Genomic DNA, 57,671 nt, shown 5'->3' with positions numbered 1-57,671 from the left:
TGCCACTAACAAGTCCTAAAAAATAAATTTTGTGGTTTGAGATTCTTAAAAGCCCTTTTAAGCAAGAAGTAGAAACTATTTTATGCCTTCTAGAGGGGGGGGGGGCATAACAAGATTTAGTCTTTAAATTAAAAAAATTCTTGGCAGAACTGTTTTAAAGAGCTAAAGCTTAGTTAGGAGGTTTTTTTTTTAAGCTAAAACAATGACTACAACTGCTCAAAAGACATTTGAGATTATGGATAAAGGTACCCACGACGCCATCATTGATCAATTAAGAGCTTGCCATACAACCGAAGAGATCGTTGAATTTGAACGTTGGTTCAATTCAACTGTAAAAGAATTTCGACTTTATTCGGTTATTGCAGAACTCCTTAGGAATAGATCTATATCAAGAGCTACTGCTTCTAAATGGTTCGAAGCACTAATTAAACACCGAGACGATAAGATAGAACACTTAAGTATTGGATAAGCAATATCAGCTTCTATAAAGAGCTATTCCTAATTTAGAAAGGGAAAGGTCCAGAGGCTCCAGTAGAGGAAGTAAAGCCTGTTAAGGCCCATATCCCGAAGGAAAATAGAGCACAGCCTATAAAGAACATGAGGTGAGAGATATAACGAATTTTCTCCTTCTCAGATATTTCACCTCCCATTGGTAAATCGCCTAAGAAACGAGACTGATCACTCTTGGAACTTGCCATGAAAAAAACACGAGTCGTTGAAGCGGATTATGGCACAAAACAAACGGTTCTACCCATTTTCCGGGTTCGCTGAAATCTTTTTATTAAAAAACCCTATAACTAGATAAAGAAATGCATATTAAATTTGTGGAGGATCATTAATTGTTCCTTCTAAGGAAGATATGACCTACTTACCCACCCCCCAGGCAAAGGGAACAAGACTAAGAAAAGAGAATCGAAAATAGCCCATTTCCCTATATATAAATTAATAGCGTTGTTTTCTTGAGTGGAGAGAGTGTATCAGTCTTATGCCGTTGACATATTTAGAATTCCTAGTCATACGAAATGGAAAATAGTTTGTAATCAAATCAGCGTCTAGATCTGATTGTTTCAAATATTTTAACTCTAGTATAGTAGAATCTTCTTTAAGATAGTAATTAAAATCATTCTTTATAGAATTAGAAGTTGGGAAATAGAGTAAGTTCTTATCAACTGTTATCCTAAACATCTTATCGAAAGATAGATAATAGCTTCTTTCATAAGAATTCAACAAGGATACCCTTAAGCTCTTAATCCAATGGTAATTTAAAGGTAGATTTCTGATACTATCAGAAAGACTAAAGGGATTAACTGACAAAGATCTATCTGGAAAATTAAAGGGAGATATTTGAAGTGTCTTCTTAGTCCCTACATTACCTGATTTGTATTTAATCTCTAATTTAGGGTTGATATCACCAAAGGTTTCTCCGTACCATCTAATTCTAACTTTCTTACGTTCGGACAATCCATTAATATTCTCTTTAAAAAATTGGTAATTCGGTGTGTCTAAATAAATATTATTTACAACTCTCTTTGCATATATCTCAGAAAAGCATAGTGGAGTTGACTTAATTAAATTGGATATATTATATGAAATGATATTCGGTACTATAAACTTTCTCTCATATCTCCAAACAGTTTCCTTATTGACTTTTCTTTCCATATTGCTCTCCATATAAAAGTGACTCTACATTGTTAGCATTATATTCATAATTAGTCCCATTAATCACTAGAATAGATTTAGGCTCTAACAAGAAAAGCTTATCTACATCAATAAAGGATGCTTTAGAGATAGATATAGAGCCAGGACCATACTCCGGTTTTTTCTGAAAAACAGCGAACCCAAGATCACTATTACTAATATCTACTGACTCTAGTTTAGCAATAGATTTATCTTTACTTGCAAAGCCTATTGCGGAATTTTTAATCAATACATTATTACCAGTAATATTACTCTCCTCTCCAATACTGATTGCTTTGTCTCCTGCTCTATCAATGAAGATAGATTTTAAAGTTACGGTACTTCCAGAAAAATCCAGTCCGTCATTGCCAGAGGTAAGAACATATGTATTTTCTATGATGCCATTTGAAAAATCAACATCTAGCGAATCTGATTTTGAGTTGATAAACTGTGTATCTTCAATAGTAAATTGCGACTTAACTATATTCAAAGCATCCTCTGCTTGAAAGTCAGATAAAAGACAAGATTTAATGCTAACAGGAGATTTATAGAATGTTATTGCGCCTGTTAATCCCCAATGTTCGTCTTGGGGACTTGAGAGTCGAGTGAAGTTGACGAATTGAACCTTCGACATTTGATTAGCTTCTAAAATAAAAATACCTTGTCCCTCTGACTCTGCGCTTATATTTATAGGATTAGTTGAATTGCCAAGAAAAAGTATTGGGCTTCGCGAAATAATAGTAGCTTTATCTTTTAATATGAGGTTTACTCCAGGTTTTGCTGCAAAGGTAAAACCTTTTGGTATTATCATTGGTTTTGATAAAACCCAACTTCCTGGCTTGATAGTAATCCTTTTAGCTGAGTTATCTATACTTAGGAAATTGAAGTCTTCTATATTACTTGACCGACGCATAATATCTGTTAGGGACTTGTCATCCTCAAACCTATTATATGGTTTTAATTTAATGAAATTAGATTGATTAGCTCCTAAAAGTCTATACTTAACTCTTAGTTTGTTATAATCCAAATTCTTAAAATCAGGTATTTTCTCTATTGAAGGAATAGTAAGTTGGTTATATTTTACATAGGATTCATACTCTTTTCCTGCTATTAAATATGGATTGCTTAAGACATAAGGATTGGAACCTAAGTAATCAATCCCCAAAATCTCTAATGGAAGTCTTTGTTTATTACCAATTGAAATAACAACTTCTTTTTCATCTATTCTTTGTAAATAAGAATTTAATGGAGTAGTAGGGTTAAGCTTCTTACGAATAATCTCACTATTTAGTTTTAATAATTCAGTGAAGTCTTTAACTCTTCTATCAAAGGGGAATGAATAGCGTAAAAGCTTAAGGTTAAATTGATATTCATTATTATTTTTAAGAAGGAAATCATATAAATAATCAGGGCTTGATACTTTATCTAAATAATATATATATTTTTTTACTAGTTCTGGATCCATAAAGAAATCTAAAGTCTGATTTCTTTCTATTAATAGTTTGGAAATTGATTTATTATCTGGTATAGAGTCAAAACCTACAGGTAATAGTTTGCTTGAAATAGGGTTGTAATAGAATCTTAAATTAATCCAATGGTCTCCATGATGTCCATTCGCAAGATCACTTAAGGCTAAATATGCAGCCAAGGTTTCGATATCAAAAGCTTCTGATGTCGTTAAATAGCCCTTGAGAAATCCTTCTAACAATTGAGATCCCTTTTTAAATTGATTGCTTAAGAGCTGGTCTTTTAAGATATAGTTCTCTTGAAACGCTATTGGCTCACTTCTATACTGGCTATCATCGTAGGCTGAATACGCTGAAGCACCTTCTCCTTTATAAAGTGGGTATTTCGATTCTAGATCTTTATATCTTAGTTTATTCTCCCAAAAAATTGCTTCTGACATACTTATGATAGGTCCCTCCTTAAATCTGTTGTTTTCAATTAATATTTTGTCAAAGTGTTCTTCAATTGAATAAACTCCATAGTCCTCTCCATTTAACCTTAATGAGACAAATTTATATCTAAGCGATGGAACACCTTCATCTTTAAGCAATTTATGATAAGTCCATTCATTGATATACCTTCTAGTATTAGGTGTTTGCAGTGAAAATTTCTTCATTCCAAATAATCTTTTACCATCTCTTACTTTCACTCTAAATGACCATTTCTTTCCATCAAAATGGTCTACCCTATCACCTTTTAGTCTGATCCTAACATTATAGTCTTTATCATCATATTTAATTATTGCATCTACGTAGTCCCCTTCTTCTGTTTGAAGTACTCCCTTTTCTAATGCATTATTGCGTTTGAACTCTAATTTCTTATAATCTAGAAACTTAATGTCAAGTTCAAGTACTTCTGCTTTCCTATAAGTATATATAGATTTTAAACAGGCCAACGGGCTAAATTCCAACTCCTTACAAGACGTAGAAATATTTGTAGTTCCAAATATAAAGATAGGAGAAAGTAATGGGATACTTAAAAAATATAAAAGCTTTCTATTCCTGTTCAATTTACTCTTAAGGTAAAGGCTATATTTTGCCAGGATATTCTTACTGCTCAGATACTTTACTTTCATATCAATTCACCTTAATTTTCATATAGAGTTCCATTCTCAATGAAATTGATCGACAAAGAAGGGAATTTGAGCCTTAATTTATCCTTTATATATATTAATTTCTTATAGTTATCAATTTCAATACAAAGTGCGATCTCAAGTATTGAGTTATCTTCTGTTAATCTTTTTAGATCTAAGGAGTCAGAGTTTGTCCTTAGCAAATCAATTATTTGTTCTGAATCTGTTGAGCTTGGCTCCTGTGATGTAATTATAAGATTTACACTTTGTTGGTCTCTTGACTTTATAGCTTTACTTTTAACTATATACAGACCAGTGATAATTAGAAATCCTACTATTGAAATTAACCTTTGATTTGCTCCTAGGCCTAAACCAATTGCTATACACAAGAATGTAAAGGCTAATTCTTCTGGCTCCTTCAATGCTGTCCTAAATCTTACTATTGATAATGCACCAACCAATCCTAAAGATAAAGCCAAAGATGACTTGACTATTGAAATTATTAGCATTGTAGTCATTGATATCATATTAAAATTCTGCGCAAAGGACCTTCTATTAGAAAGACTATTTCCATACTTTGTATAGATGTAACCTAGTAAACTTGATAAAATAAACGCTATCAAAATATTAATAGCAAAAATCTCTATGCTTTGTTGTTGTGGTGAATTAGCTAAAAACTCTTGAAAAGGAAGGTCTTTGTTCATGTGAATCTCTTTGAGTCTACCGTGAGACCCCAATTAATCCAATTATAACTTCTTTGTTTATGAAATCTGGAAATAAGTCCAAAAACCTTCTTCAAATCAATTCATTGGTTTGGCTACGGGTTGCTAGTATGTAAGTTGCAGAGCAATCTGTCTAAATTTGGAGGGGTGGTCGAGTGGTTGATGGCTCTGGTCTTGAAAACCAGCGATGTGAGAGCATCCGTGGGTTCGAATCCCACCCCCTCCGTTTAAATAATTAGGATCTCACCCTACTCAACTCATTAATTTATAATCGCACTAGCTCAAAGCTATAGTTGGTCTGAAAAACTATCCTATAAGGTTATTTACCAATAAAATAAAATAAGCAATAGAAGAAAGTTTGCGAAAAGACTATTATGAGCTTGTATACAATATTTTCTCAAGAGTCTCTATTTTGCTCATAACTAAATGCATATTGATAGATATCACATAAACATTTTTACTGTACTGACTTATATAAATCACCATACGCTTTAGTCATAGCAGAAACCGAAAATTTTAATTTCTGAATACATTGAGCATTTGCTCCAATTTGCTTTCTTAATTTGTTATTACTTGATAGTTTATTTAGAAAGTAAGAAGCCTGTTCTATATTTCCCAATTCATAGAAAAAGCCTGAATCTCCATGGATTATTGTGTCTAGATTCCCTGGAACAGCTGTGGCCAATACAGGCAAGCCTACTGACATTGCCTCTAATACAGAAAGAGGATGCCCCTCTCTAAGTGAAGTTGAGATATAAATATCTGAAGCGTTGAGGTAATCAAAAACATTTGTGATATGACCTAATAAGATAATATTGGATAATTTCTGAAGTCGAATATATCTATTAAGTTCAGATCGCAATGGTCCTTCTCCCATAACATAAAAAAAGATATCACTATTTGCTTGGGCTATATCTATGAGCTCAAATAAATTTTTTATCTGTTCTAACCTACAAGAAGTTATAGCTACAGTAATATTAGTAGGTATAGATAAAGATTGACGAAGCCTATTAATATAATTGGTTTTAGTCTCTTTTAATTCTTGATCTAGGACTCCATTTGGTATTACAACAGATTTATCTTTTAATAATATGTTAGAGTCTTTAGCCATCTTCATTTCTGAAATTGAAACAAAGATATTGTATGTATTTATCATAGAGAAAATTCTTTCATATGTTACATATAATATTTTCAATATAACCTTATATCTGCTTAGATGTACTCCATGATAAGTGTGAATCAACTTGATCCTAGTAAAAAAGAAAGCCATTCTTGCCAGGAGACCAGCAGCCTTCCCATGCGAATGAACCAGTTCTATAGAATTTTGCTTGATAAATTTGATAATATTGTAAATATCGAGAAAAGATATCTTTCTCTCTTTTATAAAAAGAAGCTTGCCAGAAATACTTGCTTCAATATCATTTAAATATATACTGTTATTGGGACAAGCAACGTTTATAACAAAATCAGAGCTTAGACGTTCAGTTAAAGTAGATAGTTGCTTAGGCCCCCCTCCCGAGGAACTGGAAGTAATCATTAATACTCTTCTTGCCATATGAGCTGAGAGAGTGATTAAAAATATTATGGCACATTTATAGACTAATTTAACCTCTAGGTTCGATCTCTTTAGAACTAAACTCTTCAAATATAATCATAGTGCTGATACTATAATTTGATTAAACCTACTAAATTTACAAGCCTATAATATTTAAATATTAGTACTTATTAATTATTCCCACCTGTTTCACGAGAGTCGCTAAAAAATTCAGATGAGAACAATAGGCTGGAAGCTAAAGAAAATATTGCAATGATAAAAAAAACAAGAAATTCTAATTTGCTATGAGCTTCATAAAGTTTTACCTGCAATAGTCCAGCATTTATTATTGATGAAAGAATATACCAAGCAACTGTCCATGAAGAAAGGTAAATAATAATTTTAATCTTACTATCCATAGAAAATAGTAGTAAAGGACTACAGCCTTAGCGCTTGAGGTTATAGAGACAAATAAACCTTATCTCCAATACAATTAATACTCCAAAAATAATAAAAAAAATTCTAGATCTAATATTTCTTCACGACTTTTAATTGAAAAAAAGGTAGCTATCTGCTTTAATTGCTAAATACAGGTGACATATACAATTTAGATTTAAGCCAGCTATATAGAGAAGTGATTTCAAGACCCAAATCATTTGATAATTTCCTAAGTTCTGGAATATTGGCTGCGTAACCTGAATTTTCTATCCAATCTGCCATTACAGCTATATCATGCTCGAGAAGATTCAATAAGGGTCGTGGGAGCATAAAATAATTAGCTTTCTTACCTTCCCTTGCTAACAATCCATTTAAAATTTTCGTCATTTGATTACCTGTCAAACTCTCTCCTGCAAGATTTAATTTTTCACCAAGGAATCTATCTGGATTCATTAGAATAGCAGTCGCCCAAGCACCAATATCTTCTACTGCGATCGTCTGCCAAAGACTTTCTGGCTTAACTACCCCAGGGAAAATATAAGGTGAGATCTGTATTCCAGGCAAATCACTATAGAAATTTTCAAAATAACTGCAAGGTCGAATAATTGTAGTTAGATTGTCTAGTCCTGCTTGGTTTATCATTGCTTCTATCTCCCACTTACTAGAGAAATGACTCGGTACCTTAATTGTATTATCAAGTCCTTGTTTTAAACCATGGCAAACTGAGCTAAAAATAAAATGCTTAAGCCTTCCTTTTTTCATTACTGAGCGTACAGCTTTAATTAAATTTTCTCCTTGCTTCATTTCATAATCTCTAACCATGCTACCTCTAAATAAACGCCATCCTTTTGTAGGAGTCGTATTCCCAAAAATTGCATAAGCATCCATAAATGAGTTTTCTAAACTATCTTTATTAAGAAAATCTGCCTTAACTAATTGAACATTAGGGTAATTTAGAAGCTTTAATGCACTCTTAGAAGATACATCCCTTGTTAAAGCACGAATTTTGAATTTATTTGTCTTAGATAAATGGTGTATTAACGCGTTCCCTTGAAGGCCTGTAGACATTGTTACAACAACAATGGGCATATCAAGATCCACCTTTCTTTCATTTATAGGCTTCATTTTTGCCGATACAATACTCACGCTAAGGAACAAAAAATAAGTTTTAAAAATATAAGAGATTTCATTTCTTTTCGCGAGCAATAAATGCCTGCGCCAAATCCATGCAATTACACCTGACAAAAAAAAGAGACAGCCATCTCATTAGGGCAGGAATCCATATACATTTCATATAGACCCTATAGACACTCCATATAGAATTAGTTACTATAGTGCTAACTCTAAGAAGTTATGGAAAGTAGCTGGAGCAATTCAAGAGATGAATGGCTTAGGAGGACTTCACTATCGGAAGAAGTTTCTTTATGGGCCCTAGATTCAATCTCAAAAAAAGAAAGAGACGTGTATGAGCTGGAAGGTTCCTTAAAGAATGAAAAGCCTGATAAAGCAGCCCAAAAGCAAAAGGCTCTTAGAAGAGAAATTAAATATGAAATTGCAAAAAAAGACAGTTATCTTGATGAGCTTTCTTTAAATGCTCCTAGCTCTTACAAGCTCCAAGTCTCAGTCCCCTCAAGTTTGAACTATTTAATGAAAGCTTGGGCAGCTGCCGAAGGCAGAGATCTTTCAAGTGTTGCTTTGCAATGTCTCGAACTCGGATTAAGAGAAATGAAAAGTAAAGGATCTATTCCTTCTATTGCTATAGAGCGATATGACATCGCATGCGAAAAGAGAATTGCCCTTGCCGAAGTAAATAATTTATTGGAAAAGCATGAATGCTTTTCTTCTGAAGCAACAAATACCTAAATGGAATGAATTTTACACTTCACGAATCAGCCCTAATCAAGCCCGTAATGCAAAGCATTGCCAATCTTGCTTTAGTTAGGCAAAGGAAAGGCCCAGCTGAGACAGGTATCCTTTATACATTATGTGAATCAGATAAAAGCAATTTGATAATCGGTTATACAAAGGAGGCTAGAGTATTTACATCATTCACTAAAATTGAAGGACTTAGATTGCTAGGTAAAAAATTTGGATCAAAAAGAGAATTAGACTTAATAAAAATCACTCTTAAAGAAGTTGGCTTTGCTTGTGAAGCTAATCAATGTATATACAAGTCTTCACCTAAGATGATTAGATTACTTAAAATGCTTGGTTGGCCTATAGAATCAAATCTTAACCCTTATAAGAAGAAGTTATCCATTTAACACTCTAAATAATACCTGTTCAATATGATTAAGTTTAAATTAATTACTTACATTCTAGAGAATCTCTGGTATTTCTAGTACTTACTGAATTAGTTCCAGATGCTATAGAGCATAAATAATTACGTTGATCATTTGTAATTAAAACATTTGTAAAGTCACTTCCAGAGATTTTTACATCTTTAAATTGGGTATTAAATGCAAAGGCATCCTCTAAATAAGCATTAGTTAAGTCAGCTCCATCCAGAATAGAAGAATCAAGAGTAGCGTTCTTAAGGTTTGTATTACTTAAGTCGGTTTTAAGTAGTTTAGCTCCAAACAAACTTGCCCCTTCCAAGTTACTGCCCGATAAATTTGCATTCTGGAGGTTGGTTAGGTAGAAAGTGGCACCTCGAAGATCAGTGTCTGAAAAGTCAGCTCCTACTAAATATTGCTTACCATAATCATGTTCAAGTGCCCATGAAGGGTAAGCAGGTGAAAAAAGAAATACTAACAGCAGAAATCCAATCAAATGAGATCGCATAAATTTACGTCCTGATAGCTCGACAACCATATCTAGCACTAATTGTTCTAATTTGTGTTGTTAAGACTTAATCAAGTTAAGAAGAAAATTTACAGAACGTCTTGGCTTTTGTAGCAAAGTTAAGTTAGGCCTTCAGTTATGCTAAGGAAAAAATATTTTTTAAGTATGCCATCTGCATCAAAAAAAGTTTCAGTGATAGCAATACTTCTGAGAATTGTCGCCTAAGAGTTTTTTAATCTTCAGAAAAAATTGATTATTCAAAATTTTGCTAATGATGGTCAATCCGTTGCTTCATTACTAAACAAAGACAAATTAGTAAAGGAGCATTATGCATTCATCAAGTGGGTAGATGATTTTATGAAGGGCTTTGATATAGGTTCTTCTAAGCAAAAGTCCTATTTCAATCCTTATATCGAAGATATTGTGGAATAGTTTATTGTTTCACCATCATGACATGGTAGAAGCTAAATTTATTTACAGGTAAACTACTTAAAGATCCATTAGTTGTGACAAATACTTACGAAGCAATTGTAATTGGATCAGGTGCCACTGGGGGGGTAGCTTCTCTTACCCTTGCGAAAGCAGGAGTAAGAGTTCTTTTAGTAGAGGCTGGGCCTCTTTTAACTGCGAAACAAGCACTAGGAACAGAGCCTTTAAATACATTCAAAAGATTATTATCAATATTTAATGGAAATCATAGAAAACAAATTCAACATCCTGGTTATTGGAAGGCAAATCCTTCTTTATATATAAATGAGAAAGAGAACCCATATATATATCCAAAAGAAAAGCCATTTATTTGGACACAAGGAAGACAAGTTGGAGGTAGAAGTCTTACTTGGGGGGGGATAACATTAAGACTTTCAAATAGTGATCTAAAAGCAGCAACTAAAGATGGATATGGTCCCGAATGGCCTATAAGCTATTCAGATCTTGAACCTCATTACAATATTTTAGAAAGATTTTTCAAAGTGCATGGTTGTAATGATGGACTAACACAATTACCTGACGGATATTTTATTAAAAACCTACCTTTTACTAATTCTGAGTCTCTATTTGCTAGCGAAGTAAAAAGAAAGCTCGGTTATCCAATAATCCATTCAAGAGGTTTTGGTCCCCATGCTCATGTCAATGATGAAGAATGGCCCAGATCAAGTAGCCCTGGGAGTACGCTTAAAGTTGCTTTGGCCACAGGAAAAGTTAATTTGCTTCCTGAGCATATAGCAGAAACATTAATAATAAATAAATCGAATTCAATTGCCGAAGGAATAATAGTTATTGACAAAGAAACAGGGGCTCGTAAAGAACTTAAGAGTAAATTAATCGTACTATGTGGCTCTACAATACAAAGCCTTAGACTTCTACTAAATTCACAAGAAAAGTATAATAATAAAAGATTAATAGATCTTTCAGAAAGTCTAGGATGTAATTTAATGGATCATATTTCCACCTGTAGATTTTTTGCAATGCCAACAAAAACTGAGTCTAAAGACTCTAAATTTTTAACAGCCCAAAAGTTATCAGGTGCAGGTAGCTTCTTTATTCCATTTGGCAATAAGTTAGATTCAACAGATGATGTTGATTTTCGAAGAGGCTATGGTATTTGGGGAGCAATAGATCGATTTGAGCCTCCTGGAATACTAAAAAGAAAACCAAATTCAAAAATAGGTTTTTTAATAGGACATGGTGAAGTACTTCCCTATAAAGAGAACAAGGTCACTCTTTCTACTCAACTAGATAAGTGGGGTGTTCCAATACCAAGTATTGAATGCGAATGGAAGACTAACGAGATAAAGATGGTTGCTCATATGAATAAAACAATTCAAAAATGTATTTCCGCAGCTGGAGGTGAAATACTCCCGCTAAAAGAACTAATAAAAATGCCTTTTGTAGAACCTATTATTAACAGTGCAATGGCAATACAAGACAAAGCTCCTCCGCCTGGGTATTACATACATGAAGTAGGTGGAGCTCCTATGGGGTATTGTCCAGAATCTAGCGTTTTAGACCCATTAAATAGATTATGGGCCTGTCCAAATGTATTAGTAGTAGATGGATCTTGTTGGCCAACCTCTTCTTGGCAAAGTCCAACTTTGACAATGATGGCTATATCAAGAAGAGCTTGCTTAGGAGCTATTAAGAATCAGAGAGCTTAAACAAGTCATTCAAATATCTCTCTGTAACAGCCCTATCATCACAGCCGCTTTGAAAAAGAAAATTAGCCAAAGCAGAACTCATTACACGATATTGGTCCCACTTAGGGTTGGTACTTATAAATTCATTCATTCCTTGATATAAAGCCTCTGGAATCTCGGTTTCGATGCTTATTGATTCTGTTTTCTCAGGGCTAATTTCAGACGCATTTGAAACTTGGCTGATGCTTTCAAGTTGAGGAAGGTCCATTGATTAATTGAGGGTTTCTAGTTGAAGAAGTTCACTTGAGCCTGAGAGCTCTAATTAAATTCACCTAACAAGGATCCATAAAGTTCTCCTTAGAGTCAAAGCTAAAGAAATTATGCGATAGATTAACGAGACATCATGAGACTCATTCCCTTCCAGTAATTCGGCTTTCCATAAATTGCAAAAGTCCTTACTCGGAAAACTTTTGACAATCTTGTCAAGATAAATTGATTACTAATTCAAAAAACCACAGTTCTACAGCTTTCCAGGCATCTTCAGCAAAAAATAGTGGAAAAAGTCTATTTAACTGTGGAAATACTCTGGGGAAAATCTTTTAAAGCAAAAAGATAAGTCATGCTTATACCCTGCGAGTCCATTGCGACGCAACCAAGACAGAGACAGCTGAGCCATGTATAAATACCTATTTATTTCATATTCTGGCCTACTTTAAAAGCGAAGCGTGACAGGGCCAAGCGGATGATCAGACCGTGGGTAAGGGATGCGGTCATGGTCATGGTCATGGTCATGGTCATGGTCATGGTCATGGTCATGGTCTATTAGCTCACATTCGCTTGTACATTCATCCTCACAGAGAGTACAACCTTCCGAAACTCCTTCTACATGATGATGGTGACTCTTCTGAGGGGAGCCAACTTCATGCTCGAAACCCAAAAGATTAGCTCTATATTTACAAAGTGAGCAGTTCATGGAGTTATCTCCATCTACCACTTCTCTTATCCGCTCAATTACGGTTTCTAAAACCAAATTATGGTTGCCCAAATATTTTGCATTCAAAAACTCGATCTCAGGATGATCCAAAGCCACTCTAGAAGTCTGCTTTCTTATTCGACTTACTAGTACCCCGGAAAAGAGGAAATATGGAAACACAACGATTCGACCAAATCCAAGTTTGATTAAATGCCTTAAGCCTGGTTCAACTAAAGGAAATGACACTCCAGAGAAAACTGTCTCTCCCCAACCAAATCCAATACCTTCTAGCAAAAGCCTTGTGATTTTGGAAACATTTGAATTTGCATCAGGGTCTGAAGACCCTCTGCCAACGACAACTAAAAGAGTGTCTGACAAGGGATGTGCTTTAGAAGAGTTGATAGCATCTAAAACTCTCTCGCCAGAGGCACCAACCATATTATTAGTTATTCCAAGCTCACGTCCATAATTAATTTCTAGCCCGCTTTCAAGAGAATACGCATTAAGGACAGCAGGAATATCATTTTTTGCATGTCCTGCCGCAAATAACATTAAAGGGATAGCAATTACTTTTTTGACACCTTGTTCTCTCAGAGAATCCAAGGCCTCTGAAATAATTGGTCGAGCGAATTCAAGGTAACCGTATCCAATAGGAACATCTGGCAAAAATTGCTTTAAGGAAGTTATAAAGGACGCAAATTCCTTAACAGCCAAAGCATTTCGACTGCCATGACCAACAATCAAAATACCTATATCAGAATCAAGGCTCCTTAAATCTGTAGAAGTCAAAATCTAAAATCACTTACTAAAGAACATATCGTGATTACAGGTCAAAACCTAATCTCTAATAATCATTAGCCCTATAAAAAAATAATGATACCCCCCCAAGTCCCTTTTCAAATTCACAATGCACAAGCCCAAGACGCAAATATCACTGGCTTTTTTGAAAAAGTTGACACTAATTTAATCAAACTTATTCAAGAGGATCAACTTCATCCAAAGCCATTAATGCTTTGTAGCGGAGGGACTTCCAGCAGATGCTCTGCAAATGGTCATTGGACACTTGACCTAAGAAGAAATTACAAAACCATTAATTTCAATGCACTAGAAAAAGACGTGGTTATTCAAGCAGGAGTCAATATGAATGAACTATTAAGTCATCTTGTCAAAGAAAACAGGATTTTTCCTGTTGGTCTATCTGGTATCACTGGGATTGGGTACATATTAACTGGTGGAATTAGCCCTTTAAGCAGAAAATATGGATTGGCAATCGATCAGATTCTTGAGATTGAAGGAGTTTGGGGGAATGGGAATAAGTTTAGAAAGTTCAAGCCAGGTTTATTAACTCTTGAACAAGATATTAATGAATGGAGAGGGCTTTGCGGAGCCGCCCCTTTTTTAGGAATCATTACAAAGTTGAGGCTTAAAACAAACCTTTTAAAGCCACTTTACTTATGGGAATCTTCTCTATCACCTGTTCAACTTTCAAAAACAATTCAAATTGCAGAAAGTTGGCCTGATTATGCAAGCCTTCATTGGATTTGGGGGGATTATATAAAAGCTTTTGCAATAGTAGAAATTGATTCTTTAGGAAAAATGAAAGATGTAGAGGGAATTTTAAATCAATTGCCTAAAACTATTGATTCAAAGTTATTTAGAATAAGCAGTTTAAATAAATTAAAAGAGATGAAAGTACCTGTAATAGAAAATAAAGAAAGCAATAAAAGGTATTCAGAAGTTCTTGGATTACTTGGCTCCCCATTGCTAAGTAGGTCCTATGAGTTTGTAAAATCTATAGAAGAAATTATGAATTTACGACCCAATAAACAATGCTATTTAGCAGCGCAACAGTTGGGTGGAAACACAATGCGAGCAAGCGAAGGATCTACTTCTTTTGTTCATCGGGACGCAATGTGGAAGCCCTGGATTACAGGTTCTTGGGATCCCAAAAGTAACGACGAGAAAGACAAAAGTCTTACATGGATGGTAGAGGCCTGGTCTAAAATTGAACCTTATTGCCCTGGAGTTCACTTAGCCCAATTACACGATCACCTTCCTTGGCATACAAAAGAAGTTAATGCAGCATTTAAAGAATGGCTCCCAGGGCTGCAGCAATTAAAATCAACTTGTGATCCAAAAGGTATTTTGCCTCCTCTTTGAGATACGGTCTCAAAAGAAAAAACATCTCGATGCCGACAAAAAACAACGCGACTTTTTTTAATCAGTGGTTTAGCAGCCCTAAAGAAGATCTACTTTCTGGTTTAGTAGTTGCCTTTGCAATGATTCCAGAGGCTATTGCTTTTTCTGGGATAGCAGGAGTTGATCCACAAGTAGGACTATTTGGGGCATTTTGCCTATCCATAACAATTGCTCTAGTCGGAGGCCGGCTGGGGATGATCACTTCAGCCACTGGATCAACGGCGCTATTGATGACTGGCGTAGTTGCTACTGGTAATGCACAAGGAGAAGGGCTTGGGCTCTCTTATCTAATAGCAGCAGGATTATTAACAGGAGTTTTCCAAATTCTTTGGGGATATTTACGCTTGGCATATCAAATGAGATTTGTGCCAACTGGTGTATTAAGCGGTTTTGTAAATGCCCTTGCATTATTAATTTTCCAAGCCCAACTTCCACAATTAGGATTGAATTTGCAATATGGCGAGCATATACATAACGAACAAATGAGCCAAATGCTTCCTACTGGAATCCAAATACCTATTGTATGGGGATTAGTAATACTAGGCCTGATTATTATTTATGGTCTTCCAAAAATAACCAAAGCAATCCCCTCGCAACTTATCGCAATTTTAGTTTTAACACTAATATCTATAGGTTTAGATCTTCAAATACCTACTGTCCAAGATCTTGGTCAACTTCCCGTTGGTTTACCAAGTATTTCTTTGCCTTTTGGATCGATCGATAATGGGAAAATACCTTTCAACATGGAGACATTCGGAATTATTCTTCCTACTGCACTTGCTATTTCACTTGTAGGGTTAATGGAAACATTTCTTACTCAGGACATACTTGATGAGATAACAGATTCAAACTCAAACAAAAATGTTGAAGCTAGAGGTCAAGGAATAGCAAACATAGTTTCATCTCTGTTTGGAGGAATGGCTGGCTGCGCACTAGTTGGACAATCAGTTATGAATGTAGAGAATGGAGGTAGGTCAAGACTTTCAACCTTCTCATCTGGTATTAGCCTTCTTATATTGATATTACTTTGCAAACCATGGCTAAAAGAGATACCTATGGCGGCACTTGTATCAGTAATGATAACTATTGCTATTAGTACTGCTGATACAAATGGACTAAAAAACATCTCCAGAATACCTAGAAGTGATACCGCAGTAATGTTAATGACTTTCTCAGTAACGATGCTAACAACACCACATAATCTTGCTCTAGGTGTAATTGCTGGAGTTGCTCTAGCCGGAATATTATTTAGTCGTAAAGTTGCAAAAGTAATTAAAGTTACTTCAAGCAAAGTAAATGAAGAAGAGATTATTTATAAAGTATCTGGACAACTATTTTTTGTAAGTAAAATATATTTTGCACAGGGTTTTGATACACATGATCACGTGAAGAAAATAACCATTGACATGACGAATGCTCACATATGGGATCAGAGTGGAGTGGCTGCTCTTGATCAAATAATAAGGAAACTTACTTTGGGCGGATCAAATGTTAATGTTATCGGTCTCAACAAAGAAAGTCTTGATCTATTTGATCGACTGGGTGGTCAAGAGCCATCCCATGGATAAACATTCGCAATTAATTAAAAAAGATATGTAAGCAACAAAACATTTTATAACTACTAGTATTCTCACTACTTATTTATATGTAGAATTCTAGTTACTTACTTGTGAACTCATGGCCTACAATGAGACATTAGTCGTAGCTGGTGGAATTGCGCACGTTCCGATTCTTATAACTCTATTGAAATTCTTTGACGGGAAGACTTCTAACAGGCAAAAAGGCGCTGAGGCATTAGCCAAGAAGAAAGCAGAGGCTGAGGCTGAGGCTGAGGCAAAAGCTAAAGCTCAGGCACAAGCAGCAGCAGCTAAGGCAGCTGAAGCAAAGGCAGCTGAAGCAAAAGCAGCAGCAGCAGCAGCAGCAGCAGCAGCGAAAACAGATCCACCAGCAACTACTTCCGAATAAAAAGCCAACCTAAAAGTCAGATCTGTCGGCCAAATTTCTACTGGTTATTACCTATAACAACGAAAGGTTAGATTTATTCTCACTTCGCTAACCTTCTTTCTTTTGGGCAAGCAATGTTTCCAATTAAATTGGCATTCAGGGTGCATTAACAATAAATCACCGTCTCTAAGTTCAATATTATTACTTGAGGAATCTATTAGGCTCCTAAAGAAAAAATCTCTAGTAGCACCTAATGATAAGGAAGCTATTGATTTCTTAGGGTCAAGCTCTTTCTCATTATCTGAATGCCATCCCATGCAATCATTACCATCTCTATAAAGGTTTATTAGGCAGCCGTTATAATTTGTTCGAGAAAAGTCTCGGATATAATCGAGCAACGGAAAAAACCATTTAGGCCAATCTTCCGCATAATGAATAGCACCACTATATTTATATGAGATACCTTTACTTCCTAAAAATGCTGTTAAACGAGGAACAGAATATCTTTTTGAGTAAACCTTAACGACAGGTTGAGTCCATTCAAGATTCTCTAGAATAATATTTTTCCAGTAACCAGTCTGATTATGGCTAATTAAAGCTGGGAAATAGGACCATTCGGTATTACTTAAAGACTTCATAGTAAAATGGATTAAATGATACCTAGGATTTGATATTAGTTAGACTTATAATATAGTTAATATAAATCCATGTAATAACTTATAAACTTACCCTTTGATAACAGAACCAAAGCCACTGTTGGAATAATAGATTTCTATGTGATCTCCAAGAAGTATTTGGATTCCTAGCATCAAAGTTCTCAGGTGGTGGTACATCTCCCCGCTGAAGATCTCTTTCCATCTCAGATATCAACCTGGAAACATTGTATTCAGGATGTCCAAGATGCATTAATTGCTTTTGATCAGGTGTTTCAAAAATTGTATATCCTACTTTTTCACCATGAGCAAGAAGTCTAAGTCTTCCTTGTCTTTGTGCTTCTTCCATTTGTTTGTCTGGTAGGCCGGCATGTCTACTCTGAGGGCAAATAAAAGTATCATCCTGTGTGCCCATGATGGAATGACCAGGAACAAGGCTTTTCATAGGGTAGACACCAAAAAGTTTTTGTGAAAATACTTTCTTCTCAACACCTGCCAAGTAAGCCAGAGCAAATCCAGCCCAGCAAAGGCCTAGAGTACTTGCACAGTTCTCGCGAGCTTTGTTAATCAAATTTACTAATTCAGGCCAATAATTAACATCTTCAAAAGGCAGATGTTCTACAGGGGCTCCTGTAATAATTAGGCCATCCAATGGTAGTGGGGTATTGGCTTCCTCCCAATCTACATATAGATTTTCAAGATGAGAAAGATCCCAAGTCTTATAACTATGAGAATTCAAACGTATCCAAATTGGCTCAATTTGAAGTGGAGACAAACCAAGAGGATGTAAAAGATTAAATTCATATTGTTTACCTAATGGCATAATATTTAAAATCCCAATTCTTAATGGTCGAATATCTTGTCTTTCTGCAAGTTCAGGCTCTATCCATGAAATATGGTTCTTCTCCACAGAAGAAATCTTGTGATAACTACCTGGAAGAATTAGAGCCATATAATTAGCTTAAATTAATTAATCTGCGACAAAGCTTGATCAAAATCAGCCATTATGTCATCAATATGCTCTAACCCAACTGAAACTCTTACCATAGTAGGAGTAACTCCTGCTGATTCTTGCTCTTCCAGTGAAAGCTGTTGGTGAGTTGTGGAAGCAGGATGAATAACTAATGTTTTAGAATCTCCTACATTTGCAAGGTGACTTGCAAGCTTTAATGAATTAATAAAAGTTACGGCATCATCAAAACCTCCCTTCAAAGAAAACATCAACATGCATCCCATTCCTCTTCCAGAGAGATACTTCTTAGCAGTTTGGTGATAAGGGTCAGAAGCTAATCCTGGATAATTAACATTAGAAACTTTCGGATGATCATTGAGCCAATTAGCTAGAGCCATTGAATTAGAACAATGTCTCTCTATTCTTAAACTTAAAGTTTCTAAGCCTTGTAGTAACAGGAAAGAGTTAAAAGGGCTAAGAGCAGGACCCCAATCTCTTAAGCATTCAAGTCTTGCACGCAAAGCGAATGCAATATTTCTTCCCTCAGGGACTCCAAGCATGGAGCAAATATCACTGCCAAAACCAAATGCATCCCAATGAATTAGGCCATGATATGCAGCACTTGGTTGACTCATTAAAGGGAACTTACCATTGCCCCAATCAAAAGTACCTCCGTCAACAATTACTCCACCAAGGCTTGTGCCGTGACCACCTATCCATTTTGTAGCACTTTCAACAACAACATCAGCACCATGCTCCAAAGGTCTAATCAGAGCCCCCGCTGCACCAAGGGTATTATCAACGATTAAAGGAATGTCATTTTGCTTGGCTAAGTCCGAAAGAGCTCTGAAATCTGGGATATTAAATCTTGGATTACCCATAGATTCGACATATATAGCTTTAGTGTTTGAGTCAATCTGAGAAGCAAAACTACTAATGTCATCTCCTTCTGCAAATTTAACCTTGATACCTAATCGGGGAAATTGAACCTTAAACTGATTGTATGTTCCTCCATATAAAAAAGAAGTAGAAACAAAGTTATCTCCAGCTTGCATGCAATTCGTAATTGCTAGAAATTGTGCTGATTGGCCTGAAGCGGTTGCTAGAGCAGCTACCCCACCCTCGAGAGAGGCAACCCGTTTTTCAAAAACATCTGTAGTGGGGTTCATCAAGCGCGTATAAATATTTCCAAACTCTTTCAGACCAAATAAATTAGCTCCATGCTCTGCGTCATTAAAAACATAAGAGCTGGTCTGGTATATAGGAACAGCCCTTGAATTAGTTACAGAATCGGGAGTTTGACCAGCATGTAACTGAAGAGTCTCGAATTGATGAGAATTCAATGAATTTTTAGCAATCTATATTCCTTTCTAGCTCAAGAATCAGATTCTGGGATCCAATTTTCAGGGGGATTTGGTTTATCCGAATCTGCTAATGAAGGGAAAGTGTTTCGAATTAAAGGAATCAGTTTATTTCTTACTTCGGTCCTAAAGAGTGTTAATTGACTTGAATCAAGAACGGGGTAGCTGTTTTTATTATTATTAATACCTTCTCTAAGGGGTACCCAATTCTTTTTCCCTAAAGAATCTAGGGAGGATGCCAAGTCAGAAAAATTAAATTCAAGTAACCGCAAGTGCTTATCGTATTGCGAGACTGCAGTTTCAATTAATTCTTCTCTAAAAGGAGTAAGGGCTTTGGCTTTTAACGTATCTGGCAAACCTAAGACTGGTTGAAAATAATTAAGTGCCCGTAATTCTTCCTCAAGAAGAATAGGCCAAATACCTCTTGCATCTTTATCCAATGAAAGTTTACCTTCAGCTTTATTCATCTCATCCAAGAAAAAGGATATCCTCCTATAATAAGACTTTTCATTAATAGGTTTTTTGACTGAAGGTTTTGATGAGGAAATATTAGGCAATGCGGATTCAGCCTTGCGCAAAAATAATCGATCATCCCTCTCAAGATTTATAGCTCCCCAACGTTGCCTATAATCCCATAGTTCGACATATCGCAAAACATCCTGTTCAGACCATCCAAGCTCCTTTAGTTCATTTCCACGATGAGTTAATTCCTTAGACACCAGAGAGAATGCAAAGCTTAACTTTAAAGGTTAATATAAAACTAAAAAGATTGTATGGGAATTAGTAATATTAGTAACTAAAACTCCCTATAGGCTAATTCAAATCGCTGGCGAGACTAGTTACAATCTCTTTTATATCTTCCCATTTCTGCTGTATATCTTGTAATAGCGCGAGCTGAACTTCTGCTCTAAACAAATTCTGTTTTGGATAGGTAGTTTCAAAATAAGTATCTCCCGACAAGTAATCTGTGAAAAACCTTATAGCTAATTCAAAGGTGATAGAATATATTGTGGCAGGTAAATATTTGAGATCATTTTTATTCAAAAGCTTATCAGAATACAAAAGATAGCCTTTTAGAATAGATCCAAATATAATTAAATCAAAGTTAATTAAATCTGTATCTTTAGGCTCTTCTCCACTTTGATTGCAACAGGATCTACAGCAATCTGCTATGTCGTATATAAGGTAACCAGACTGAATAGTATCCATATCTATAATTGACAAAATTTGATCTGATAGCTCATCAAAAAGAAAATTAGCAGACTTTGTATCGCCATGAATCAATCCAAATGAAAGGGGAGGTGATATAAACAAAGAATCAATATTTATTACTTTATCTTTATTATTTTTAATAAATGAGATAATGGTATCAACTCTATTTTTTAGTTCTTCCTGACTATTTTGCTTACAAGTTTTATTTTGGATTGTATTATAAAAATTAGAGAGATGATTACCAAAAGAATGTAGGCTATCAATGCTTTTAGAAAGTTTATGTAATGGAAATGAATGGCTAAGAGAATGGAAAGCACCAAGAGCTTTTCCTACTTCATATGCTTGTTTACTTGAACTTAAACACAAGATTGTCTTAGATTGAGGAACAAATTCGAATGCTCTCCAAGATTTTTCTTTATATTTTAGTAAGTAGTCATTTGAATACGAGTTCAAAAGTAGTCTGGGGAAAGTTAAATGAATGTGTTCTAAATCTGATCTATTATTTTCTATTTCTTGTATATAATCCAAGAAAATTAAGTGGTTATTTATCAATGCTATTGGGCTCGAGAAAACTCTGGTGTTAATAGTTTGTAAAATAAAGATTTCAAAGCATGAGTCTTCAGAACATCGAACCAAGTATGTGTTGTTAATATTTCCTGATGAAATTAATTGAATATCTTTGACAATGCCTTTAGAGCTAAAATAAAGAGCAATTTGATATAAGTCTTTTTTTGAGGTATCAGATTTTCCGATCAAGACACTTGAATTTAGACAGCATATTAATTATAAATGAAATAGAAGGGAAGGGAAGTCATGATTAACTTTCACTATAACCAAATTATTTTTCTTATTACAATAAGGTTTTGAGGATGAGGCAAGTTAATATCAATTATTTATTCAGCGAATGGTTTACATAGATCAATCATACAAGCAACAATCATATTGAAATAAAGTTATAAATCCTGGATTAATCTAATCAACTGGGTAGAATAGCTTGGCTTTTCTTGAATGGCAGTATAATCATCTAAATAATTGGCAATCTCATTGTTATCTATAAAATTTGATGCTATTGATTTGACAATTATTTGTTCAGCATTTTTATCTCTTAATCTATCCAAAAGCTTTGTAAATTTTTCCCCTTCTATTGGCTTTACTGATTCCTTACAGTAAGTGGTAAGCTCTCTACTATTGCTCAAAACTTCATAAGCAATTTTTCTGGCTTCGTTTGTACCAAAAATGCTTATATATAAAAGGTTGATCATTGAAGCATCTTCTAATTGTATGGAATAACTTTCTAGAATCATTGGCCAATATTGCAAAGAAGTTATTCCCTCTAAGCCACCCCTCCTAAGACCAAGTGATTGACACCAATCAATCAACTCTTCTAAGCCAGAAGGACATCGATTTAATGCAAGCATCTTAGTTGCTAAAATCTGGCCAACTTGAAAGTTTCTTGTAGGTTTACCAGTTTGGGGCTGCATCATGCTGCCTTTTACATCAGCAACCATAGCTGTTAATTGAGAGAATGTATGATCTCGAACTGTAGCCATACCTCCATCTCTTAAAATAGCTGCTTCAATTAATTGCACTCCATAACCGAGCTCAGTAATAGGGAAAAGTTGTTGTTCATATAATGCTTTTCTGTCTATTCTTTTCATAGATACTTTTGCTGCTTGATCTAAGCATTGATCCAACAGCAATGTAAGTAATGTTGGCAATAAACCTGGGTTATCTTTATGGTAAGTATGGGCAAAACCAGCAAAAATAGAAGAAATATTCTTAGCAGCCTTAATATATTGCCCCTCAATATTATGAATACCGGGTGTTACTTGAATATTTGGCGAGAGTTTATCTAGAAGCCTCGATCCAAATAAAGCTGTAATAGCTTCTGGATGACAAAAGTTAGCAGTGAAGCTATCACAAGGATTCCTTAAGGCTCCATGTCTATGAAAGCCAGAAAAGAAAGCAAGGTTAGGCTGCTCTTGACAAAGTAAATAGGACCTAGATGTTAATTCATCATGACAAAATGAACCAACAAGACATGCAATTACAACTTCCTCTCTATTTAGTTCATCCCTTAGTCTACAGGCTTCCTTCAGATCATCTTCGATATAATTGCTATTAGCGCTTAAAACTACCAATTCACAATTAAGCAATAGATAAGATAGCGTATTAACACAAAGGGAACCATCTACTAAATGAGTTGCCATATTTTTCATCCTTCTTATATAGATATCTTCCATATCTTGTAAACTTTCTGAACTAAATGCTCCTAAAAGCTCCCTACCTTCTCTTGGAGCAAGCAATAGCCGACTCTCTTCAGACAACATTGCACAGTTATAAGCAAGTGAAGCTGGGTAAAGGCCCACACTGTAAAAACCTACGTTCCCTATCTCTAGCTGCTTTACTCTTAGGGCTATTGATTTTTCATCAGTTGATTTAAGAAAAAAGCTGTTTTTCATTCATTCTCTGTACAAAATAAATAGATCTATAAAATCTTGCTAGATCTGTAGAATCTACAAATAAACTATAGCCTAAAATGGGGAACACTTGTTAACAGACTATTTATTTAACTTTTTAGATTATTTAGAAAAAACTTATCAGGAAATTCTATTTTTTGGTAGTTACAATTAAAAATGGCTAATATATAGATACTAGAAATTAACCCTGGGCACGGTAATGCTTAAAAGAATACTCAATTCATTAGATTTAATAAAAGAGTTAACTTCACAGGAAGACATTTTGATAGTACAAGATATAGATGGGGTCTGTATACCTTTAGTTAAAGACCCAATGAAAAGAGTAATCGAGAGCAAATATGTTAAAGCCATTTCTAGCTTTTCAAATGAATTTGCCGTACTTACATGTGGAGAGCATGAAGGTCCAAGAGGTGTTAACAGAATCATAGAAAGGTCTATTGGCTCTATAGAAGCTGTGAGAAAAGAGGGGCTTTACTTACCAGGCTTGGCTGCATGTGGAGTTGAATATCAAGATAGATATGGGAACATCAGCCTTCCTGGATTAGAGAAAGGTGAAATAGATTTTTTGAATAAAATACCTCACAAAATGGAGGAGCTCTTAATCGAAGAGTTGCCTAGTGTAATGCCATGGTTAACTACTTCAGAGATATCAAAGCAAGCTAATCGTGCTATTTGCGATACAAGATTTTCACCCGCCATTAATCTTAACGAATTATTTAGCCTAGTTCCAAATAAAATAGAGATACAACAAAATCTGCAAATAATGATGGAGAAAGTTATGAATAAGGTTATATTTTTTGCTGAATCAAAAGGTTTAGAAGGCGTATTCCATCTTCACATCTCTCCAAATTTAGGTCTAAAGAATGGGAAGGAAATAAGCAAATACGCAACTAAGGATGATATAGGAACCACCGATATACAACTGATAATAAATGGCGCATTAAAAGAAGCCGGTCTTCTTTTTTTAATCAATCAATACATTAAGCAAAAAACGGGAGAGTCCCCTCTCGGCAAAGATTTCAATGTAAGAGAAGCTCCTCGCTCAGCATCAAAGCTGGTTGAGAAAGTATTTGAGAATATACCTGCGAAAGAAATGCCTACCATAGTTGGCGTAGGCGATACCGTAACCTCTATTATGAATCCTAAGAATAAAGCATGGCTTAGAGGAGGAAGTGATAGAGGGTTTCTTACTCTTATAAAAGAGCTAGGTAAGAAATTTAATAAAGAGAATAGAGTTATTTTTGTTGATAGTAGTCATGGAGAAGTTTATAGACCATCAACGAAGGGAGGAAGTCTTAATGGTATAAGTGACCCAGATGATCTATTAAAATTTGATCTAGTCATGGAAGGTGGTCCAATGCAATATATAGAGTGGATTATAAAACTATCAAAAATAAGGAATAAGTTTTAAAAGTACTATTTTTATAACAATTTATGCACATAAATAAAAATAAAGTTAGTCTTTACAGTTAAGATAATAAATAGAATGTTCAATATCCTTTGGCAAGTTCATTTCCAAGAGTCTTTAAAAAGAGACCTTCTATCTTACAGGTAAACCTTGGATACAAATGTAATCAAGCCTGCAATCATTGCCATGTTGATGCAAGTCCAAGCAGAACTGAGATGATGAGTAAAGACAATATAGAATTAATACCCAAGGCTCTCGAATCTCTCAATATAAGCTGCTTAGATATAACTGGGGGGGCTCCTGAATTACATCCTGATTTCAAGTATTTAATAAGAAAATCTAGAAAGCTTGGTGTAGATATTATAGACAGATGTAACTTAACCATTTTACAAGAAACTGGCTATGAAGACCTTTCTAAATTCTTAGCATTGTACAAAGTCAAGATTGTTGCTTCACTGCCATGCTATGAAGAAGAAAACGTCGATAGTCAAAGGGGAATAGGGGTATTTCAAAGAAGTATTGCTAGTCTAGTTGAGCTAAATAAATTAGGTTATGGGCAAGAGCAAAGTGATTTAATATTAGATCTAGTTTACAATCCTTTAGGTGCACAATTACCTCCATCACAAAAACTATTAGAACAAAAGTATCGAAAAGAGCTTCTAGAAAGATATGGAATAAGATTTAACAACCTATTTGTAATAACAAATATGCCCATTAAAAGATTTGCAAATCAATTAAGGGTAAAAAATGAGTTGAGCGACTACAAGGAGCTTTTGAAAAAGAGTTTTAATCCAAAGACTTTAGATTCTATAATGTGCTTGGAAACAATTAGTGTTGATTGGGAGGGAAATATCTATGACTGTGACTTTAACCAGCAGATTGGTATTAATGACACGCATGAAATCAAGTCTCTAAAGAAGCTTTTAAGTAACAAGAAAACCTTAGAAGGAGATCTAATAACAGTAGACGACCATTGCTTTGGATGCACAGCGGGTAGCGGATCAAGCTGCGGAGGAGAGCTTACCTAATTAATAACTAATCAACTCAACGATTAAATCTATTAAATACAATCTGGACAAAGCCCTCGTACATTTAAAGTCGATTCAAGCAATTTAAAGCCTTGCTTGTCAGCAGCCTCTTTCCCAGCCAGGACAACCTGGTCACTTTCGAACTCTTCAGTTCTTCCGCAATTCACGCAAACCAGGTGATGATGGTCTGGGTGATCCTGGCTTAAAAGTTCAAATCTATGACCACCTTCACTTAACTCTAATTCGTGGAGAAAGCCCATTTTTACGAGCAACCTTAATGTCCTATAAACAGTTGCTAACGAAACTCGAGACTTGGACTGAATTAATTTGCCATGAATATCCTCTGCACTTAAGTGTTTACCTCCCCCAATCCTTTGGAATAAGTCTAAGACTTTTTTCCTTTGGGGTGTAAGCCTTCTCCCTTCTTGATGCAACTCAAGCTCTAGGGGCGTTGGGACTTTTGCAAATGATGCTTTCAACTACAAGCTCTCATAGTGCATTCTCAATAATAGTCTCTAATGAGAGAGGAGACAATATAAGATTAATAGGTAAATCTCCCTATTAATCTTCAAGATGATCGCCAATATATTATTAAAAAAAACAGCCAAGCAGAATATAATTAAAAGGTTAAAGGCTTCTATTGAACAATGGTGAACAATTTTATTAAGTTAAGAGGAGTTAGAAGAAAAGAAATAGATCCTAAGAATAGTTTATTAATGAGCAGAGATAATACAGCTCTAATAGTTATGGATATACAAGAAAAGCTGATTAAAGCAATTCCTAATCGAAATGAACTCACTTGGAATACAAAGAAATTAATAGATGGTTTTAAAATACTTAATATGGGAGTCTATATAACTGAACAAAATCCAGACAAGCTAGGGGAATCAACAGAAATAATTAACAATATAGACGCGTATCCAAAATTCGAAAAAATGGATTTCAGTTGCTCAAACTGTATAGGGCTAAGTAAGGAGTTCAAAAGAAATAACATCAAAAATATACTATTTTGTGGTATTGAAACACATATCTGTATTCTCCAGAGTGCCATGGACTTTATTAATAAAGGCCATAAAGTATTTATTGCTGCTGACTGTACAGGTAGCAGGAATAAGATTGATCATGACACTGCAATTAAGCGATTAGAAGGTGCTGGCGCAACTATATCTACAAGTGAAGCAGCTATTTTTGAGCTTTGCAGAACAGCTTTAGCTAAAGAATTCAAAGATATTAGCGCTCTTATTAAAAGGGAAAGATCCAATTCTTGAAGTTAGACTCTAAAAGAGAAAACTTTATAAAGTTCGGTCAAAAAACATAGCATTAAATAAGATATAGCGTAAAAGTAGTTCTAGGTATACTTAATATGCATGAATGAGTTCTATAGCAAACTTGCAATCGCTGGTTCCAGCTTATTAATTGGTTCAATAATTACTATTCTAATTGCACGAATAACAAAGAAATCACTTAGCAGGCTTACATCTAAAACCAAGAATAAAACTGATGACTATATCCTGAAGACTTTAGTAGATACAATTCGGCCATTAGGGATAATTATAAGTGCTTCGTTTTCATGGAGGGCTCTAGATTTAGAAGGTGATTTCAATCAATCTTTTTTAGCTCTAACAAAGTTAGCCTGCATTATCCTTATAGTTCGGCTTGCAAATCGAGTCTTCTTAAAGTTGCTTCTGAGTTGGGGTACAAAGATCAATGACCCAGCTGTTGCAACTATGCTCAAATCATTAAGTCCAATGATTAGAGCTGTTATTTGGAGTGTAGGCGTAGTTTTCTATCTGCAAAATATGGGCGTCCAAATGGCAGCACTATGGGCAATACTTAGCGCAGGTGGAATAGGTGCTGGACTTGCGCTTAAAGAGCCTGTTCAAGAATTTTTCGAATACATAACAATACTCTTAGACAAGCCCTTTCAAAATGGCCAGTTTATTCATATAAATGGAATATGGGCAAAAGTTGAAAGAGTAGGAGTACGTTCAACTCGACTCAGAAGTATTAATGGAGAAATAATTGTAATGAGTAATAGCAATTTAACTAATGGCATTATCTCAAACTATGCAGAGATGGAGAATAGAAGGCTAGTACACAGACTAGGTGTTGAGTATAATACTTCTCATTCCAAGATGAAAAAGATACCAGGGATTATAAAATCAATTGTTGATCAAACTGATAATGCAATTTTTGATAGATGTCATTTTATAGAATTTGGGAATAGCTCTCTAGATTTTGAATTAGTATATTATATACCAACCAATGATTATTTATTAGCAATGAAGGCACAAGAAGAGATAAATCTAGATATAATGAAGTCTTTTGAAGCAGAGTCAATCAGTTTTGCTTTCCCAACACAAACTATTAATCTAACTAAGTCAACAAAATCAATTTAAAATTACTACATAGTCTCAAGAGTGCAATATTTGATTAATAGTTGATTGCTTAAGTTCCATAATTCAAATGCTTTTTTATCATCTTTAGCCTCTTCACTAATCTCACTTTCTTCCAATGAGGAGCTTGCAAAAAGTTTTAGCCTATTACTGTAGTAAGAAAAGCCTGGGTTAGCATATTCAGAGTTTATTGCAAGATTAAAAAGAATCTGACCTGCTTTTTCAACCGATTCAGTTATCCGCAACAAATCTCTTGCTATAAAAGAAAAGACTATCTGACCAAGTTCATTGTATTTCCTACTATAGCGAAAAAAGCCACCTTTACTCCTTGGAATAACAAGTCCTGGAGCCCAACAAATAATAGGTATATTTAAACCTCTCAGTTTCAATCTTCTATATAATTCTCTCGAGAAAATAACATTACATAGCTTACTATCTTTGTAAGCCTTATCAGCATTAAAGATTGAAGTTCCATCAATCATACAAACTTTTTTTAAAGAGCTAAGGCCAAGTAAATTCCCAAGCCCAGCAGGTCTACCTACTTTTCCTCCAGCCAACAAAGGATTATGAACTTCCGAAGCCGTAACAATTATTCTGGGAAATTCTGACTTAATGACTAATTTCATTAGCCTCTGAATTAAATATTGGTGACTTAAATGGTTAACTGCGAAAGTAAGTTCGATACTCTGCTTAGACAGCCTAATATCCTTAGAGCCAGTATATTGCAACCCTGCATTCAGTATAATTATATCTATCAAAATATCTTCTCTGATCAACTTATTAGTCAATTTTTCAAGACTATTAAGATCAGCCAAATCAGCTATTCTCAAATCAAGATTTTTCAAAATTGATTCTTTTCCTATAGAGTTATCATTTTTAAATCTTAAGAGTAACTCCTTAGACCTCTCTTGATTACGGCAAATAATGATAAGTCTGCAACCAGCTTTTAGCAACAACTTTGCAGCCTGAAAACCAATTCCAGAAGTCCCTCCTGTTATAAGAATTGTTTTATTCATGTGTATTTATATCAAACTTATTAATTATAAGCATGTAATGCTTTTATTAAATATACATCTGTTTTAACAAATAAGTTATTCCTTATTATCTGGTTCTTATAAAGTGTTGAAACGAAGTTAACCGAAGCTCAATTCTTATTTTTTTCAATCCAAATCCCATAAATACATCTGGTAACTAAAAGTTATTTGATGTGCAATGGAAATAGCTAGTCAGGCTATTCTCTTTTAATGAAGTTGGAGGCCTTAGAGTGAAAGGAATCAATATATTGGATTTGAGAAGTCTTTGCGATGGCATGACAACAATAACCAGGTATTCCTATGGCCACTAATGCAAATATAGATGCATTAGTTCTGGGTTCTGGACCAGCTGCATTGGCAATTGCATCTGCGCTTGCCAATGAGAGACTCTCTGTTCATGTCCTTTCTCCTCTAGACCGCAGGCACACATGGCCATATACATATGGGATATGGGGAGAGGAAGTAGATGACCTGGGAATAGGAGACCTTCTAAAACATCGTTGGACTAATACTGTCAGTTTCTTTGGTAGCGGTTCAAAAGAAGAGAATTCTCCTAAGAACAAGGAAACTAGGCACAATCACGATTATGGGTTGTTTGACAAAAACAAATTACAAGCCTATTGGTTAAAGCAATGTGATGAAGCTCTTGTTGAATGGCACCTTGGAACAGCTACTAATCTCAAAGTAAATCAATCTATTAGTACTGTTACGACATCTGAGGGGGAAGAAGTGACCGCTCGACTCATAATAGATGCCACTGGATACAAACCTGTCTTCCTAAAAGTTCCTAATAATGGAGAGGTTGCTGTTCAAACCTGTTTCGGGATAGTAGGCAAATTTACATCTCCACCAATAGAAAAAGAGCAATTCGTTTTAATGGATTACAGAAATAATCATCTGACTGAGGCCGAAAAAGATGAGCCTCCTACATTTCTATATGCCATGGATATGGGGAATGGAACTTTTTTTTTAGAAGAAACCTCGCTAGGCCTAGCTCCACCAGTCTCACTAGATACTCTCAAAACAAGGCTGGAAAAACGTCTGCAACATAAAGGGATACAGATTACTGAAATTGAGCATGAAGAGCACGGTTTGTTTCTTCCAATGAATATTCCCATTCCTTACTTAGATCAACCAATCCTTGGTTTTGGTGGCGCGGCTGGCATGGTTCACCCAGCTTCTGGATATTTAGTTGGAACTTTGCTAAGACGAGCACCTTCTGTAGCAAAGGCAATTGCAAAAGCAATGGAAAACGAGCAAGAAAGCCCTGCAGTGATAGCACAAAAAGGATGGGAAGCATTATGGCCAAAAGATTTAAGAAGGAAGCAAGCCTTATATCAATTTGGACTTGAAAAGTTAATGCGGTTTAAAGAGTCTCAATTAAGAGACTTCTTTACTGGCTTTTTTAGTCTCTCAGAAAGCCAGTGGTATGGTTTTCTGACAAACTCTCTTACTCTAGGTGAACTTATAAACGCAATGTGGAAAATGTTTACCAAAGCTCCTTTAAATGTAAAATGGGGATTGTTTGAAATGAAAGGAAGAGAAATGAAGTTATTACTGAAGTTCCTAAGCCCTGAAGTTTAAATAATTGAGAACAATACTTATTAGTGGTGCCAATAGAGGGATTGGTAGAAAAATAGCAGAAAGAGCTGTTAAAGATGGGGACCAAGTAAGTTTAGGAGTAAGAGATTCAGATCAGTTAATAGGAACAAATCTAGATCCAAACTTTAGTAGAAATAAAAAGATTTTAATATGCAAGTATGAATCAAAGAGCAAGCAAAGTGCTGAGAATTGGGTAAGGTGTACAAAAAACTATTTTGGTAAAATAGATACTTTGATTAATTGTGCTGGTAAATTCTCTAAAACAAAATTAATGTTTCAGGATAATGAGGTTAGCGAAATTGAAGAACTCTGGAAAACAAATGTAATGGGGCCGTGGTATCTAACCAGAGCAGCTTGGGAACATCTGTTAGAGCAAAACGATTCTAGAGTTATAAACCTAGTTTCTATGAGCGGGAAAAGGTCAAAAGGATCATTAGCTGCCTATACAACCACAAAGTTTGCACTAATGGGTCTTAGCCAAACCATAAAAAATGAAGGCTGGGAGAAAGGAATTAGAGTGACAGCTATCTGCCCAGGGTGGGTAAACACCGACATGGCGAAAGAAGTTAAAACGATTAATAAAAGTGATATGACTCAACCCGAAGATCTTGCAGAAATAATATCAACAATACTTTCTATGCCTAATTCTTGTGTACCTTTTGAAATTTCAGTTAACTGCAATCTAGAAAGGATGGTTTAAAAGGACTTACTGTATTGATCTTCTTTTAGGCAATAGATTGATCAGACTAAATAGAATTAATCTAATATACCTGTGAATATAATTTCTGTAAAATCCACCTACAGTTTTACCAATAGTAAATATCCTAAAGATAAGGCTAAAAATAAAGTTTAGGAACCAGAGTACTAGGAAAAGGGATATTAATAATGTAGTAGTTGAATATACTCCAGAAAGTTGATCTTGTATTGGATCAATAAAGCGGAGATATGTTGGAATATCCATAAATTTTGTAAGTAATCCTTCTTTTTATATCTATATCTATAGACTTTTCAAGTAGGGAAGAAATTCTTCTTATGATTTTGTTGGAAGAACACAAAATCACTCTGTGTGTGAGACTAAAGAGATAAGCGAAGAGACCAATCAAAGATAAGATATGAAAGCAATGTTATCAAAGCGGCTGCAATCAGAGCTTTTGTTCTATTTGCCCAGGAAGAGAATAAAGGCAAATCATTAGTTTCATATCCACCAAAATTACCTGAGAATAACAATAGCCAAAAAGGTATTGACGAAATAACTAAAGCAAACGCAGTTCTGCTTAGGAACTCAACATTAAGGTAATTCAATAAAAAGAAGCATAGAAAGAAAATAGCTGTTGCTCCAGTAAAGCTAATTGAAAACTCTGCAGCCAAAGACCTTGGAATATTGCCTTTATTACTCAATTGTTTTTTGCAGTCTCGAAGCTGCCTGGCTGATAACTTAAAATAACCAGATCCAGGCAACCTTGTTTTTTTATACCTTCTATATAATCGAACTTCTAAAGATTCTGGATGCTCTAAAGCAAGACTCTTAATAATCTGGTCTGGTTTAAGGTCTCTTTTAAGTGTGTCAATATCTTTTACACGACCTATGCCATATAGATCTCCCTTCTTTATTAAGTAAACAAAGCCTTTCATTAAAGAAGAGAATTTAGTCTGAAATGTTCAGTGTTTTGTATAAACATGATAGAGATTCTAAGCTGCTAATATTTTTATTATAAATTATACATCCAGAATTTGCCAAGGCAATAGGAACTAACAAAACCTATTGATAGCCATATATTATAATAACAGAATGGACCTGGGTATATTATATTCATTCAGGAGATGTCCTTACGCAATGAGAGCGCGATGGGCAATTATGAGATGCAATCTAAAAGTAGAGTTAAGAGAGGTTTCACTTAAAGACAAGCCAGTTGAGTTAATTAGCACTTCTAAAAAAGGGACTGTTCCAGTATTAATTACAAGGGATTCTAAAGTTATTGATGAAAGCTTTGGAATAATATTATGGGCGATTTCCATGAATTGCTCAGATAAACTTCTTCGAGAAACATTAATCGCAAATATGGAAGGAATAAAGCTCATTGTCTATGAGAATGACAACTCTTTCAAATATCATCTTGACCGTTATAAATACCCAAACAGGTATCCCTACTCCAATCAAAATATTCACAAGAACAAAGCTTTGGAGATTTTATATGGTTGGAACGAAAAAATAAAACATTCTTCAAAGTCAAGTCGTAAAGGATGGTTATTAAATAACAATGAAAGTATTGCTGATTGGTGCGTATGGCCTTTTGTTAGGCAATATAGAAATATAGATCCTCATAGCTTTGATCAAGATCCTAATTTAACGTATTTAAGCTCTTGGCTAAATTATTATCTAAAAGATAAATTCTATGAAATTTTAATGGAAAAGAGTAAGAAATGGGAGGCAAATCAAGAGCCATTATATTTCCCTAATATTGAAAGTTGATCTTAACTCTCCACTCTTCTTTTATCTATAATTCTAGCCAGCTCCAAGAAATAACCTGCTGTACAAAATTTGCCTAAGTTTCTCTCCCTATTACCAATATCACTTCTTAATTCTGCTGTTTCTGCCATTAACAAATCCAAATCTTGTTGAGGCATCTCGTAAAGCTCCTTTAATTCTACCTCGCGATCAAGAAGATGGCTTCTGAACCATTTTTCCCTAGACTCTTGATGAGGCACTTCTTGATAGTTTCCCAATTGCATTTTAATCCAGCTATACAGTAAAGTTATTACACTACATTAGATTAAATCAATAGGTTCCTTATCAAGTTTCAATTTGCTCTTAAAAATCTCTATTTTGTAATAAGAACCCAAAAAGAATAAATAAAACTGTCATTAAGCCACATAGTTCAGTCCATTGCGCTAAACCGATAGACATAATTGCTATTGGTGCTATTACTGTTATTAAGCCTCCAGATAGAAGTGGCTGCAAAAATAACTGTTTTATAGAAAAGATAGGTAAAGTATTGGTTTTATCTTCTGGATCTGCCAAACGAAGAAGTAATATGCCACTTGCAGCAACACCAGTTGCATTTCCAAATTCAATTATTGATCTCTCAAACCATCTTTCGCCAAATGATATTCTTGCGAATAGAAACATTGCGAATAAATTCCATGTTAACCCAGCTATTGAAAGTAATGTAAGTGACATCCAATTATTTGATATTAAAGGTAAATTGAGACCAGCCATCGCAGTAATTATAAGAAGATCTGTTGATAAAATCCCAATTTCTCTCTGCAGTATTGAAGAAACTAGTTCTGTATTGTTGGTCTTTTCTAGTAAAAATCGTATTAAAAGTGATCCAAATAAAGCCAAAGGAAAAACAGGAAAAGTTGAAGAAACTGATTGAATTGTACCTCCTAAATATTCACCAATTAGTCTGAACAAGTTCAATAGAGTTAGACCTATCAAAACTGCTAAGCCTATAAAGGCAAAATTAATTAATATCAATCTAAATTGTTGATCTATAGAAAGGATTTTTTCAGAGTCATTTTTAGGATCATGACTATGCTCTGAAGGAATAATCCACCCCAAGAAACGCCCAATAATTATCAAGGCACTGCCAAATATAGTTGACGAAAGCAATCCAATAGTTGCCATTGCTAATCCAAGGTCTAATCCTTTAGAAAAGCCAATATGTCTAAAACTTTCTCCCATTACTGCTGCAGCTCCGTGCCCACCTTCAAAACCAACTTCTATAAGACATCCCATTAAAGGATCTACTCCCATATAGGGAATTAACACCAATAAAACGACAACACCTCCTACCAAATACTGACCAAAACCAAGCAAAAAACCAAGCAAAGCTTGTTTTGCAACAGGTTCAAACAAACCTTGCCTAGCTGGAATGGGTCGACCAAGCATTAATGTTGCAAAGACCAAAGTAAGCAAGGGTGTTGGAAAGTCGTCCCATATATCAGTTACAGCTTGGGGTAATAGTGGAATAATTCCAAAAGGTCCAATTAATAAAGTGATAATTCCAATAAGTAAAGCTATTGGTATGCCTAATCTTTCAAATCTGAGTGCAGATTCAAATTGCCTACTTATGAACAACAAGATCGCAAAGATGACAAATACAGACAAAGCAAGCCACAAATAAGGAATGCTTGTGAAGTAAAGTTCAATATTTAAATCATTCAATACTGAGTTCATTTACAAGAAACAATATCCTTAAAAGTAAAGAAGTAACCAGTCAAAGTCTAAATAAGAATGGGAAAGATAAACCATTAAAAAAGCCTCACCTAAAAGTGAGGCTTTTTTACATCTATAAGTTCAAAAGTTTGAGCTTATAGTGAAATCAATCATTCAAGGTAATATCTGCAGAACCAATATTACTTACAGCAGATGCTACTCGTTTGAAATCAAAGCCCATTGCACGCAACGCATGCCATAAATGTCCTTGAATATAGAAGAATCCAAGATAGTAATGGACATTCGTCAACCAAGCTCTAGATGTATGGGCACCTTCAGCGAGAGCTACAGTATCCACCCAATAAGGCGAAACTCCAAACTTAAGCTCTAGAACCTCACCAAAATACTCAACTGGGTAAACGGTGGTGTTTGTTGCACACCAGAAGGCTGCAACAATAGCCATCCAACCAATACCAGCTAGTGACCAAGAAAGTACTGCTTCTGCAGAAAGTAATCCTGAACCTTTGAACTTGCTGTATTCTCCAACTTGCTTAGTAGCAATATGGAAAGCACCGCCAGAAATCATTAGGAATGCCAAGAAAGCGTGCCCTCCCATGACGTCCTCAAGATTACTTATAGAAAGGAAGTCGAACTGGTGATTCCAAATTGCGGACAAGTTGAGATTGTATTCAACCTGACGGACAGCACCTGCTGCTGAATCCCAGATACCGTGAACTCTGGCCCACTCAACAAACTGGATATTAGCTATACCCAAGAAAATAAGATGATGACCCAAGATAAAAGTTTGATTATCTGGGTTATCCCATTCCAATTTGAATTTTCTGGCCTGAGCTACTTGAGAGTCCTGCATATCACCTGCAAAGAGAAGTGAATGAAGAAGTCCGCCAGCCCCATAAACCATAGAAGCTACAAGGTGAACAACAGCAACTGCAATAACAGTGCTTCCACCTACAAAAGTACCTGTCTCATCAAAACCAATTCCTAATGTCGCTAAATGAGGAAGAGCGATCAAAGGTTGGTGACCCATAGGTACTGATGGGTCGAAACGCGCTAATTCAAATAAAGTGAAGGCACCAGCCCAGAAAGCTATCAAGCCAGTATGTGAGGCATGAGCAGCGATGAATTTGCCTGAGCGATTAGTAACCCCAGAATTACCAGCCCACCACCCGTAGGTGACGTCTGGATTTCCATATGTCTGCATTAAATTGTGCAAGGTGGCTAAGCTGCCAGAGGTTAACTAAAAAGGCGAGCCAAATACGAATAAAACCAAGACCTTTTACATTGTGTAAAGCTATCAGTCCACAAAATAAGCTAATGACTTGGCTAACCATGCCAATCTTGAAAGGGTGAATTCCTCAGATAGAACATTGATGATTTGCAATAAGTTCAAGAGAGGGTAAGAGCTATTTAATAATTGCTACTGCAGAACTTTATGGAGAATCCAATTTCGTTTTTCAAGAAGATAATTAAGTACCATAGGATTACTATTTCCCAAAAATAAAAGAAATGTTTTTGAAACTATGGGAGTTCATCCTTCCTCTTGTTAAGGACATGAGAGTAAGGTTTGCAATGGCAATGCTTGGGAATATTATTATTCTGTGGTTTTTCATCACTTATTTCAAAAAGTTCCTTCCTGATTTACCAGATAATTTCATCGGCTAGACGGATGAATATAAGAAAAAAATTTAGAATTCATATTTTAAAATTTTTGTCTTCCAGCGAAAAAGCAGTTATAGCAGTATTTCTTATGAGGGCAAGCACCTTGAAGAGAGCTATTTTTTTGTCATTTACTTAACTTCTGTTAAAATGAAATTTCATAAAGTGATTAATAGGCTTAGATCAGCATGCAGATGTCCAAGCAACATCAAAAACTTCTTAAACTTTCAGTCAAAGCCCAAAAATGCATAGATAGGAAGGCAGCCAAGAAACTTATTCGTAAAGCAGAGAAAATTCACTCGAAGTTATCTGCTTGATCATACTTTCTTAGATTTATAGATCAATATAAAAATCATTAATCAGGTCAAGGTATTAAGACAAATGCTTCTTAATTCTTGAATAAATATAAAGAAGCTTGTAGTTGCTATGTATTGCAACTAATAGAGGGTATGGGAAATTAATTCTAGCTATGGAACTGATAGGGAATTCGTTAGAAAGAAACAGTCTAAAGATGGCGACAGAAGACTATTACAGAGAACAAGCTGATTTCTACAGGAATTCTGATGCCTATCTTCGAATGAAGGATTTATACCCTATTTTGCAATCATCAATTAATGACTGCAAAAACGAAACGCTAATAACCTAATCTTAAAAATGTCAAAAAATATCTCCATAGAGTATTAGGCAGCAATAGTAGTTATAGGAGCATCTTTATCTTTCCAATATTCAATAACTTCCTTGCACCAACTTAAATGGTAAATCACATTCGGAGTCCAAGGAAGCGAGTCGTCGTGGGGAGCGCTTCTCCAATGAGTTCCAGGCTTTAGGTATCCAACCTCTCTCCATAATTTCAAAGTCGCTGGACTAACACCAAGCTCTTTACTTGCTACTTTTTCATCTAGCCACTGAGTTTCCTTCATCAATAAATAGAAGTTATCCATTCTTAACGTGAATTTTTTAGGAAGGTAAGCCCATAAAATAAAATTAGGTAAAAATACGTGAATTAAAATTCATGTCTACAAATTGGTTGAAATCACCAACTTCTAGAATTGTCGTTATCTAAGGGAATGGTAAGCCCAGAGTCTTCCGAGGGGTGCAAACAAGATAAGTTTTTCGGGACCATAGGAACAGAAGTCTTATGAGAATCGTTAGAAAGCATCCCTATAAAGTCGTCTTCATGTTCAATCCAGCCAGGTGACCAGTTGGATGAACTTATAAGCTCCTCAAAGTCAATTCTGAATCTGATATCGCCATCAAGTACGGATACCATGCTTACCCAACGAGTATTTTTATGAATGCCATAATTAATGGCGACAAAGGAATGCATTCCATAAATTGGAGATGTACTAGTCCAAGCTAGATTTGGCGGCCAATTCATAATTGAACCTATATTTATTTATCTTTAGTGTAAGAAATATATTCTTTTCTTATTTTATCTAGTAATTCTCTTTTCCTCTTCATTGTATTTAGATTATGATTTCGATTGATTTCATTGCGTTCCTCCCGATTCATTGACATCCAATCCCTCATACTTAGACCTTTGAAAGGTACTTTTGTTTTTTGTCTGTTCAATAGATTCTTATAAAAATAAAGGGTAAGTAGAATTGCACCAACTAAAAAAAGGATCAAATTCATTGTTTAAAAGTCATAGTTTATAGGTTGGCAATTTAGTTCATTAGTTCTTTAATGTGTGAACCAATTCATTAAATTCAGAATTCCTAAAGCAAATTTCATCAAAACCATCTCCATTAATACTAGAAGTTAGTCTTTTCAGACGTATTTCTCCTTTAGCTATTTCATCTTCTCCCATAATAATAGCCCATTTAGCATTAGACCTGTTAGCCCTTTTAAACTGCTTAGAAAAATTTGCTTGGGAGTGATCTAATTCGACAATAATATTGAATGCTCTTAACTTCCTTGTCAAAGAAAGAGCCTCAATTGCTGGCAATTCCCCTCTATTTATAAAATAAACATCAACAAATTGTTCTTTATGAATAGAATCTTCTAGCAGGATAATCAATCTCTCCATTCCAATAGCCCATCCAATAGAGGGAGTATCTGGACCGCCAAGTTGTTTAACTAATCTATCGTAACGACCGCCTCCACAAACAGTTGCTTGGGCACCCAATTGACTACTAGTAATTTCAAATGCTGTATGGCAATAATAATCAAGTCCTCTTACAAGATTGTGATTAAGATCAAATGGTATCTTCAGTTTATGTAGGGCTTCTTGTAAACACAAAAATCTTTCTTTGCTTAGATCACTTAAATAATCTGTTAGTAATGGTGCATCTTTTAAAAGTTCTTGTGTTGATTGATTTTTAGTATCTAATATTCGCAGAGGATTCTTATGAATTCGATCTTGGGAATCCTTATCAAGCAATTTAAAATTACATTCTAACCATTCATTTAATCGAGCATGATAGTTTTGTCTATCCTCAAATGTACCAAGACTATTTAATTCTAGTTTTAAATCTTTTAAACCTAAATCCTGCAATAAATCCCAAGCAATAGAAATCAATTCAGCATCGGCATGTATTGACGGTAAACCAAAAAACTCAACTCCCATTTGATGAAACTGTCTTTGTCTCCCAGCCTGTGGGCGTTCATAACGAAACATTGGCCCTCCATACCAAAGCCTTTGAGGCCCTTGATTCAAGAGACCATGCTGAACAACAGATCTAACCACTGAAGCCGTTCCTTCTGGTCTGAGCGTGCACGATCGATCACCTCGGTCCAAGAATGTATACATCTCCTTTCCCACTACATCAGTAGCCTCACCTATACCTCTTGCAAATAATTCTGTGATTTCCAGAAGTGGTGTCCGAATTTCTTTTAGACCTGCTCTATGAAAGTGATGCCTAGCTAAATTCTCAACTATTTGCCAACGCTGAGTTTGCATTGGCAAGAGGTCTACCATCCCTCGCAAAGTTTGAAACTCAGTCAAAACGAGATTTTTTCACTTAAAACTTAGAATACACCTGTCCATTACGGAGCCAAGCCAAGAAATATTGTCCTTGAAATTCCCTAGCTAAGCTTAAATCGATAAGGTTTTTTGTGAAAGAGCATAGAGAATTAAAAACACGAGAGTTGTGGCTATTTCTATAGCACGTGTAACCATCTAGGTTATAAAGAACTCATTTAATGTTATTGGAATGCTCTCTATTCGAGTTTCAACAATAATGAAAATATGAATTATCCATAAGCTCTCTACAAATAAATCAAGCTTAAAACCTATTACAAAATAAATAGTCTGTTAGTTAGAGAGAAAGCCTAGGTGGAATTTAATTTGCTTCTTAAGTTAATCATTTTATTGTAATAGCAATATTCAAGTTATAATTATAGAGGTCTTGATCAAAGTGAAAAGGCAACTAATAAATAGATTTTAATTATATTTCTAGATTACTTTTCTTTTCAACAATCAAAATATTTTTTTGAGAATAAAGCTTATTTGCGCTTTCGAATTGAGTGGTATTTCGTTCCTAAGTAAGAGGCAGTTTAAATAAAATCCATTAAAACTACCCAAAAGCAATTTCCTCACAGTTAAAATTAGTTTCCGAATCTCGTAGCAACTGAATACTTAATCAACCAGAGATTCACCCTTCTTCTATATGACTGAGGTACCTCTTGAAGCAACTGTGTCAATTCCAATGCACCAAGGCGTTTCAACTCTCTAGAATCAACTTTCCAAAGATGCTCTGCCTCACGAATTAAACGGGCCCAGCTTCTGGCTTGTTGCCATTGTCTTAAGCGTCTTTTTAGTTTTTGACGCTCTATGCCCCTCCTACGAAGGGGATTTTTGTTCAAATCTAATCCATTCATATAAATAGATTGGCAAGACAATTCACTATTTGCACGAAATAACCGACTGGCTTCAGATATCTAAAGGAAATCTATCTAGCCAATAAGTTGACCAGTAGCTTTAACTATCAACAAAATCCACAGGAAAGTCGAGCTGAGAAGCCTCTCTAGCGCTCAAACGTCGCGTCCAAGCTCCATGAACTGGGTCATTCCAACGAAAGCCCGCATTCTTCGCCAAGTGCCTCTGCTCATAAGAGACCTGAGCCCGCATAAGCATTCTTGGCTCTAATCCATGAACCAAAAGAGTTTCCAATTGATCACAACGTCTAAAGACCTCAGCCAAATAAATACAATCAGTCAAAGCTCTGTGAGCACTCCAGACTGGTATCTCATAAGCCAAGGCCAAGTCCCTAACAGATGGTCTGCTTCTTAATTGAAGATGTGAAGGCCATGAGATGTCTTCCATGGAACAAATCCATGGTTTTATTAATTTAGGAAGAGGAGGGCTGCCAAACCATTGCTTATCAAAAGCAACATTATGTGCCACAACAGCTTCTGCACAATCCACTAATTCCTCAAAATATTTCATTCCCATTTCCCAAGGTTGAAAGATTCTTGTTATCTCAGCAGGAATACGGTTAATTGATTCGGCTGAGTTTTCGTCAACAGGTAACAAGAAAGAGTTTTGGGCAAGAACAGATCTCGTTTTGACATGAAAAAGTATTGCTCCTATTTCTAAACACTGATCTTTATCTGAATCAAGACCAGTAGTTTCCGTATCTAGGATAAGCAATGTCTTAGGAAACTCCCCAATGCTGCCTTTAGTTGAATTACTAACGAAATCAAATTCCTTTTGCATCCTAAAAACTTTTCAAGTGTAAAACTGCTTCTTCCTAAGAAGAAAACCAGTATATTTACAGAAGTCCAACTTTCATGAAATATTTTGATGTTAATTGCAAATTTTGCAAGCTTTTTAATCAATAATTATTCATGATTCAAGAAGAAGTAGGAATTAAATGTATACCTGGAGACTAATAGAAAGAACTTGGTGCTCCTGGCCTCCCAAGCCTATTGGTCTAATTGAGATGATAGGTGGAAGCTATCTAGCAACTACACCTCATATTAGTTACAAGCTTCTCTTGGAAGGTCTCACAAGAAGAAACATCGCAGTTCATGCATGGAGGTATATTCCAGGGCTAGATCATCAATCTCAGGCTAATGAAGCCTGGCGGAATTTTCGGTTATGCAAAACAAAACTCGACTTAAGAGTAGGAGTAATGCCAAGTTCACTTAGAATTGGGCATAGTTTAGGGTGCAAATTGCACCTACTTGCTCCTGACTTAGGAAGAAATAGCAAAGCATTTATTGGTTTATGTTTTAACAATTTCACAGCAGACCAGTCAATTCCTCTCGTAGAGAAGGTAAGTAAAAGACTAAATATAAGAACGGAATTTAGTCCAAGTCCTCAAGAGACTTTGAAGTTAATTACAAAGAAATATTCACAACCGAGAAATTTATTAATCAAATTCACTCAAGATAATTTAGACCAAACAGATTTATTACTTGAATCTCTTCAAAACAGAATTAATGATCAATCTCAAGCTATTGAACTTGAGGGGAACCATCTAACACCTGCCAGTGCAGGATTAAGAAAAAATGTTCTTGGATCATGGGCTTATGACCAAAGAAAATCACAAAGGCTTGAAATACTTATAGATACAATCTATAAGTATTTATTGAATTAGAAAAATTGAGATGGGAAAATCCAAATGGTCATCCGCTACTCATAAATTAGTAAAAGAACTTCATTCTGAGCTAACACTAAGCAATAAAAATTGGCATCAATTAAAGAATAATTCTGAAAGGAGAGCTGCAGAGTTACTAATCTCAGCAATTGCTCAAATTATCAATGGAGGAGAAACCTCAGATATCCAATCACTCATACATCAAGCTTTACTTTGGTTAAACAAAGAAATTAAAGATCCAGGCTGTCCTTCTCATTGATTTAAGCGGGACGTTTGGCTGCTAACTGCAATCTATTGCCTGTTCTACTCCAACGAACATCATCAAAGCATTGGTGAATTAAAAAAAGTCCACGACCATTTTCTGCATCTAATTCAATTGGCAAGGTTGAGATCCTTGAAGAAGCTGGAATTCCTTTTCCTTGATCTTGAATCTGCCAAATCAGCCAATTAGGAGTCATTATCCTACGAACTCTCAAGGACTTTTCTGGATCTCCTTCATTTCCATGAAGAACGGCATTAACCAAAGCCTCATGAAGTCCCAACTCAATACGATCAATAGTTCTCTTGCAACCTACCGGTTCCAAAAGAAGCTTTATAAACGGAGCAAGTTGGAGTGTAGAAGGGAGAATAAAATCTGCCCACCTAAATGAGCGCACAATAAAAATAATAATGTTTTAGATAGCCTAGAAGCAATTATTTAGAGCCCAGGCAATAGAACTAAAAGAAGCTTAAAAAAAGTACCCTTAAACAATTTAACTTTAATTGCGAATTACGTCTTGATCGACCTGCGAGGGTTAAATGCAGAATGATTTATCAATGCATCCATAAGACGAACACCTCTTAATTGATTAATAAGTGGCATATGTCCTTCTGGAGCAGAAATAGACCAAGTAAATGCGTTGGGATATCTAGTCCAAACACCATTTTCTTTCCAGCCTATTTTGGGCCAAAGCATCTCATAGCGACCCTTAAGCGCTTCCAGAAGCCTGGCTTGTACAGAGAATCCGAATTTACCCTGTGAATAAGCTATCCACAATCGGTCCAAAGTAATCAAATCAACTTCGGTAATTGACGTAACCTCGCTGAAATAAACGTAACCTCGTTCAACAGCCGAGGGCCCAGCCAGTTCACGCAAGGTAGAACTAGTCATTCTATCGGCATCTTCAAAACGTTCTTCCAGAAGAGCTTGTTGTAAAGCTGCATAATTAACACCGCTTCCAGAATGAGTCCTAAACCAACCTGAAGAGTCTGGATCAATTAATTTGGATATCAATTGAGGTTGATGTCTTTGGCAAACTTGCAATAGCCAACCTGCACACCAATTATCACTTTCGGGATCAAAATTCTTTAATAAGTCTTCTCCTAGTTCTTTAAAATCACTAGAGCGTTCCTCGACTAACTTCACAAACCGGCGTTTTTGCCGTAAAGAACCACTTGAGAATTTCTCAAGAAGTTCATGAATAGTTAGATTGGTTGAATCAGATTTGTCAGAAGGCATAACTTTGCAACCGGCCTCTATAAGTCTGCTTTGACCTACTATGTCAGGCATTGGAACCCCTCCTTCATATTCTCTCAAGATCTTCCGAGACAAAGAAGGTCCATTAATAGATATACGAAGTCCAAAAGAATTTAATCAAGGGCACTGGCCAGGAGCAGCCAATCTACCCTTATTTACTGATGATGAAAGGGCTTTAATAGGTACAGCTTACAAAAAAAAGGGTCGTAATCAAGCGATAATTTTAGGCCTAGAAATAACAAAGCCAAAACTTTCTAGCTTTAAGGCATCTTTAGAAAACAAAAGCAATGAATCCATTGGTTCTTTTCTAAGGATTTACTGCTGGAGAGGGGGACTTCGTTCCAAAAGTCTTGGCTGGCTAGCAAATTTAATTGGCCTAAAGGTAATTCTTCTTAATGGAGGGTATAAAAGTTATAGGAAATGGGTCTTAGAGCAATTTGAGAAAGAGTGGCCTCTCAAATTAATTGGTGGCAAAACTGGTGTAGGGAAGACATCAATACTTTTTGCTTTAAAAGAAAGAGGAATATCAACAATTGATCTTGAAGGTCTTGCGAACCATAGAGGAAGTAGTTTTGGCGGATTAGGTCTTCCGCCACAACCTAGTTCAGAGCAATTTGAAAATCTGCTAGCAGAGAAGCTTTGTAGTTTCTCAAAGGAATTTGTCAAGGGAATATGGCTAGAAGCAGAGAGTGCAAATTTAGGGAGGTGCAGAATTCCCAACGGACTCTTTAAGCAAATGAAAAAGGCAGGTTTAATTGAGCTAAATAGAACAAAAGCTGAACGTGTTGAGACTTTAGTAAGCGAATACAGTATTCAACAAAAAGAAGACCTTAAACTAGCCACAATCAGAATTAGTAAAAGGTTAGGCCCCCAAAGAACTTCATGGGCATTAGAAGCAATAGAGAAAGAAGATTGGGAAGAAGCTTGCCTCGCAATGCTTGATTATTACGATAAATGCTATATCTATGACTTAAACAAGTCAGAAAAGGTTGAGACAATCGACATCTCAGGACTAAATTATCAATTAGCTGCTGAAAAGCTTATCAAGAATGGTCATGTCTATTAATACAAACTTTTCGCATATAAAAGACTTTTTCATTAACATGTTAATTAAGTCGTAGAGATCAATGAGTAGCTCCAAAATAAATCCTGCGATTCAATTCTATGAAGGTGTTGATGAGACAGCAATTCCAGAGATACGTCTAACGAGAAGTAAGGATGGTAAAACTGGTCAAGCAATTTTTGTTTTTCAAAAGCCAGATGCACTTTCCGAGGCAACGACTGGAGATATAACTGGCATGACATTGATTGACGATGAGGGAGCTCTTAAAACGAGAGAAGTAAAAGCCCGATTTCTTAATGGAGAACCTAGCGCTATAGAAGCTACCTACACATGGAAAACAGAATCGGATTTTGAAAGGTTCATGAGATTTGCGGAACGTTATGCAAAAAAGAATGGTTTAGGGTATTCCTCAAAATAAGAACTTGAAACTCTCTGGTTGGTTAACACTTGCAGCATTAATTACTTCGACATTACTTCTGTGGAATCTTCGAAGTGTCCTAATAATTATTTTTGCTGGAATAGTACTTTCTATAGCTTTATGTACTCTGATAGGGAAAGTTCAGTTAACATTACAATTACCTCGTGCGATCTCATTTCTGCTAGTAGTAACTAGTGGCTTATTAATATTTGCATTGTCGATGGTAATCGTAATACCTCAATTTACCGAAGAATTCCAACAATTAATAATACAACTTCCATCAGCAGCAAAGGAATTATGGCAAATAAGCGTTGACTCTATAGGTAAAGTATCGGAGTTTGTATACGGAGAAAATGCAAAAGATATTTTAAAAGATAGTTTCTTATCAAAAGACTTTACCGCTTTACCAGATGGTGCATCGCTCGCTAATGGAATTACAGATAGTTTAAAAAGAATTCTAAATCTCGCTGGTAATTTAGGGCTAGGAATAGTTCAGTTTATTTTTGTTATATCAATAAGTCTAATGATAGCTATACAGCCAGAGGCATACAAAGAAGTCTTTATTTTATTGATACCATCTTTCTATCGTCGTAGAGCAAGAACAATCCTCGTAAAGTGTGGGAATTCCTTAAGTAACTGGATGCTAGCTGTAATCATAAGTTCATCTTTTGTTGCCATACTTGCAGGGGTTAGCCTTTATATACTTGGAGTGAAGCTTGTTGTAGCCAATGCATTACTAGCAGGGATATTAAATATTATCCCCAACATTGGTCCGACATTAAGTACTATCTTCCCAATGTCGGTAGCTTTACTTGATAATCCATGGAAATCACTTGCAGTACTTGGAATCTATATAATCATCCAAAATCTCGAAAGCTATGTAATAACTCCATCAGTTATGCAGCATCAAGTCAAGTTACTACCTGGTTTCACCTTAACAGCTCAGTTTATATTTACCATAATCTTCGGACCAATTGGACTGCTATTATCTCTTCCTTTAGCAGTAATAATACAGATCCTAGTAAAGGAAGTTTTAATTACTGATATTTTAGACAAGAGAAAAGCTCTCTGTAAATATAATTAAAATTTTAAATCTTCTATGAATTTACAGATTATTTAAGTAGTGTATCTTTTAATTAATGATGGGCTAAACAATAAAACTATTACAGCCAAAGGATGAGATCTTATTGCAAATAGAAAGGACGTAATAGTGAAATGATCAACCAAAAGACGTAACTCAACTCTTAGGTCCCAAAGTGATAATAAAATTAGAATATATGGTATCCAAATATTCTCTATTAATGATTCAAGACGGAGCTTCTTCAAAATTCTATCTCTATTATTATTTTTCAAGTCAAGTCATACTTCAGATCTCAAGCTTAACAATGAAGGTGCTAAAGCAATACTTGACCAACTGCCCACAGTTACACCTAATGCCAAAGCAACTGAGAACCAAAACAAGGTGTCCCCTCCAAAAAATATCAATGCTCCTAAAGGCAATAAAGTAGTTAAGCTTGTATATAAAGTTCTTGATAATGTCGCAGATACTGCAAAATCTATCTTTTGGTTAAAACCTAATGAATTAGCTGAGGAATTAATCTCACGAATCCTATCAAATACAACTACAGTATCATTTACTGAATATCCTGAAATTGTTAACAATGCAACTGCGAAAAGACTATTAACCTCCAAGTTTAAAAATATCCCAAGCCAAGCAAATACACCACATACAATCAATACATCATGAGATAAAGCTACAAGCGCTAACAAGGCAAAGGTCTTGTCAAATCTATAGCTTATATAAACTGCTATCCCACTAAATGCCACCAACAAAGATATCAAACTACTTTTAAGTAACTGAGCGCCTAAAGTAGGGCCAATCGTATCTATAGATTGTCCTCCAGGCTGAAAAGGGCCTGCGATTGGATCCAATGCTTGTGCCACTTTTTCTGCTTGAGAAGCAGTTAAGAAAGGCAATCTTACTAAGATTGATTTATATCCGTCTAGGAACTGAACTCTCGCTATTGATAAATTTGGAGATGATTCGTTTCCAGAAGTATTCAAGGGGATTTCTCGTAATAGCTCCGTAACATTTGAAGTCCTTATTGGATTGCATTCATCATTACATTGACGTTCAAGTTTTATTTGTGTACCCCCTGTAAAATCAAGTCCAGGGCGAAGCGGATAACCTATTAATGGGTTTAACCAGCATGAAATCAAGCCTGCGATACTAATAATTACTGCCAAGCCAGAAACTAGCCAAATCTTATATCTATGACGAGTAACAGGGAAAATCAATTTTGTTTTATGAACTGGAGAAGAAGACACTTGTTTTAAGTTAAGGAATCAGGAAGGAAGTTGACTGGCCGACAAAAAGTTAGTTGGTCTCCTTAATGATTTATAGCTCATAAGGAATCTTAGAAGTATCCGAGTACAAGAAAGTGCCGTAAATAAACTAATAACGACTCCAATTCCAAGTGTTGCTGAAAAACCTTTTACGAAACCAGTTCCCAGGTAAAAAAGTGCTGTACAGCTAATCAAGGTGGTTATATGCCCATCAATAATGGAAGAGAATGCTTGAGAAAATCCACTATCAATAGAGCGAATCAATGTATTACCTCTTCGAAGCTCATCTTTAACTCTTTCGAAAATAAGTACGTTTGCATCAACAGCCATTCCAATGCTTAAGATAAAGCCTGCAATACCAGGGAGAGTAAGGGTGACTGGGATTAATGTATAAACAGCAATATTAAAAAGCGCATAAAAACTAAGCGCGATTACAGCCACTAATCCAGGAACCCGGTAAAACAAAACCATAAAAACTGCCACTAAAGATAAACCACTTAATGATGCAATCAAACTTCTACGAATATTCTCACTACCAAGCGTTGGGCCAATTGTCCTTACCTGGATTATTTTTACAGGCGATGGCAATGAACCTCCCCTCAATTGAACTTCTAATTCCCGAGCAGAGTCTGCTGTAAACCCTCCACTAATAGTAGCCGCACCACCAGTAATCCCTGCAACTTTGAATTGTTCTCCAACGCTTGCCTCACTAATCGATTCGCCATCTAAAACTATTCCTAAAAGGCGCTCTGATCCTGCAATTGACTTGGTTAACTGAGAGAATTTATCTCCACCGCTTTGATTAAAGGTTAAAGTTACCTCCCAACTAGAGAGGTTTTGTTCTTGACGGCGCCCTGCACTTACCAGATCCCTACCTGTCAAATCAGAAGGCTCAAAAAGGTTAACTATTCTTGTATTAATAACTTTGGTTAGATTTTCAAGCTGCTCAAAATCATTGCCAGTAGTTTCCTTTAGCCCTAAAGATTTATTCACATTCTTAAGTTGTTGCTTTTCATTGTCAGGAAAAACTCCATTCTCGTCATTTATTACGCCCTTAGAGATAGCAATATTCCTTAAAACAGACCTAAGAGATTGAAGTCGCTTCATCTCTGTCTTAGTCCCTTCCTTCTGAGCCCTAAACTCAAGAAGTGCTGTTTTCCCTAAAACCCTTGCCGCCCTTGAAGGCTCTTGCTCTCCTGGAAGTTCTAAGATTAGTTGATTGGTCCCAATAGTCTGAAGAGTTGATTCTGATACTCCCAGGCTGTTAACTCTGCGATCTAAGACTGCTTTTACTGCTTCAACTTGTTCATCTTTGATCTGGGGAAAATCTTTTGTCGGTTGAACTTCTAAAGTGAGCTGACTTCCACCACGAAGGTCCAGACCTAACTGAAATGGTTGACTAAAGCAAACCGAACATGAAGCAATTACCAATGCAAGAAGAAGTGCAAACCAACCTTGCTGACGAGCCATAATTTAAAGTCCCTTTTTAATAATCTCTTCTGCCGATTCAACAATTTGGTGGGGTTGAATAATCGTTAGGTTCTCAAGTTGACCATTGTAAGGAGTAGGTATGTCCTGACTAGAAAGCCTGATAGGTCGAGAGTCAAGATCATCAAAACAGTTTTCATTAATCAAAGCAATCAATTCAGCACCTATCCCTCCTGTTTTCATGCATTCTTCAACAATTATTACTCTGTGAGTCTTCTTTATCGACTTGCAAATTGTTTCCATATCAAAAGGTTTCAGGCTGATTAAATCAATCAATTCTGCATCAATTCCTTTCTCCTCCAGTTGAGGGAGTGCTTTCAGGCAATGATGTCTCATTCGGGAGTATGTAAGCAATGTCAAATCCTTACCTTCCTTGACGACATCTGCTTGATCTAAAGCGCAGACATAGTCTCCATCAGGCAATTCTTCGCTCAAGTTATAAAGAAGAACATGTTCAAAAAATAAGACCGGGTTATTATCTCTAATTGCGGCTTTCATTAAACCTTTCGCATTAGTAGGTGTACTGCAAGCAACTATCTTTATCCCAGGGACTGCATGGAAATACGCCTCAAGTCTTTGGCTATGCTCTGCACCAAGCTGACGGCCAACTCCCCCAGGACCACGAACAACAGTCGGGATAGTGAAATTACCTCCACTGGTATACCTCAACATCCCCATATTGTTTGATATTTGATTAAAGGCAAGAAGAAGAAATCCCATATTCATTCCCTCCACAATTGGGCGAAGCCCAGTCATGGCTGCTCCTACAGCCATCCCAGTAAAACTATTCTCTGCAATAGGAGTATCTAAAACTCTTAACTCGCCATATTTCTCATATAAATCCTTCGTAACCTTATAAGAACCCCCATATTCCCCTACATCCTCTCCCATAACACACACATGAGGATCTTTTGCCATCTCCTCATCAATGGCTTCTCGAAGAGCATTAAAAAGAAGTGTACCTGCCACAATTTTTCGGGGAGAATTCAGGCTAAGCCCGCTGGTTTAGCCAAGCTATATCAAACCGTGCCCAATTAACCGCCTGCAGCAAATGTAGAAAGAATCAATACGGAAAGCAACATGCCAGGGCTTAGCAAAAGAACCAAAAGGCCAAGGTCATGAAGTGTCATAAAGATCCCCCCTTTAGAAGCAATGAAATTATTTCTTACTTGAAAACTAATCACCCTCAACTCGACTGGCATCAAACAAACTTCGAATAAATACAATTGTTAGCCCTAGACCAATAAAAGCGAAAGTAAAAGTAGCCAAAAACGACATCCCAATAACTAATGTTTTAAACCCAGAACGAATGCTCTGAGCAATAGGAGAAGAGTAATTGGGAGAATGAATTGTGAAATAAACAACCAGCTTCTCACTCAACAACAAAGCAACCCATGCAAACAGAAGACTTGTAAGAGCTCCGGACAAGAAACTGAGTGGTCCTTTACGAACAGGCTCACTCTTACCACTCTCATCGTTTCCCAAAGAATTATTTTGTTCGGTAGGAGAGCCCGAATGATTTACAGGCAAAGGCTTGTCTTTTGTATTGCTCACTTCGCGAACCTCACTCCTTTCGAATTAAGAGCACAACACCAGCCTTCTAAGCATTGTTTTCGAAGCTCCTCTTGATTCTCCTCAAGAGCAATTCTAGCCTGATCCAAATCAGAGAAAATTGCAAAGCAGCTTGGGCCTGATCCACTCATTGCTACCGAAAGAACACCTTTTAATGAGCGAAGGAATTGCAAAGCTTTCTCAACCGCTGGAGTGGCTGGTGCAACAACCTCTTGAAGGTCATTAATCAAAGGAGGAGGGTTTGATGCATTAAGTGGTCTTAACCAAGAGGCTTTCCTAAGAGCCATTCGCTTCTCTTGGAAATCAATTTCTTTGCTTAAGTAAGTACTCTCATTTAATTGCTTGTACCTTGAATAGGCCCATGGAGTGGACACAGATACAGATGGATCTTTTACAAGAACTATTGCCAAAGTTGGATCTGATTTATCTAAAGGTTCCAGGCATTCACCTCGACCAAAGCACAATTGAGCTCCCCCTGAGATGCAAAATGGAACATCTGAACCAAGCTCAGCCGCCATATCTTCCAACTGATTATTAGAGAAATTTAGTCCCCAAAGAGAGTTAAGACCTACCAAAGTTGCTGCTCCGTCACTCGAACCTCCAGCCAAGCCTGCGCCAATAGGAATTTTTTTTCTTAAATAAATTAAGGCCCCTAAATCCCTTAATCCTGATCGACTTCGAATTAGCTTTGCAGCCTTAATAATCAAATTTCCATCTCCATTGTCTAACTCTGGATTATCTGAATTAAGGCTAATCAGTTCATCATTTGTCTTAGTTATCTCAATCTCATCAACTAAATCAATGCTTTGCATAACCATAGCTAACTCATGAAAGCCATCTTTACGTAATCCCAAAACTTCTAAATGCAAATTTATCTTTGCTGATGCATAAACTTTCAAAGACTCTGCTATAGAGGAAGAGACCTTATTCATGATTGTATCTCTCCCACAAGTTTATCCATATCATGAATCCTCTTTGCTAGAGACACCCACATCATTGGAGATATCTCTTGAGGCCTCTGGTTCAAACTTATTCCCAGCTGATCTGCAAGAGATTCCAACTGGTTAAGAGGCCTAATACTAGCTAAAGTGTTTCTCAGCTTTTTACGCCTGCCCAAGAAAGCAGTCCTAAGTAAAGATTCAACTCGTTTTTCAATATCAACATTCAACCTTTCTGAAAAAGCAAATGGTTCAATGACGACAACTTTTGAGTGCACTTTAGGTGAAGGTTTAAAACACTTAGGCGATACGTCACAAACACTTCTACTCTTACACAATAATTGAACTCTTACACTCATTGCACTAAAACTGCTTTGACCAGGCATAGCAAGAATTCTATCTGCAACTTCTTTTTGCAAAAGTAACACCAAGCGTTCATATCTCGTCTCTGGAAAAAATCCTAATTTTCCAATCAAGCGTTCAAGCAACGGAGAAGTAATGTTATAGGGGATATTGGCTACCACTTTATTAACTTCTATTCCATCAGGGGGTAACAATGAAATTTTCAAAGCATCTCCTCCTTTTAATGAAAAACGCGTCTCATGAAAAAAACGTTCTCTCAGTCCTACAACCAAATCCGTATCTAATTCAATCGCATGAACCAATGAAACCTTTGAATTAAGCAACTTGTGAGTAAGGGCTCCCCTACCAGGGCCTATTTCTAAAACACGATCATTTTCACAAAGCTCTGCCGCTTCAACAATCTTTTCTAAGATAGCTACATCTTTTAACCAATGCTGGCCAAAGCGTTTACGAGCACTATGCCCTGAGAAGCTCATATTCTTCCTCCTCCTTTTACAAATCCTTCACAAGTTAACAAACATAGAGCCAATACTAAAAAAGAACCCTGTAGCATGAAGTCAATAGAAGACTCTCTCACACTTCCTCTAACTTGATAATTTTTTAATCCTATGAGTTTTGACCCAAATAGCCTTGAACGACTCCGGGAATTAAGCCGCCAACTTCCTAAAGAGATACCAACTCCCAACAGACCCCTGCTAAACACAAAACAATCTTCCAACTCACCCCAGCACCCCATTGAAACGGAAGAAGACCCCAAAGAACTATTTAAGCAACTTATTAAGGCAAGTCCTGATGGCAAAATACCTAAGCATTTAATAACTCGCTTAAAAAATATTGAAGGCAAATCTATAGGTAATGAAAATAAGCACACCCCCATAGAAAGAGAAGAAGCTATTAACAATAAAAGTGATCAAATCGACAGTCTCTATGTTTCCTTCAAACAACTGCTTCTAGAAGAAGAGTAGATAAACGAAAAAATTTTAACTAATTAATTTTGCTAAATCCCTCTCGATATCGAATACTTGCCATAGGGAAAACCAGGAAGGCCTGGATTCAAAATGGGCTGAATCTTTACATCAAAAGGCTCCCTGGATTAACAATTACAGAGCTAAAGGATAGCGACCTTAAGAAAGAAGCTCAATCAATCCGCTCTTCAATTAAAACTAACGAATTACTAATCATTCTTACAGAAGAAGGCGAAAGCCTAACTTCTCTTGGTTTTGCCAATCGCCTGAAAAGCCTAGGTTCTAGCCGGCTCCTTTTTGTAATTGGTAGCGCCAATGGCCTTGATTCAGAAATCAAAGCCATGGCCAATTGGAGCATAAGCCTCTCACCTCTCACTTTTCCGCATGAGATAGCCCGCCTTTTACTAATAGAGCAACTCTATCGCGCAAAGAATATTTGCGAAGGCGGCTCCTATCATCGCAATTAAAGCTCTAAATAAAAAATTGCCGCTATCTTCTAAAGGTCCATAAGGAGCCATACTCAACATTTACTTAGTACTAATAGTAGTACTGATATACTACTATTAGTACTAAGTAAATGTTTCTTGTGAATTTCCCTCAAGTACCAGTACCTCCTCATGTCAAACCTATACAACTATTTCTTCCTTTAGCAAATGAATGCGTGGCAGCAGGTTTTCCCTCTCCTGCTGATGACTACATTGATGCGGGGATTGATCTGAATGAACATCTAATTCTCCACCCAGCAAGCACCTTTTTCCTGAAAGTAAAGGGTTTCTCCATGACTAATGCAGGCATTCAGAACGGAGACCTTTTAATAGTAGATCGCAGCCTAGATGCTCAGCCGGGATGCATAGTAGTGGCAATACTAGATGGGTGCTTTACGCTAAAAAGGCTGACTCGTCATAAAGAAACACTTTACCTAGAAGCAGAGCACCCTAACTACCCAGCAATTGACATGCGTCATTATGACAATGTTCAAATTTGGGGGGTCGCCATATATTCCATTCACAAGCTCACACGTACTACTCAGTCGTTATAATTCATGTCCATAGCATTGATTGATGGCAATAACTTTTACGCAGCCTGCGAGGAAGCTATTGACCCTAAACTGACTGGTCGCCCCTTGGTGGTCCTATCCAACAATGATGGGTGCGTCATAGCAAGAAATGCCAAAGCTCGTCGTCTTGGGGTCTTAATGGGGGCACCCTATTTCAAAATACGTCATGAACTAAATAGGCTTGATGTCGAAGTGCGCAGTTCGAACTACGCACTATACGGCGACATGAGTCATCGCCTAATGAGCCTACTTACAATGCATTGCGAGGATTTGGAAATCTATTCAATTGACGAAGCATTTGCCAAAATCAACCGTCCTCCTGACCAAAGTCTTCATCCTTGGGCACGTCAATTACGAGCATCTATTTACAAAAGTCTTGGCCTACCAATTGCAATTGGCATCGGTGCAAGCAAAAGCCAAGCCAAACTCGCCAATTACTTAGCCAAAACAGCCTCCCACCATGCGGGTATCTTTGACCTAGAGAAGGCTAAAAGTCCAGAAGCATGTCTTGAAAACATTGCCATAGAAAATGTTTGGGGTATTGGCCGAAAATTAGCCCGCTGGTGCCGTATACGAGGCATCACAAATGCCAAACAATTTCTTAACATGCCAAGTAATGAAGTGAGATCAAAATTTGGGGTTACAGGCATACGTCTACAGAACGAATTGCAAGGGATTACTTGTTTACCTCTATCAACTAAACCAGCAGCGAAACAAGAGACTTGTATTAGTAGAAGCTTTAAAAGGCCGATAAGTACTATCGAAGAATTACGTCAGGCAATATCAACATACGTTGTGAAAGCAAGCGAGAAGCTAAGAATGCAACAACAACGGGCTGGCGCTATCACTGTTTTCACGCGTACAAGTGCCTATACACCATATTTTTATAGCCAAGCAGCAACTAAACGCCTTAGTGTACATAGCAATGATACATCCATACTGCTCGCAAACTCACTTGATTTAACAAAGCGTATATTCCGCCCTCATCGTCTACTAGTAAAGGCAGGGGTTATAATGCAAGACCTCGTAGACAGCGAACATCTACAACTAAATCTCCTTGAAACATTTAATCCAGAAAAGACACACCAACGCGAACGACTAATGCAAACAATCGATAATCTCAACAAACGCTACGGCAATGACACAATAAAATGGGCTGTATGTGGAACAAACCAAACTTGGAGAATGCATCGTAATCATCTAAGTCCGGCTGCAACAACACGCCTAACAGACATTCCCACTGTAAAAGTATAAGCTCTGGAAGACGAAGACGTATAATTTGCAAATAATTCTTCTTAACTACTAGTTAGTATCACAAGAAAGTAATGGAATTTCTTCTATTTCTAGGTTCTCAAGAAAAAGAAATTCTAGAGTTAGTATATAAAGCCAACTATTCAGTAGAAGAAAATACTCCTTTATGTCTTTTAGGAGAAAAGTACTTTGGCTTCCTAAAGAAAGATCAAAAAAGAATAGTTATTTGTACAGAGAACGCGAAAAGTCATGGTGGATATAATTTATCAAGAAGCATAGGCTATCAGGACGACTACAAGACAGGGCTAATGATAAGGAGAGCCATAAGGCACGAATCTGTCCATGTAGCTCAAGAGTGTAATAATGGCAATTTGCTTAATCTTAAAAACAAGAAGAACGCAAAAATCAGTGAACAAAAGCTAGGGGCATTAAAAGGTTCGGTTAAGCTAACAGGAAACCTAGAGAAAGAATACGAAGCCTACTTAATTGAAGACCAGCCCAGAAAAGTAATAGCTGCTTTAAAAAAATATTGTTTTTAAAAGTCTATTAGGATGAGTGATGTGAGTATTAATTAGATAATTTCTATTAATCATTTGAAATCGCGCAGCGCTCTTTATCTAAATGAAGGAGATGTTTTCGCTCCCTATAATACAATTGCTGGAAATTTAAAGCATCAGTATTGAGTTCATTAAACATCTCATCTATACGGGCCTCCATCTCAAACGACAAATCAGGTTGGTTTTGTTCTTGTTCAAGAAGCGCAGCAATACAAGTCTCAAGAGTTTCAAGGCGCTGCCCACTCCAAGCCTCAATAAGGTGTCGACAACGTCTGAGAGATTTATGACGTTCCAACACGGCAAGAGTTCCACGTAAATAAGGAATAGGAGTTTTCATTGCCGCCATCTGTACTTCGCCAAGTTCTAAAAGTGGTGTGAAACGAGAGGAAAGAAGGTCATTATTATCAGCTGTGAATTGATCTAGAAGCAATCGAGGAAGTTCTATTAAAGACAACTCATCACCAGGGGCGTCACCTCTACAGATTGACTCTAAAAGTGTCATACCAAGGTTGCTTTCCTCAATATCACTAATTGAAGACCAAAGTAGACGATGATGATGAAGCGCAAAATCCTCAAGTTCCCGTTGTCTTAACTCACGCCTAATATTGGCTCTTTGACTGGGGCAATGAAGATACAGTCTAAGGATTTCAGCTTCATTGCGTTCTCTTAGACTTGCTTCGCCAGGTTTTTCAAGACGCGTAGACTGTCCATGCCAACGTTGACCTTTGACTTGTTTTCGGAGATCATCTTCAAGCTGTAGGGCAACACGAGCCTGTCCACCACTTAAACGCTCAGATACTTTTTGGAGATAATAAGTTCGTAAAGCTGATGGTGGTAATTTACCTAACAATTGAACCAAACCACTAACAACCAATTGGAAATGGTCTGCTTTAGTTAAATCAAGATCTTTGAAGACTTGGTCGATTTGCCAATCAATCCAGAGGGGAGCTTTATCAAGAAGGGCCTTATAGTCAGCAACAGAGTTTTCTTGGAGATATTCATCAGGGTCTTTTCCTGAAGGCAAGTGCAAAACACGAAGCTCTAGCTGGCCTTGCATCGCAAGGTGCTCAACTTCATTTATAGCCCGATTAGCAGCACGAATTCCTGCATTATCAGCATCAAAGTTTAGAACTATTCTTTTACTATCAGTACACCTACATAATTGTGTGACCTGATGACTACTTAACGCAGTGCCTAAGGACGCCACCGCATTTGTTACACCTGCTGCATGAAGTGCTATCACATCAAAGTATCCTTCTGCGACAACAGCTTTATCATTCTTTCTAATTAAATTTGTGGCTTTATCTAAAGCAAAGAGATGCTTACCTTTTTCGAAAACTTCAGTTTCAGGAGAGTTTAAATATTTAGGATCCGTTCCATCAAGACTTCTACCTCCGAAGCCTATTACCCTACCTTGTCGATCTTTTATAGGAATCATTAATCGGTTCCGAAAACGGTCATAAAAGCCATCTCCTGATTTCCTAGGAATAATTAGCCCAGCCGCTTCCAACAACTCTTGAGAAATATTCTCAACATGGTTAAGGTGTCTAAGCAAGCCATCCCAAGCATTAGGGGCAAAACCAAGTTCAAATTGATCGATTATTCCACGGTCTAAGCGACGTTTTTCAAGGAGATAATTAAAAGC

The 57,671-nt window shown here is 36.2% G+C and carries 62 protein-coding genes and 1 tRNA gene (2 of these 63 cut by a window edge); 27 read left to right on the top strand and 36 right to left on the bottom strand.

Going from position 1 to position 57,671, the window contains the following annotated elements; genetic code table 11:
• Together nrdJ and P9211_RS03740 are read left to right on the top strand one after the other, a co-directional pair.
• Nucleotides 1–26, top strand: the end of a protein-coding gene (gene nrdJ, locus P9211_RS03745; protein ID WP_012195324.1) for a ribonucleoside-triphosphate reductase, adenosylcobalamin-dependent. 2,314 nt of this gene lie to the left of the window's left edge; only the last 26 of its 2,340 coding nucleotides appear in the window; its start codon lies off the left edge, out of view; the stop codon is at nt 24–26.
• Between the two features lie 176 nt (nt 27–202).
• A complete protein-coding gene (locus P9211_RS03740; protein ID WP_012195323.1) occupies nt 203–469 on the top strand; it encodes an RNA recognition motif-containing protein in 267 nt (88 codons plus the stop codon).
• A 34-nt stretch (nt 470–503) separates the two neighbouring features.
• Here P9211_RS03740 and P9211_RS03735 read toward each other — a convergent pair whose 3' ends face one another.
• The 4 genes from P9211_RS03735 to P9211_RS03720 form a co-directional block, all read right to left on the bottom strand.
• Nucleotides 504–698, bottom strand: coding sequence for a hypothetical protein (locus P9211_RS03735; protein WP_012195322.1), 195 nt, complete (start codon nt 696–698; stop codon nt 504–506).
• A gap of 244 nt (nt 699–942) precedes the next feature.
• Entirely contained in the window at nt 943–1,659 is a 717-nt protein-coding gene (locus P9211_RS03730; RefSeq protein ID WP_012195321.1) for a polyphosphate polymerase domain-containing protein, read from the bottom strand.
• Entirely contained in the window at nt 1,640–4,258 is a 2,619-nt protein-coding gene (locus tag P9211_RS03725; RefSeq protein WP_012195320.1) for a CotH kinase family protein, read from the bottom strand. Before P9211_RS03725 ends, P9211_RS03730 begins: the two co-directional genes overlap by 20 nt.
• Before the next feature lie 11 nt (nt 4,259–4,269).
• A complete protein-coding gene (locus P9211_RS03720) occupies nt 4,270–4,959 on the bottom strand; it encodes a DUF4956 domain-containing protein (protein ID WP_012195319.1) in 690 nt (229 codons plus the stop codon).
• A 159-nt stretch (nt 4,960–5,118) separates the two neighbouring features.
• Here P9211_RS03720 and P9211_RS03715 point away from each other — a divergent pair.
• Nucleotides 5,119–5,203 (top strand) — tRNA-Ser (locus P9211_RS03715).
• A gap of 231 nt (nt 5,204–5,434) precedes the next feature.
• On the opposite strand, the gene P9211_RS03710 is transcribed toward P9211_RS03715, so the two are convergent.
• The gene (locus P9211_RS03710) at nt 5,435–6,532 is read right to left on the bottom strand and encodes a glycosyltransferase (RefSeq protein WP_012195318.1); all 1,098 of its coding nucleotides are present in this window, start codon (nt 6,530–6,532) and stop codon (nt 5,435–5,437) included.
• Between the two features lie 555 nt (nt 6,533–7,087).
• The gene (locus P9211_RS03700) at nt 7,088–8,074 is read right to left on the bottom strand and encodes an NmrA/HSCARG family protein (protein WP_143703336.1); all 987 of its coding nucleotides are present in this window, start codon (nt 8,072–8,074) and stop codon (nt 7,088–7,090) included.
• 228 nt (nt 8,075–8,302) lie between these two features.
• Here P9211_RS03700 and P9211_RS03695 point away from each other — a divergent pair, with 228 nt between their 5' ends.
• Nucleotides 8,303–8,812: a VHS domain-containing protein gene (locus P9211_RS03695; protein ID WP_012195316.1), complete on the top strand. Its 510-nt coding sequence runs from the start codon at nt 8,303–8,305 to the stop codon at nt 8,810–8,812.
• A 5-nt stretch (nt 8,813–8,817) separates the two neighbouring features.
• Nucleotides 8,818–9,213 carry a hypothetical protein gene (locus P9211_RS03690; RefSeq protein ID WP_012195315.1) on the top strand — a complete coding sequence of 132 codons (396 nt, stop codon included), beginning with the start codon at nt 8,818–8,820 and terminating at the stop codon, nt 9,211–9,213.
• Between the two features lie 43 nt (nt 9,214–9,256).
• Here the strand turns inward: P9211_RS03690 and P9211_RS03685 are convergent, their stop codons facing one another.
• Complete coding sequence (locus tag P9211_RS03685; protein WP_012195314.1) at nt 9,257–9,733, bottom strand: pentapeptide repeat-containing protein; 477 nt, start codon at nt 9,731–9,733, stop codon at nt 9,257–9,259.
• A 249-nt stretch (nt 9,734–9,982) separates the two neighbouring features.
• Here P9211_RS03685 and P9211_RS03680 point away from each other — a divergent pair, with 249 nt between their 5' ends.
• Both P9211_RS03680 and P9211_RS03675 read left to right on the top strand, forming a co-directional pair.
• Complete coding sequence (locus P9211_RS03680; RefSeq protein WP_012195313.1) at nt 9,983–10,165, top strand: hypothetical protein; 183 nt, start codon at nt 9,983–9,985, stop codon at nt 10,163–10,165.
• A 74-nt stretch (nt 10,166–10,239) separates the two neighbouring features.
• Nucleotides 10,240–11,889 (top strand): GMC oxidoreductase, encoded by a 1,650-nt coding sequence (locus P9211_RS03675; RefSeq protein WP_012195312.1) that lies wholly within the window; start codon nt 10,240–10,242, stop codon nt 11,887–11,889.
• On the opposite strand, the gene P9211_RS03670 is transcribed toward P9211_RS03675, so the two are convergent.
• The gene (locus P9211_RS03670; protein ID WP_012195311.1) at nt 11,870–12,136 is read right to left on the bottom strand and encodes a DUF2811 domain-containing protein; all 267 of its coding nucleotides are present in this window, start codon (nt 12,134–12,136) and stop codon (nt 11,870–11,872) included. The genes P9211_RS03675 and P9211_RS03670 overlap by 20 nt on opposite strands.
• A gap of 444 nt (nt 12,137–12,580) precedes the next feature.
• Nucleotides 12,581–13,630 (bottom strand): sirohydrochlorin chelatase, encoded by a 1,050-nt coding sequence (locus P9211_RS03665; protein WP_012195310.1) that lies wholly within the window; start codon nt 13,628–13,630, stop codon nt 12,581–12,583.
• Nucleotides 13,631–13,714: 84 nt separating this feature from the next.
• On the opposite strand from P9211_RS03665, the gene P9211_RS03660 reads away from it, so the two are divergent.
• The 3 genes from P9211_RS03660 to P9211_RS09745 all read left to right on the top strand — a co-directional run bounded on the left by P9211_RS03660 (nt 13,715) and on the right by P9211_RS09745 (nt 17,005).
• On the top strand, nt 13,715–15,001 hold the full coding sequence (locus P9211_RS03660; RefSeq protein WP_012195309.1) for an FAD-binding protein: 1,287 nt from the start codon (nt 13,715–13,717) through the stop codon (nt 14,999–15,001).
• Nucleotides 15,002–15,030: 29 nt separating this feature from the next.
• Nucleotides 15,031–16,608 carry a SulP family inorganic anion transporter gene (locus tag P9211_RS03655; RefSeq protein ID WP_012195308.1) on the top strand — a complete coding sequence of 526 codons (1,578 nt, stop codon included), beginning with the start codon at nt 15,031–15,033 and terminating at the stop codon, nt 16,606–16,608.
• Nucleotides 16,609–16,717: 109 nt separating this feature from the next.
• The gene (locus P9211_RS09745) at nt 16,718–17,005 is read left to right on the top strand and encodes a hypothetical protein (RefSeq protein ID WP_012195307.1); all 288 of its coding nucleotides are present in this window, start codon (nt 16,718–16,720) and stop codon (nt 17,003–17,005) included.
• 47 nt (nt 17,006–17,052) lie between these two features.
• Here the strand turns inward: P9211_RS09745 and P9211_RS03645 are convergent, their stop codons facing one another.
• The 6 genes from P9211_RS03645 to P9211_RS03620 all read right to left on the bottom strand — a co-directional run bounded on the left by P9211_RS03645 (nt 17,053) and on the right by P9211_RS03620 (nt 23,624).
• A complete protein-coding gene (locus P9211_RS03645; protein WP_012195306.1) occupies nt 17,053–17,622 on the bottom strand; it encodes an alpha-ketoglutarate-dependent dioxygenase AlkB family protein in 570 nt (189 codons plus the stop codon).
• Nucleotides 17,623–17,701: 79 nt separating this feature from the next.
• Nucleotides 17,702–18,589, bottom strand: a complete 888-nt coding sequence (locus P9211_RS03640) for a homoserine O-succinyltransferase (protein WP_012195305.1) — start codon at nt 18,587–18,589, stop codon at nt 17,702–17,704.
• 14 nt (nt 18,590–18,603) lie between these two features.
• Entirely contained in the window at nt 18,604–19,932 is a 1,329-nt protein-coding gene (locus P9211_RS03635; protein ID WP_012195304.1) for an O-acetylhomoserine aminocarboxypropyltransferase/cysteine synthase family protein, read from the bottom strand.
• 32 nt (nt 19,933–19,964) lie between these two features.
• On the bottom strand, nt 19,965–20,669 hold the full coding sequence (locus tag P9211_RS03630) for a hypothetical protein (RefSeq protein WP_012195303.1): 705 nt from the start codon (nt 20,667–20,669) through the stop codon (nt 19,965–19,967).
• A gap of 94 nt (nt 20,670–20,763) precedes the next feature.
• Complete coding sequence (locus tag P9211_RS03625) at nt 20,764–21,690, bottom strand: phosphotransferase enzyme family protein (RefSeq protein ID WP_225866216.1); 927 nt, start codon at nt 21,688–21,690, stop codon at nt 20,764–20,766.
• Between the two features lie 425 nt (nt 21,691–22,115).
• Nucleotides 22,116–23,624 (bottom strand): hypothetical protein, encoded by a 1,509-nt coding sequence (locus P9211_RS03620; RefSeq protein WP_012195301.1) that lies wholly within the window; start codon nt 23,622–23,624, stop codon nt 22,116–22,118.
• A gap of 217 nt (nt 23,625–23,841) precedes the next feature.
• On the opposite strand from P9211_RS03620, the gene stpA reads away from it, so the two are divergent.
• Both stpA and arsS read left to right on the top strand, forming a co-directional pair.
• Complete coding sequence (gene stpA, locus P9211_RS03615) at nt 23,842–25,053, top strand: glucosylglycerol 3-phosphatase (RefSeq protein ID WP_012195300.1); 1,212 nt, start codon at nt 23,842–23,844, stop codon at nt 25,051–25,053.
• 89 nt (nt 25,054–25,142) lie between these two features.
• The gene (gene arsS, locus P9211_RS03610) at nt 25,143–26,078 is read left to right on the top strand and encodes an arsenosugar biosynthesis radical SAM (seleno)protein ArsS (protein ID WP_012195299.1); all 936 of its coding nucleotides are present in this window, start codon (nt 25,143–25,145) and stop codon (nt 26,076–26,078) included.
• A gap of 32 nt (nt 26,079–26,110) precedes the next feature.
• Here the strand turns inward: arsS and P9211_RS03605 are convergent, their stop codons facing one another.
• Nucleotides 26,111–26,557 (bottom strand): Fur family transcriptional regulator, encoded by a 447-nt coding sequence (locus P9211_RS03605; protein ID WP_012195298.1) that lies wholly within the window; start codon nt 26,555–26,557, stop codon nt 26,111–26,113.
• A 168-nt stretch (nt 26,558–26,725) separates the two neighbouring features.
• Between P9211_RS03605 and P9211_RS03600 the strand changes: the two genes are divergently transcribed.
• Nucleotides 26,726–27,346, top strand: a complete 621-nt coding sequence (locus P9211_RS03600) for an isochorismatase family protein (protein WP_012195297.1) — start codon at nt 26,726–26,728, stop codon at nt 27,344–27,346.
• A gap of 99 nt (nt 27,347–27,445) precedes the next feature.
• Nucleotides 27,446–28,477, top strand: a complete 1,032-nt coding sequence (locus tag P9211_RS03595) for a mechanosensitive ion channel family protein (protein WP_012195296.1) — start codon at nt 27,446–27,448, stop codon at nt 28,475–28,477.
• A gap of 5 nt (nt 28,478–28,482) precedes the next feature.
• Here P9211_RS03595 and P9211_RS03590 read toward each other — a convergent pair whose 3' ends face one another.
• The gene (locus P9211_RS03590) at nt 28,483–29,490 is read right to left on the bottom strand and encodes an SDR family NAD(P)-dependent oxidoreductase (protein ID WP_012195295.1); all 1,008 of its coding nucleotides are present in this window, start codon (nt 29,488–29,490) and stop codon (nt 28,483–28,485) included.
• A gap of 318 nt (nt 29,491–29,808) precedes the next feature.
• Between P9211_RS03590 and crtL the strand changes: the two genes are divergently transcribed.
• Together crtL and P9211_RS03580 are read left to right on the top strand one after the other, a co-directional pair.
• A complete protein-coding gene (crtL, locus tag P9211_RS03585; protein ID WP_012195294.1) occupies nt 29,809–31,092 on the top strand; it encodes a lycopene beta cyclase in 1,284 nt (427 codons plus the stop codon).
• A gap of 4 nt (nt 31,093–31,096) precedes the next feature.
• Nucleotides 31,097–31,810 (top strand): SDR family NAD(P)-dependent oxidoreductase, encoded by a 714-nt coding sequence (locus P9211_RS03580; RefSeq protein ID WP_012195293.1) that lies wholly within the window; start codon nt 31,097–31,099, stop codon nt 31,808–31,810.
• A gap of 374 nt (nt 31,811–32,184) precedes the next feature.
• Here the strand turns inward: P9211_RS03580 and P9211_RS03575 are convergent, their stop codons facing one another.
• Nucleotides 32,185–32,742: a GIY-YIG nuclease family protein gene (locus P9211_RS03575; protein WP_012195292.1), complete on the bottom strand. Its 558-nt coding sequence runs from the start codon at nt 32,740–32,742 to the stop codon at nt 32,185–32,187.
• 157 nt (nt 32,743–32,899) lie between these two features.
• On the opposite strand from P9211_RS03575, the gene P9211_RS03570 reads away from it, so the two are divergent.
• Nucleotides 32,900–33,580 (top strand): glutathione S-transferase, encoded by a 681-nt coding sequence (locus P9211_RS03570; RefSeq protein WP_012195291.1) that lies wholly within the window; start codon nt 32,900–32,902, stop codon nt 33,578–33,580.
• 2 nt (nt 33,581–33,582) lie between these two features.
• Here P9211_RS03570 and P9211_RS03565 read toward each other — a convergent pair whose 3' ends face one another.
• From P9211_RS03565 to P9211_RS03525, 8 genes are all read right to left on the bottom strand, one after another.
• Nucleotides 33,583–33,840: a hypothetical protein gene (locus P9211_RS03565; RefSeq protein ID WP_041391082.1), complete on the bottom strand. Its 258-nt coding sequence runs from the start codon at nt 33,838–33,840 to the stop codon at nt 33,583–33,585.
• Nucleotides 33,841–33,919: 79 nt separating this feature from the next.
• Nucleotides 33,920–35,290: a sodium:solute symporter gene (locus P9211_RS03560; protein ID WP_012195289.1), complete on the bottom strand. Its 1,371-nt coding sequence runs from the start codon at nt 35,288–35,290 to the stop codon at nt 33,920–33,922.
• Nucleotides 35,291–35,435: 145 nt separating this feature from the next.
• A complete protein-coding gene (locus tag P9211_RS03555) occupies nt 35,436–36,491 on the bottom strand; it encodes a chlorophyll a/b binding light-harvesting protein (RefSeq protein ID WP_012195288.1) in 1,056 nt (351 codons plus the stop codon).
• Nucleotides 36,492–37,626: 1,135 nt separating this feature from the next.
• Entirely contained in the window at nt 37,627–37,887 is a 261-nt protein-coding gene (locus P9211_RS03550; protein ID WP_012195284.1) for a hypothetical protein, read from the bottom strand.
• A 92-nt stretch (nt 37,888–37,979) separates the two neighbouring features.
• Nucleotides 37,980–38,324 (bottom strand): TIGR02450 family Trp-rich protein, encoded by a 345-nt coding sequence (locus P9211_RS03545; protein WP_012195283.1) that lies wholly within the window; start codon nt 38,322–38,324, stop codon nt 37,980–37,982.
• A 297-nt stretch (nt 38,325–38,621) separates the two neighbouring features.
• On the bottom strand, nt 38,622–39,893 hold the full coding sequence (gene hisS / locus P9211_RS03535; protein WP_012195281.1) for a histidine--tRNA ligase: 1,272 nt from the start codon (nt 39,891–39,893) through the stop codon (nt 38,622–38,624).
• Nucleotides 39,894–40,495: 602 nt separating this feature from the next.
• Entirely contained in the window at nt 40,496–40,768 is a 273-nt protein-coding gene (locus P9211_RS03530) for a hypothetical protein (protein WP_012195280.1), read from the bottom strand.
• Nucleotides 40,769–40,868: 100 nt separating this feature from the next.
• The gene (locus tag P9211_RS03525; protein WP_012195279.1) at nt 40,869–41,606 is read right to left on the bottom strand and encodes a 3'-5' exonuclease; all 738 of its coding nucleotides are present in this window, start codon (nt 41,604–41,606) and stop codon (nt 40,869–40,871) included.
• A 157-nt stretch (nt 41,607–41,763) separates the two neighbouring features.
• Between P9211_RS03525 and P9211_RS03520 the strand changes: the two genes are divergently transcribed.
• Both P9211_RS03520 and P9211_RS03515 read left to right on the top strand, forming a co-directional pair.
• Complete coding sequence (locus P9211_RS03520; protein ID WP_012195278.1) at nt 41,764–42,492, top strand: DUF1350 family protein; 729 nt, start codon at nt 41,764–41,766, stop codon at nt 42,490–42,492.
• Nucleotides 42,493–42,502: 10 nt separating this feature from the next.
• Nucleotides 42,503–42,751 carry a DUF6439 family protein gene (locus P9211_RS03515; RefSeq protein WP_012195277.1) on the top strand — a complete coding sequence of 83 codons (249 nt, stop codon included), beginning with the start codon at nt 42,503–42,505 and terminating at the stop codon, nt 42,749–42,751.
• Between the two features lies 1 nt (nt 42,752).
• On the opposite strand, the gene P9211_RS03510 is transcribed toward P9211_RS03515, so the two are convergent.
• Together P9211_RS03510 and P9211_RS03505 are read right to left on the bottom strand one after the other, a co-directional pair.
• The gene (locus P9211_RS03510; RefSeq protein WP_012195276.1) at nt 42,753–43,148 is read right to left on the bottom strand and encodes an ATP-binding protein; all 396 of its coding nucleotides are present in this window, start codon (nt 43,146–43,148) and stop codon (nt 42,753–42,755) included.
• 113 nt (nt 43,149–43,261) lie between these two features.
• Nucleotides 43,262–44,041, bottom strand: coding sequence for a GUN4 domain-containing protein (locus P9211_RS03505; RefSeq protein WP_012195275.1), 780 nt, complete (start codon nt 44,039–44,041; stop codon nt 43,262–43,264).
• On the opposite strand from P9211_RS03505, the gene mnmH reads away from it, so the two are divergent.
• From mnmH to P9211_RS03490, 3 genes are all read left to right on the top strand, one after another.
• Nucleotides 44,031–45,074 carry a tRNA 2-selenouridine(34) synthase MnmH gene (mnmH, locus tag P9211_RS03500; RefSeq protein ID WP_012195274.1) on the top strand — a complete coding sequence of 348 codons (1,044 nt, stop codon included), beginning with the start codon at nt 44,031–44,033 and terminating at the stop codon, nt 45,072–45,074. The genes P9211_RS03505 and mnmH overlap by 11 nt on opposite strands.
• Before the next feature lie 61 nt (nt 45,075–45,135).
• Nucleotides 45,136–45,489 (top strand): photosystem II reaction center protein Psb28, encoded by a 354-nt coding sequence (psb28, locus tag P9211_RS03495; RefSeq protein WP_012195273.1) that lies wholly within the window; start codon nt 45,136–45,138, stop codon nt 45,487–45,489.
• A gap of 4 nt (nt 45,490–45,493) precedes the next feature.
• Nucleotides 45,494–46,573 carry an AI-2E family transporter gene (locus P9211_RS03490; RefSeq protein ID WP_012195272.1) on the top strand — a complete coding sequence of 360 codons (1,080 nt, stop codon included), beginning with the start codon at nt 45,494–45,496 and terminating at the stop codon, nt 46,571–46,573.
• A gap of 275 nt (nt 46,574–46,848) precedes the next feature.
• Here the strand turns inward: P9211_RS03490 and secF are convergent, their stop codons facing one another.
• The 7 genes from secF to rsmA form a co-directional block, all read right to left on the bottom strand.
• Nucleotides 46,849–47,817 carry a protein translocase subunit SecF gene (gene secF / locus P9211_RS03480; RefSeq protein ID WP_012195270.1) on the bottom strand — a complete coding sequence of 323 codons (969 nt, stop codon included), beginning with the start codon at nt 47,815–47,817 and terminating at the stop codon, nt 46,849–46,851.
• A gap of 18 nt (nt 47,818–47,835) precedes the next feature.
• Nucleotides 47,836–49,305 carry a protein translocase subunit SecD gene (secD, locus tag P9211_RS03475; protein ID WP_012195269.1) on the bottom strand — a complete coding sequence of 490 codons (1,470 nt, stop codon included), beginning with the start codon at nt 49,303–49,305 and terminating at the stop codon, nt 47,836–47,838.
• Nucleotides 49,306–49,308: 3 nt separating this feature from the next.
• A complete protein-coding gene (locus P9211_RS03470) occupies nt 49,309–50,292 on the bottom strand; it encodes a pyruvate dehydrogenase complex E1 component subunit beta (RefSeq protein ID WP_012195268.1) in 984 nt (327 codons plus the stop codon).
• 65 nt (nt 50,293–50,357) lie between these two features.
• Nucleotides 50,358–50,525: a hypothetical protein gene (locus P9211_RS09555; protein WP_225866237.1), complete on the bottom strand. Its 168-nt coding sequence runs from the start codon at nt 50,523–50,525 to the stop codon at nt 50,358–50,360.
• Complete coding sequence (locus P9211_RS03465) at nt 50,500–50,877, bottom strand: DUF3082 domain-containing protein (protein WP_012195266.1); 378 nt, start codon at nt 50,875–50,877, stop codon at nt 50,500–50,502. The genes P9211_RS09555 and P9211_RS03465 overlap by 26 nt, the downstream gene beginning before the upstream one ends.
• A complete protein-coding gene (gene ispE / locus P9211_RS03460) occupies nt 50,874–51,827 on the bottom strand; it encodes a 4-(cytidine 5'-diphospho)-2-C-methyl-D-erythritol kinase (protein ID WP_012195265.1) in 954 nt (317 codons plus the stop codon). Before ispE ends, P9211_RS03465 begins: the two co-directional genes overlap by 4 nt.
• Nucleotides 51,824–52,672, bottom strand: a complete 849-nt coding sequence (gene rsmA, locus P9211_RS03455; RefSeq protein WP_012195264.1) for a 16S rRNA (adenine(1518)-N(6)/adenine(1519)-N(6))-dimethyltransferase RsmA — start codon at nt 52,670–52,672, stop codon at nt 51,824–51,826. Before rsmA ends, ispE begins: the two co-directional genes overlap by 4 nt.
• A gap of 132 nt (nt 52,673–52,804) precedes the next feature.
• Here rsmA and P9211_RS03450 point away from each other — a divergent pair, with 132 nt between their 5' ends.
• The 5 genes from P9211_RS03450 (at nt 52,805) to P9211_RS03430 (ending at nt 56,008) form a co-directional block, all read left to right on the top strand.
• Nucleotides 52,805–53,161: a hypothetical protein gene (locus P9211_RS03450; RefSeq protein WP_012195263.1), complete on the top strand. Its 357-nt coding sequence runs from the start codon at nt 52,805–52,807 to the stop codon at nt 53,159–53,161.
• Between the two features lie 29 nt (nt 53,162–53,190).
• A complete protein-coding gene (locus P9211_RS03445) occupies nt 53,191–53,628 on the top strand; it encodes a 23S rRNA (pseudouridine(1915)-N(3))-methyltransferase RlmH (protein WP_012195262.1) in 438 nt (145 codons plus the stop codon).
• A gap of 110 nt (nt 53,629–53,738) precedes the next feature.
• A complete protein-coding gene (locus P9211_RS03440) occupies nt 53,739–54,200 on the top strand; it encodes a LexA family protein (RefSeq protein ID WP_012195261.1) in 462 nt (153 codons plus the stop codon).
• A gap of 3 nt (nt 54,201–54,203) precedes the next feature.
• Complete coding sequence (locus P9211_RS03435) at nt 54,204–55,472, top strand: Y-family DNA polymerase (protein WP_012195260.1); 1,269 nt, start codon at nt 54,204–54,206, stop codon at nt 55,470–55,472.
• A gap of 71 nt (nt 55,473–55,543) precedes the next feature.
• A complete protein-coding gene (locus tag P9211_RS03430; protein ID WP_012195259.1) occupies nt 55,544–56,008 on the top strand; it encodes a hypothetical protein in 465 nt (154 codons plus the stop codon).
• Between the two features lie 46 nt (nt 56,009–56,054).
• On the opposite strand, the gene dnaG is transcribed toward P9211_RS03430, so the two are convergent.
• Nucleotides 56,055–57,671, bottom strand: the 3' portion of a protein-coding gene (dnaG, locus tag P9211_RS03425) for a DNA primase (RefSeq protein ID WP_012195258.1). The gene runs 423 nt beyond the window's last position; the window shows 1,617 of its 2,040 coding nt (coding positions 424–2,040); its start codon lies beyond the right edge, outside the window; the stop codon is at nt 56,055–56,057.

It is taken from the genome of Prochlorococcus marinus str. MIT 9211 (assembly GCF_000018585.1).
GTDB classification, from domain to species: Bacteria; Cyanobacteriota; Cyanobacteriia; order PCC-6307; family Cyanobiaceae; genus Prochlorococcus_D; species Prochlorococcus_D marinus_B.
This window is presented reverse-complemented; position numbering and strand designations above follow the sequence as displayed.

Coding starts and splice junctions, on each gene's coding strand:
- P9211_RS03530 (WP_012195280.1), bottom strand. CDS start 40,768: ATGAATGGATTAGATTTGAACAAAAATCCCCTTCGTAGGAGGGGCATA.
- P9211_RS03550 (WP_012195284.1), bottom strand. CDS start 37,887: ATGGATAACTTCTATTTATTGATGAAGGAAACTCAGTGGCTAGATGAA.
- P9211_RS03590 (WP_012195295.1), bottom strand. CDS start 29,490: ATGAATAAAACAATTCTTATAACAGGAGGGACTTCTGGAATTGGTTTT.
- P9211_RS03435 (WP_012195260.1), top strand. CDS start 54,204: ATGTCCATAGCATTGATTGATGGCAATAACTTTTACGCAGCCTGCGAG.
- P9211_RS03620 (WP_012195301.1), bottom strand. CDS start 23,624: ATGAAAAACAGCTTTTTTCTTAAATCAACTGATGAAAAATCAATAGCC.
- P9211_RS03660 (WP_012195309.1), top strand. CDS start 13,715: ATGATACCCCCCCAAGTCCCTTTTCAAATTCACAATGCACAAGCCCAA.
- P9211_RS03690 (WP_012195315.1), top strand. CDS start 8,818: ATGAATTTTACACTTCACGAATCAGCCCTAATCAAGCCCGTAATGCAA.
- P9211_RS03565 (WP_041391082.1), bottom strand. CDS start 33,840: ATGCAATTGGGAAACTATCAAGAAGTGCCTCATCAAGAGTCTAGGGAA.
- P9211_RS03730 (WP_012195321.1), bottom strand. CDS start 1,659: ATGGAAAGAAAAGTCAATAAGGAAACTGTTTGGAGATATGAGAGAAAG.
- P9211_RS09555 (WP_225866237.1), bottom strand. CDS start 50,525: ATGCCAGTCGAGTTGAGGGTGATTAGTTTTCAAGTAAGAAATAATTTC.
- stpA (WP_012195300.1), top strand. CDS start 23,842: ATGCTTAAAAGAATACTCAATTCATTAGATTTAATAAAAGAGTTAACT.
- P9211_RS03645 (WP_012195306.1), bottom strand. CDS start 17,622: ATGAAGTCTTTAAGTAATACCGAATGGTCCTATTTCCCAGCTTTAATT.
- P9211_RS03655 (WP_012195308.1), top strand. CDS start 15,031: ATGCCGACAAAAAACAACGCGACTTTTTTTAATCAGTGGTTTAGCAGC.
- P9211_RS03600 (WP_012195297.1), top strand. CDS start 26,726: ATGGTGAACAATTTTATTAAGTTAAGAGGAGTTAGAAGAAAAGAAATA.
- P9211_RS03545 (WP_012195283.1), bottom strand. CDS start 38,324: ATGAATTGGCCGCCAAATCTAGCTTGGACTAGTACATCTCCAATTTAT.
- P9211_RS03520 (WP_012195278.1), top strand. CDS start 41,764: ATGTATACCTGGAGACTAATAGAAAGAACTTGGTGCTCCTGGCCTCCC.
- P9211_RS03695 (WP_012195316.1), top strand. CDS start 8,303: ATGGAAAGTAGCTGGAGCAATTCAAGAGATGAATGGCTTAGGAGGACT.
- rsmA (WP_012195264.1), bottom strand. CDS start 52,672: ATGAGCTTCTCAGGGCATAGTGCTCGTAAACGCTTTGGCCAGCATTGG.
- P9211_RS03595 (WP_012195296.1), top strand. CDS start 27,446: ATGAATGAGTTCTATAGCAAACTTGCAATCGCTGGTTCCAGCTTATTA.
- P9211_RS03735 (WP_012195322.1), bottom strand. CDS start 698: ATGGCAAGTTCCAAGAGTGATCAGTCTCGTTTCTTAGGCGATTTACCA.
- mnmH (WP_012195274.1), top strand. CDS start 44,031: ATGTCAGGCATTGGAACCCCTCCTTCATATTCTCTCAAGATCTTCCGA.
- psb28 (WP_012195273.1), top strand. CDS start 45,136: ATGAGTAGCTCCAAAATAAATCCTGCGATTCAATTCTATGAAGGTGTT.
- P9211_RS03515 (WP_012195277.1), top strand. CDS start 42,503: ATGGGAAAATCCAAATGGTCATCCGCTACTCATAAATTAGTAAAAGAA.
- P9211_RS03720 (WP_012195319.1), bottom strand. CDS start 4,959: ATGAACAAAGACCTTCCTTTTCAAGAGTTTTTAGCTAATTCACCACAA.
- P9211_RS03440 (WP_012195261.1), top strand. CDS start 53,739: ATGTTTCTTGTGAATTTCCCTCAAGTACCAGTACCTCCTCATGTCAAA.
- P9211_RS03685 (WP_012195314.1), bottom strand. CDS start 9,733: ATGCGATCTCATTTGATTGGATTTCTGCTGTTAGTATTTCTTTTTTCA.
- P9211_RS03505 (WP_012195275.1), bottom strand. CDS start 44,041: ATGCCTGACATAGTAGGTCAAAGCAGACTTATAGAGGCCGGTTGCAAA.
- P9211_RS03700 (WP_143703336.1), bottom strand. CDS start 8,074: ATGAAGCCTATAAATGAAAGAAAGGTGGATCTTGATATGCCCATTGTT.
- crtL (WP_012195294.1), top strand. CDS start 29,809: ATGGCCACTAATGCAAATATAGATGCATTAGTTCTGGGTTCTGGACCA.
- P9211_RS03560 (WP_012195289.1), bottom strand. CDS start 35,290: ATGAACTCAGTATTGAATGATTTAAATATTGAACTTTACTTCACAAGC.
- P9211_RS03450 (WP_012195263.1), top strand. CDS start 52,805: ATGAGTTTTGACCCAAATAGCCTTGAACGACTCCGGGAATTAAGCCGC.
- P9211_RS03640 (WP_012195305.1), bottom strand. CDS start 18,589: ATGGCTCTAATTCTTCCAGGTAGTTATCACAAGATTTCTTCTGTGGAG.
- P9211_RS09745 (WP_012195307.1), top strand. CDS start 16,718: ATGGCCTACAATGAGACATTAGTCGTAGCTGGTGGAATTGCGCACGTT.
- P9211_RS03555 (WP_012195288.1), bottom strand. CDS start 36,491: ATGCAGACATATGGAAATCCAGACGTCACCTACGGGTGGTGGGCTGGT.
- P9211_RS03525 (WP_012195279.1), bottom strand. CDS start 41,606: ATGCAAAAGGAATTTGATTTCGTTAGTAATTCAACTAAAGGCAGCATT.
- P9211_RS03740 (WP_012195323.1), top strand. CDS start 203: ATGACTACAACTGCTCAAAAGACATTTGAGATTATGGATAAAGGTACC.
- P9211_RS03430 (WP_012195259.1), top strand. CDS start 55,544: ATGGAATTTCTTCTATTTCTAGGTTCTCAAGAAAAAGAAATTCTAGAG.
- P9211_RS03670 (WP_012195311.1), bottom strand. CDS start 12,136: ATGGACCTTCCTCAACTTGAAAGCATCAGCCAAGTTTCAAATGCGTCT.
- P9211_RS03725 (WP_012195320.1), bottom strand. CDS start 4,258: ATGAAAGTAAAGTATCTGAGCAGTAAGAATATCCTGGCAAAATATAGC.
- P9211_RS03710 (WP_012195318.1), bottom strand. CDS start 6,532: ATGGCAAGAAGAGTATTAATGATTACTTCCAGTTCCTCGGGAGGGGGG.
- P9211_RS03570 (WP_012195291.1), top strand. CDS start 32,900: ATGGACCTGGGTATATTATATTCATTCAGGAGATGTCCTTACGCAATG.
- secD (WP_012195269.1), bottom strand. CDS start 49,305: ATGGCTCGTCAGCAAGGTTGGTTTGCACTTCTTCTTGCATTGGTAATT.
- ispE (WP_012195265.1), bottom strand. CDS start 51,827: ATGAATAAGGTCTCTTCCTCTATAGCAGAGTCTTTGAAAGTTTATGCA.
- P9211_RS03575 (WP_012195292.1), bottom strand. CDS start 32,742: ATGAAAGGCTTTGTTTACTTAATAAAGAAGGGAGATCTATATGGCATA.